Source organism: Sphingorhabdus sp., assembly GCF_044239045.1.
In the GTDB taxonomy this organism is placed as follows: Bacteria; Pseudomonadota; Alphaproteobacteria; order Sphingomonadales; family Sphingomonadaceae; genus Sphingorhabdus_B.
On sequence record NZ_JBIICD010000009.1, the window covers coordinates 1 to 54,473 of the forward strand.

64 protein-coding genes and 2 tRNA genes (1 of these 66 running past the window's edge) are annotated in these 54,473 nt (G+C 55.3%); 42 read left to right on the plus strand and 24 right to left on the minus strand.

The features are described 5' to 3' along the window. Positions 1-2 precede the first annotated feature (2 nt). Positions 3-314: a ferredoxin FdxA gene (fdxA, locus tag ACILP4_RS05060; protein WP_395619661.1), complete on the plus strand. Its 312-nt coding sequence runs from the start codon at positions 3-5 to the stop codon at positions 312-314. 9 nt (positions 315-323) lie between these two features. Here fdxA and ACILP4_RS05065 read toward each other — a convergent pair whose 3' ends face one another. The 3 genes from ACILP4_RS05065 to lipB are packed head-to-tail and all read right to left on the minus strand — an operon-like array spanning position 324 to position 2,590. Continuing rightward, on the minus strand, positions 324-1,616 hold the full coding sequence (locus ACILP4_RS05065) for an NADH:flavin oxidoreductase/NADH oxidase family protein (RefSeq protein ID WP_395619662.1): 1,293 nt from the start codon (positions 1,614-1,616) through the stop codon (positions 324-326). Then, positions 1,613-1,897 carry a hypothetical protein gene (locus tag ACILP4_RS05070; protein ID WP_395619663.1) on the minus strand — a complete coding sequence of 95 codons (285 nt, stop codon included), beginning with the start codon at positions 1,895-1,897 and terminating at the stop codon, positions 1,613-1,615. The genes ACILP4_RS05065 and ACILP4_RS05070 overlap by 4 nt, the downstream gene beginning before the upstream one ends. Before the next feature lie 15 nt (positions 1,898-1,912). Continuing rightward, complete coding sequence (lipB, locus tag ACILP4_RS05075; RefSeq protein WP_395619664.1) at positions 1,913-2,590, minus strand: lipoyl(octanoyl) transferase LipB; 678 nt, start codon at positions 2,588-2,590, stop codon at positions 1,913-1,915. 343 nt (positions 2,591-2,933) lie between these two features. On the opposite strand from lipB, the gene ACILP4_RS05080 reads away from it, so the two are divergent. Beyond that, complete coding sequence (locus ACILP4_RS05080; RefSeq protein WP_395619665.1) at positions 2,934-3,677, plus strand: hypothetical protein; 744 nt, start codon at positions 2,934-2,936, stop codon at positions 3,675-3,677. Here ACILP4_RS05080 and ACILP4_RS05085 read toward each other — a convergent pair. The 8 genes from ACILP4_RS05085 to petA form a co-directional block, all read right to left on the minus strand. Beyond that, positions 3,640-4,254, minus strand: a complete 615-nt coding sequence (locus ACILP4_RS05085) for a GNAT family N-acetyltransferase (protein WP_395619666.1) — start codon at positions 4,252-4,254, stop codon at positions 3,640-3,642. The genes ACILP4_RS05080 and ACILP4_RS05085 overlap by 38 nt on opposite strands. Before the next feature lie 6 nt (positions 4,255-4,260). Beyond that, positions 4,261-5,118, minus strand: coding sequence for an oxygen-dependent coproporphyrinogen oxidase (gene hemF, locus ACILP4_RS05090; RefSeq protein ID WP_395619667.1), 858 nt, complete (start codon positions 5,116-5,118; stop codon positions 4,261-4,263). Next, positions 5,115-5,576, minus strand: coding sequence for a tRNA (cytidine(34)-2'-O)-methyltransferase (locus ACILP4_RS05095; RefSeq protein WP_395619668.1), 462 nt, complete (start codon positions 5,574-5,576; stop codon positions 5,115-5,117). The genes hemF and ACILP4_RS05095 overlap by 4 nt, the downstream gene beginning before the upstream one ends. A gap of 265 nt (positions 5,577-5,841) precedes the next feature. Further along, positions 5,842-6,375: an EF-hand domain-containing protein gene (locus ACILP4_RS05100; protein ID WP_395619669.1), complete on the minus strand. Its 534-nt coding sequence runs from the start codon at positions 6,373-6,375 to the stop codon at positions 5,842-5,844. Between the two features lie 142 nt (positions 6,376-6,517). Then, a tRNA-Gly gene (locus ACILP4_RS05105) sits at positions 6,518-6,591 on the minus strand. Positions 6,592-6,711: 120 nt separating this feature from the next. Further along, a complete protein-coding gene (locus ACILP4_RS05110; protein WP_395619670.1) occupies positions 6,712-7,575 on the minus strand; it encodes a cytochrome c1 in 864 nt (287 codons plus the stop codon). 18 nt (positions 7,576-7,593) lie between these two features. Beyond that, positions 7,594-8,889, minus strand: a complete 1,296-nt coding sequence (locus ACILP4_RS05115) for a cytochrome bc complex cytochrome b subunit (RefSeq protein WP_395619671.1) — start codon at positions 8,887-8,889, stop codon at positions 7,594-7,596. Between the two features lie 14 nt (positions 8,890-8,903). Further along, the gene (petA, locus tag ACILP4_RS05120; RefSeq protein ID WP_395619743.1) at positions 8,904-9,467 is read right to left on the minus strand and encodes a ubiquinol-cytochrome c reductase iron-sulfur subunit; all 564 of its coding nucleotides are present in this window, start codon (positions 9,465-9,467) and stop codon (positions 8,904-8,906) included. Between the two features lie 389 nt (positions 9,468-9,856). Between petA and ACILP4_RS05125 the strand changes: the two genes are divergently transcribed. After that, positions 9,857-11,230: a class II 3-deoxy-7-phosphoheptulonate synthase gene (locus tag ACILP4_RS05125; protein WP_395619672.1), complete on the plus strand. Its 1,374-nt coding sequence runs from the start codon at positions 9,857-9,859 to the stop codon at positions 11,228-11,230. A gap of 35 nt (positions 11,231-11,265) precedes the next feature. Here the strand turns inward: ACILP4_RS05125 and ACILP4_RS05130 are convergent, their stop codons facing one another. The 3 genes from ACILP4_RS05130 to ACILP4_RS05140 all read right to left on the minus strand — a co-directional run bounded on the left by ACILP4_RS05130 (position 11,266) and on the right by ACILP4_RS05140 (position 13,331). Beyond that, positions 11,266-11,952: a response regulator transcription factor gene (locus tag ACILP4_RS05130; protein ID WP_395619673.1), complete on the minus strand. Its 687-nt coding sequence runs from the start codon at positions 11,950-11,952 to the stop codon at positions 11,266-11,268. A 153-nt stretch (positions 11,953-12,105) separates the two neighbouring features. After that, positions 12,106-12,180 (minus strand) — tRNA-Gln (locus tag ACILP4_RS05135). 62 nt (positions 12,181-12,242) lie between these two features. Then, positions 12,243-13,331, minus strand: a complete 1,089-nt coding sequence (locus ACILP4_RS05140; RefSeq protein WP_395619674.1) for a branched-chain amino acid aminotransferase — start codon at positions 13,329-13,331, stop codon at positions 12,243-12,245. Positions 13,332-13,391: 60 nt separating this feature from the next. On the opposite strand from ACILP4_RS05140, the gene ACILP4_RS05145 reads away from it, so the two are divergent. The 4 genes from ACILP4_RS05145 (at position 13,392) to ACILP4_RS05160 (ending at position 16,125) form a co-directional block, all read left to right on the plus strand. Further along, on the plus strand, positions 13,392-13,901 hold the full coding sequence (locus ACILP4_RS05145) for a MarR family winged helix-turn-helix transcriptional regulator (protein ID WP_395619675.1): 510 nt from the start codon (positions 13,392-13,394) through the stop codon (positions 13,899-13,901). Beyond that, a complete protein-coding gene (locus ACILP4_RS05150; RefSeq protein ID WP_395619676.1) occupies positions 13,901-14,215 on the plus strand; it encodes a phosphoribosyl-ATP diphosphatase in 315 nt (104 codons plus the stop codon). The genes ACILP4_RS05145 and ACILP4_RS05150 overlap by 1 nt, the downstream gene beginning before the upstream one ends. Positions 14,216-14,230: 15 nt before the next feature. Continuing rightward, positions 14,231-14,608 (plus strand): histidine triad nucleotide-binding protein, encoded by a 378-nt coding sequence (locus tag ACILP4_RS05155; protein ID WP_395619677.1) that lies wholly within the window; start codon positions 14,231-14,233, stop codon positions 14,606-14,608. A gap of 68 nt (positions 14,609-14,676) precedes the next feature. After that, complete coding sequence (locus ACILP4_RS05160) at positions 14,677-16,125, plus strand: amino acid permease (protein WP_395619678.1); 1,449 nt, start codon at positions 14,677-14,679, stop codon at positions 16,123-16,125. A 94-nt stretch (positions 16,126-16,219) separates the two neighbouring features. Here ACILP4_RS05160 and ACILP4_RS05165 read toward each other — a convergent pair whose 3' ends face one another. Continuing rightward, positions 16,220-17,473, minus strand: a complete 1,254-nt coding sequence (locus ACILP4_RS05165; protein ID WP_395619679.1) for a multidrug effflux MFS transporter — start codon at positions 17,471-17,473, stop codon at positions 16,220-16,222. 39 nt (positions 17,474-17,512) lie between these two features. Continuing rightward, a complete protein-coding gene (gene radC / locus ACILP4_RS05170) occupies positions 17,513-18,208 on the minus strand; it encodes a DNA repair protein RadC (protein ID WP_395619680.1) in 696 nt (231 codons plus the stop codon). A 69-nt stretch (positions 18,209-18,277) separates the two neighbouring features. Here radC and ACILP4_RS05175 point away from each other — a divergent pair, with 69 nt between their 5' ends. The 13 genes from ACILP4_RS05175 to ACILP4_RS05235 all read left to right on the plus strand — a co-directional run bounded on the left by ACILP4_RS05175 (position 18,278) and on the right by ACILP4_RS05235 (position 27,915). After that, positions 18,278-18,442, plus strand: a complete 165-nt coding sequence (locus tag ACILP4_RS05175) for a hypothetical protein (RefSeq protein ID WP_395619681.1) — start codon at positions 18,278-18,280, stop codon at positions 18,440-18,442. Positions 18,443-18,629: 187 nt separating this feature from the next. Continuing rightward, complete coding sequence (locus ACILP4_RS05180) at positions 18,630-18,995, plus strand: AtpZ/AtpI family protein (protein WP_395619682.1); 366 nt, start codon at positions 18,630-18,632, stop codon at positions 18,993-18,995. 67 nt (positions 18,996-19,062) lie between these two features. Next, positions 19,063-19,818, plus strand: coding sequence for a F0F1 ATP synthase subunit A (locus ACILP4_RS05185; RefSeq protein ID WP_395619744.1), 756 nt, complete (start codon positions 19,063-19,065; stop codon positions 19,816-19,818). Between the two features lie 40 nt (positions 19,819-19,858). After that, positions 19,859-20,086, plus strand: coding sequence for a F0F1 ATP synthase subunit C (locus ACILP4_RS05190; RefSeq protein ID WP_125229901.1), 228 nt, complete (start codon positions 19,859-19,861; stop codon positions 20,084-20,086). A 58-nt stretch (positions 20,087-20,144) separates the two neighbouring features. After that, positions 20,145-20,639 (plus strand): ATPase, encoded by a 495-nt coding sequence (locus ACILP4_RS05195; protein WP_395619683.1) that lies wholly within the window; start codon positions 20,145-20,147, stop codon positions 20,637-20,639. Continuing rightward, positions 20,632-21,252 (plus strand): F0F1 ATP synthase subunit B, encoded by a 621-nt coding sequence (locus ACILP4_RS05200; protein ID WP_395619684.1) that lies wholly within the window; start codon positions 20,632-20,634, stop codon positions 21,250-21,252. Before ACILP4_RS05195 ends, ACILP4_RS05200 begins: the two co-directional genes overlap by 8 nt. A gap of 87 nt (positions 21,253-21,339) precedes the next feature. Next, positions 21,340-23,280 (plus strand): excinuclease ABC subunit UvrC, encoded by a 1,941-nt coding sequence (uvrC, locus tag ACILP4_RS05205; protein WP_395619685.1) that lies wholly within the window; start codon positions 21,340-21,342, stop codon positions 23,278-23,280. A 70-nt stretch (positions 23,281-23,350) separates the two neighbouring features. After that, positions 23,351-23,662 carry a hypothetical protein gene (locus ACILP4_RS05210; RefSeq protein WP_395619686.1) on the plus strand — a complete coding sequence of 104 codons (312 nt, stop codon included), beginning with the start codon at positions 23,351-23,353 and terminating at the stop codon, positions 23,660-23,662. A 37-nt stretch (positions 23,663-23,699) separates the two neighbouring features. Continuing rightward, complete coding sequence (locus ACILP4_RS05215; RefSeq protein WP_395619687.1) at positions 23,700-24,290, plus strand: DNA repair protein RecO; 591 nt, start codon at positions 23,700-23,702, stop codon at positions 24,288-24,290. 133 nt (positions 24,291-24,423) lie between these two features. Then, entirely contained in the window at positions 24,424-25,470 is a 1,047-nt protein-coding gene (leuB, locus tag ACILP4_RS05220) for a 3-isopropylmalate dehydrogenase (RefSeq protein ID WP_395619688.1), read from the plus strand. A 27-nt stretch (positions 25,471-25,497) separates the two neighbouring features. After that, complete coding sequence (locus ACILP4_RS05225) at positions 25,498-26,706, plus strand: trans-sulfuration enzyme family protein (RefSeq protein WP_395619689.1); 1,209 nt, start codon at positions 25,498-25,500, stop codon at positions 26,704-26,706. Then, a complete protein-coding gene (apaG, locus tag ACILP4_RS05230; RefSeq protein ID WP_395619690.1) occupies positions 26,703-27,113 on the plus strand; it encodes a Co2+/Mg2+ efflux protein ApaG in 411 nt (136 codons plus the stop codon). Before ACILP4_RS05225 ends, apaG begins: the two co-directional genes overlap by 4 nt. Before the next feature lie 10 nt (positions 27,114-27,123). Continuing rightward, on the plus strand, positions 27,124-27,915 hold the full coding sequence (locus ACILP4_RS05235) for a LysR family transcriptional regulator (protein ID WP_395619691.1): 792 nt from the start codon (positions 27,124-27,126) through the stop codon (positions 27,913-27,915). 160 nt (positions 27,916-28,075) lie between these two features. Here the strand turns inward: ACILP4_RS05235 and parE are convergent, their stop codons facing one another. The 3 genes from parE to ACILP4_RS05250 all read right to left on the minus strand — a co-directional run bounded on the left by parE (position 28,076) and on the right by ACILP4_RS05250 (position 31,211). After that, on the minus strand, positions 28,076-30,064 hold the full coding sequence (parE, locus tag ACILP4_RS05240; protein WP_395619692.1) for a DNA topoisomerase IV subunit B: 1,989 nt from the start codon (positions 30,062-30,064) through the stop codon (positions 28,076-28,078). Between the two features lie 72 nt (positions 30,065-30,136). Further along, entirely contained in the window at positions 30,137-30,520 is a 384-nt protein-coding gene (locus ACILP4_RS05245; RefSeq protein WP_395619693.1) for a PaaI family thioesterase, read from the minus strand. Between the two features lie 19 nt (positions 30,521-30,539). Further along, on the minus strand, positions 30,540-31,211 hold the full coding sequence (locus ACILP4_RS05250) for a GcrA family cell cycle regulator (protein WP_395619694.1): 672 nt from the start codon (positions 31,209-31,211) through the stop codon (positions 30,540-30,542). Between the two features lie 34 nt (positions 31,212-31,245). On the opposite strand from ACILP4_RS05250, the gene ACILP4_RS05255 reads away from it, so the two are divergent. After that, on the plus strand, positions 31,246-32,160 hold the full coding sequence (locus tag ACILP4_RS05255) for an ABC transporter permease (RefSeq protein ID WP_395619695.1): 915 nt from the start codon (positions 31,246-31,248) through the stop codon (positions 32,158-32,160). 37 nt (positions 32,161-32,197) lie between these two features. On the opposite strand, the gene ACILP4_RS05260 is transcribed toward ACILP4_RS05255, so the two are convergent. Beyond that, positions 32,198-32,617, minus strand: a complete 420-nt coding sequence (locus ACILP4_RS05260; RefSeq protein WP_395619696.1) for a DUF2147 domain-containing protein — start codon at positions 32,615-32,617, stop codon at positions 32,198-32,200. A 95-nt stretch (positions 32,618-32,712) separates the two neighbouring features. On the opposite strand from ACILP4_RS05260, the gene maiA reads away from it, so the two are divergent. The 5 genes from maiA to ACILP4_RS05285 all read left to right on the plus strand — a co-directional run bounded on the left by maiA (position 32,713) and on the right by ACILP4_RS05285 (position 37,025). Further along, entirely contained in the window at positions 32,713-33,345 is a 633-nt protein-coding gene (gene maiA, locus ACILP4_RS05265; protein ID WP_395619697.1) for a maleylacetoacetate isomerase, read from the plus strand. Further along, positions 33,345-33,791: a MarR family winged helix-turn-helix transcriptional regulator gene (locus ACILP4_RS05270; RefSeq protein WP_395619698.1), complete on the plus strand. Its 447-nt coding sequence runs from the start codon at positions 33,345-33,347 to the stop codon at positions 33,789-33,791. The genes maiA and ACILP4_RS05270 overlap by 1 nt, the downstream gene beginning before the upstream one ends. Before the next feature lie 104 nt (positions 33,792-33,895). Next, the gene (locus tag ACILP4_RS05275; protein WP_395619699.1) at positions 33,896-34,903 is read left to right on the plus strand and encodes a fumarylacetoacetate hydrolase family protein; all 1,008 of its coding nucleotides are present in this window, start codon (positions 33,896-33,898) and stop codon (positions 34,901-34,903) included. Positions 34,904-34,995: 92 nt separating this feature from the next. Then, positions 34,996-35,919: an alpha/beta fold hydrolase gene (locus ACILP4_RS05280; RefSeq protein WP_395619700.1), complete on the plus strand. Its 924-nt coding sequence runs from the start codon at positions 34,996-34,998 to the stop codon at positions 35,917-35,919. Further along, a complete protein-coding gene (locus tag ACILP4_RS05285; protein WP_395619701.1) occupies positions 35,916-37,025 on the plus strand; it encodes an NAD(P)/FAD-dependent oxidoreductase in 1,110 nt (369 codons plus the stop codon). The genes ACILP4_RS05280 and ACILP4_RS05285 overlap by 4 nt, the downstream gene beginning before the upstream one ends. On the opposite strand, the gene rnhA is transcribed toward ACILP4_RS05285, so the two are convergent. From rnhA to ispH, 3 genes are read right to left on the minus strand one after another with little or no spacing between them, the layout of a single operon-like run. Further along, positions 37,022-37,462, minus strand: coding sequence for a ribonuclease HI (gene rnhA, locus ACILP4_RS05290; RefSeq protein WP_395619702.1), 441 nt, complete (start codon positions 37,460-37,462; stop codon positions 37,022-37,024). The two genes, ACILP4_RS05285 and rnhA, sit on opposite strands and share 4 nt — an antisense overlap. Continuing rightward, positions 37,459-38,433 carry a homoserine kinase gene (thrB, locus tag ACILP4_RS05295; RefSeq protein WP_395619703.1) on the minus strand — a complete coding sequence of 325 codons (975 nt, stop codon included), beginning with the start codon at positions 38,431-38,433 and terminating at the stop codon, positions 37,459-37,461. The genes rnhA and thrB overlap by 4 nt, the downstream gene beginning before the upstream one ends. A gap of 1 nt (position 38,434) precedes the next feature. Further along, entirely contained in the window at positions 38,435-39,400 is a 966-nt protein-coding gene (gene ispH / locus ACILP4_RS05300) for a 4-hydroxy-3-methylbut-2-enyl diphosphate reductase (protein WP_395619704.1), read from the minus strand. Between the two features lie 401 nt (positions 39,401-39,801). On the opposite strand from ispH, the gene ACILP4_RS05305 reads away from it, so the two are divergent. The 10 genes from ACILP4_RS05305 (at position 39,802) to tatC (ending at position 47,411) form a co-directional block, all read left to right on the plus strand. Beyond that, the gene (locus ACILP4_RS05305) at positions 39,802-40,452 is read left to right on the plus strand and encodes a hypothetical protein (RefSeq protein ID WP_395619705.1); all 651 of its coding nucleotides are present in this window, start codon (positions 39,802-39,804) and stop codon (positions 40,450-40,452) included. 25 nt (positions 40,453-40,477) lie between these two features. Next, positions 40,478-42,199 carry an arginine--tRNA ligase gene (argS, locus tag ACILP4_RS05310; protein WP_395619706.1) on the plus strand — a complete coding sequence of 574 codons (1,722 nt, stop codon included), beginning with the start codon at positions 40,478-40,480 and terminating at the stop codon, positions 42,197-42,199. A gap of 19 nt (positions 42,200-42,218) precedes the next feature. Beyond that, on the plus strand, positions 42,219-42,878 hold the full coding sequence (locus ACILP4_RS05315; RefSeq protein ID WP_395619745.1) for an SPOR domain-containing protein: 660 nt from the start codon (positions 42,219-42,221) through the stop codon (positions 42,876-42,878). Positions 42,879-42,957: 79 nt separating this feature from the next. After that, positions 42,958-43,464 carry a DUF1993 domain-containing protein gene (locus ACILP4_RS05320; protein ID WP_395619707.1) on the plus strand — a complete coding sequence of 169 codons (507 nt, stop codon included), beginning with the start codon at positions 42,958-42,960 and terminating at the stop codon, positions 43,462-43,464. A gap of 74 nt (positions 43,465-43,538) precedes the next feature. Next, positions 43,539-44,588, plus strand: coding sequence for a beta-N-acetylhexosaminidase (gene nagZ / locus ACILP4_RS05325; RefSeq protein ID WP_395619708.1), 1,050 nt, complete (start codon positions 43,539-43,541; stop codon positions 44,586-44,588). An 8-nt stretch (positions 44,589-44,596) separates the two neighbouring features. Next, positions 44,597-45,379, plus strand: coding sequence for a segregation and condensation protein A (locus ACILP4_RS05330; protein WP_395619746.1), 783 nt, complete (start codon positions 44,597-44,599; stop codon positions 45,377-45,379). Next, positions 45,376-45,981 (plus strand): SMC-Scp complex subunit ScpB, encoded by a 606-nt coding sequence (scpB, locus tag ACILP4_RS05335; RefSeq protein WP_395619709.1) that lies wholly within the window; start codon positions 45,376-45,378, stop codon positions 45,979-45,981. Before ACILP4_RS05330 ends, scpB begins: the two co-directional genes overlap by 4 nt. Positions 45,982-46,045: 64 nt before the next feature. Further along, positions 46,046-46,267, plus strand: a complete 222-nt coding sequence (locus ACILP4_RS05340) for a twin-arginine translocase TatA/TatE family subunit (RefSeq protein ID WP_395619710.1) — start codon at positions 46,046-46,048, stop codon at positions 46,265-46,267. 47 nt (positions 46,268-46,314) lie between these two features. Next, positions 46,315-46,647, plus strand: a complete 333-nt coding sequence (gene tatB, locus ACILP4_RS05345) for a Sec-independent protein translocase protein TatB (protein WP_395619711.1) — start codon at positions 46,315-46,317, stop codon at positions 46,645-46,647. After that, on the plus strand, positions 46,644-47,411 hold the full coding sequence (gene tatC, locus ACILP4_RS05350) for a twin-arginine translocase subunit TatC (protein WP_395619712.1): 768 nt from the start codon (positions 46,644-46,646) through the stop codon (positions 47,409-47,411). The genes tatB and tatC overlap by 4 nt, the downstream gene beginning before the upstream one ends. 654 nt (positions 47,412-48,065) lie before the next feature. Here the strand turns inward: tatC and ACILP4_RS05355 are convergent. Continuing rightward, positions 48,066-50,219, minus strand: a complete 2,154-nt coding sequence (locus ACILP4_RS05355; RefSeq protein ID WP_395619713.1) for a TonB-dependent receptor — start codon at positions 50,217-50,219, stop codon at positions 48,066-48,068. A 174-nt stretch (positions 50,220-50,393) separates the two neighbouring features. On the opposite strand from ACILP4_RS05355, the gene ACILP4_RS05360 reads away from it, so the two are divergent. The 6 genes from ACILP4_RS05360 to ACILP4_RS05385 form a co-directional block, all read left to right on the plus strand. Further along, the gene (locus tag ACILP4_RS05360; protein WP_395619714.1) at positions 50,394-51,386 is read left to right on the plus strand and encodes a cysteine synthase A; all 993 of its coding nucleotides are present in this window, start codon (positions 50,394-50,396) and stop codon (positions 51,384-51,386) included. 30 nt (positions 51,387-51,416) lie between these two features. Continuing rightward, entirely contained in the window at positions 51,417-51,704 is a 288-nt protein-coding gene (locus tag ACILP4_RS05365) for a hypothetical protein (RefSeq protein WP_395619715.1), read from the plus strand. 13 nt (positions 51,705-51,717) lie between these two features. Continuing rightward, positions 51,718-52,545, plus strand: a complete 828-nt coding sequence (locus ACILP4_RS05370; RefSeq protein WP_395619716.1) for a Gldg family protein — start codon at positions 51,718-51,720, stop codon at positions 52,543-52,545. 311 nt (positions 52,546-52,856) lie between these two features. Then, entirely contained in the window at positions 52,857-53,345 is a 489-nt protein-coding gene (locus tag ACILP4_RS05375; protein ID WP_395619717.1) for a division/cell wall cluster transcriptional repressor MraZ, read from the plus strand. Beyond that, entirely contained in the window at positions 53,342-54,298 is a 957-nt protein-coding gene (gene rsmH / locus ACILP4_RS05380) for a 16S rRNA (cytosine(1402)-N(4))-methyltransferase RsmH (RefSeq protein ID WP_395619718.1), read from the plus strand. Before ACILP4_RS05375 ends, rsmH begins: the two co-directional genes overlap by 4 nt. Positions 54,299-54,306: 8 nt before the next feature. Then, positions 54,307-54,473 carry the 5' end (the start) of a hypothetical protein gene (locus tag ACILP4_RS05385; protein WP_395619719.1) on the plus strand. 415 nt of this gene lie beyond the right edge of the window, so only the first 167 of its 582 coding nucleotides appear in the window; the start codon lies at positions 54,307-54,309; its stop codon lies off the right edge, out of view.

Here is a 54,473-nt window from a genome sequence, read left to right on the forward strand (position 1 = left end):
GCATCCGCTGCAAATATATGGACTGCGTTGAAGTGTGTCCGGTGGATTGCTTTTATGAAGGCGACAATATGCTCGTCATCAACCCCAATGAATGCATCGATTGCGGCGTCTGCGAACCTGAATGCCCTGCTGAAGCGATTTTGCCAGACACCGAAAACGGTCTTGAGAAATGGCTTGAACTGAACGCGACTTATAGCGCGGAATGGCCGAATATCACATCAAGCCGTGAACCACCTGCCGATGCCGATGAGTTTAAGGGCGTAGAAGATAAGTTCGACAAATATTTCAGCCCTGATCCCGGCGAGGGCGATTAGGGCCTGACCCTAAGCTCTCGCAGCGCGGCTGGCCTTTAACCAGTCTTTCTGATACGATTCCACTTCACGCAAGGAAGCAAAAACCGTCATGTCTGGCGCTGTGCGACCTGTACGGCCGAGGGCGTAGATCTGGCTGTAAAACCAATATTGCGTGGCAAATCCCTCGATGCTTCGCACCATCTTGATTTTGCGTAAGCTTGCGAGCCATTCGGGCAGCAGTTTCAATTGGTTTTCGACCTTAGGTAACATCGCCATGCCACCGAGTAGCCTTTTTGGCGCTTCGGGCAGCACGCATAATGGCCGGGCAAGGCCAATGATGTCGGCACCACCGTTGCGCAAGGCTTGTTCCATAGCCGATGCGCTCCGAAAACCGCCGGTTACCATCAAGGGTATTTTTAATTCGGCCTTCATCGCTTGAGCGAAGTCAACAAAATAGGCTTCGCGAGATAGGGTGGTGTCTGCCACATTTTGGGCTTCCTCCTCTTCCATACCTTGAATGCCAAGCAGCTTTGGTTGCTCATAAGTGCCGCCGGAAATCTCGATGAGGTCCACGCCTGCATCCTGTAACCATCGGGCCACTTGCAGGCTGTCTTCAAAAGCAAAGCCGCCGCGTTGGAAATCGGCGCTGTTCAATTTGACGGAAATCGGGAATTCGGGGCCGACCAGAGTGCGCACAGTGTTTATTGTGAACATTAGGAAACGGGCACGGTTCACAAGGCTGCCGCCCCAGCGGTCTGTGCGCTGGTTCGACCGTGGGCTTAAGAACTGCGAAATCAGATAGCCATGCGCGGCGTGGATCTGAACACCTGTAAATCCGCCATTTTTGCAATGCAATGCGGCCTGACCAAAGCGGCCGATTAGGTTTAGGATTTCGTCCTCGGTTAAGGCGACAGGCGTACCAAATTGTCCACCGGGTAAGCCCAGCTTGACCGCAGACGGTGCTTTAGGATGCCGGTTGACCGCGCGCATGGTCTGCCGACCGGCATGGCTTATTTGCGCCCAGAAATGATTGCCGTTGCGTGTTGCCGCCTGTGTCCAAAATTGGAGGGCCGTCATCATCTCGGCGTCGGGATGTCCGTTAAAAAAGACGTTGCCGGGACGCTCGAGATGATCCGCATCGATATGAATATTGCCCGAAATATGAAGGCCAGCGCCGCCATCCGACCAAATGCCATAAAGACGCTGCAATTCGGGTGTCGGACGACCCAATGGGTCGGCAAGTCCCTCGGTCATAGCAGCCTTTGCGATACGGTTGTTCAGCACGGCCCCGCAAGGCAGCTTCAGGGTAGTGTTCAGTCTCACTTGGGTTCGCCGGATTCTTCGACTTTTGCCGTGTCTACGGCATCGGTTTTGGTTGGGGCTGCGTCTCCGCTCGTGACCGGTGCCGAAACCTTGGCGTCAGATTGAACTGGCATTTCGTCGACGGCTTCGTCTGTGTTGATCATGTCGTCGCTAATAGTGCCCTCAAGACTGTCGAGAGTATCCATGCGCATTTCGGCAGCCTGACTATCTTCCTTCGAACTGCCGCATGCGGACAAAAGCAGCATCATGGCAAGGGCAGACGTAAAATGGCAAAGACGCATAATATCCTCGTTGGTCTAACTCGGCGCATCCGTACAATTTTCACCCGCTTTCGCAAGACTATTGAGAAAATCCGGGAAAGTTGACAGCAATGCGGCGTCAAAATCTGATAAGCTGGCATGGATGCCTAACGCAGCGAGGCTAGTCACCGGATATTCCGATATCCCGCAGGGCACGATGCCGGTAAAATGGCTGAGATCAGGGGAAATGTTCACAGCAAAGCCATGCATCGTAACCCATTTGCGAATACGTACGCCAATCGCGCCGATTTTTGCTTCTTGGCCGTCCGGCGTGTCGCACCAAATGCCGACGCGCCCTTCCGCGCGACGGGCTTCGATACCAAAATGGCCCAATGCATGTATCACCCAGCCTTCAAGTGCATGGACGTAGCAGCGGACATCTTTGCCGTGGCGGGCAAGGTCCAGCATAACATAGCCAACGCGCTGGCCCGGACCATGATAGGTGTATCGCCCGCCGCGCCCCGTGTCATAGACGGGGAATTGCTGGCTCAGTAGTTCAGCGGGATCCGCGCTGGTACCGCTGGTGTATAAAGGCGGATGTTCCAGCAGCCAGATAAGCTCTCTGGCGTTGTCATCACGGATTGCCCCCTGCAACGCCTCCATCCGGCTTAGCGCGTCTGGATAGGCTGTCAGGCCCGTTGATATGTCCCAGTCGATATGATGATCTAAAATCATGATGCGCCCTTTAGCATGGTGCAAGCGGCTTGCCACCGCATATGTCTGCCTCTACGCCGCGCATAGCTAGGGTCAGGACCACTTAAATACACCATCGCGGCGTCAAAATGGCAAAGATATCGAAGTGAAATGTCCGCCGCAGGCAGTTATTCTGCCTGCAAGGGCATTTTGCTTTGAGATCGAAGCCATTTTGACGTCCTCGGATTTGACCCATTTTGTCCATTGCCACGTTGGCAAGCTTGGACTTAGAACCACTAAGTCCTGCGCTTGCCGCCTTGCACTGAACAAAATGGCCTCAAACCGCGAAGGTGGATTTAAGTGGTCCTGACCCTAAGGAGAATTTATGCCAAAGAAGCTTGATTATCGCGCTGTTTGGACGGACGCGCGCGCTTTGCTTGCGGCACATAAAGAGCCGATTGCCGCAATTGCCGGCTTCTTCATTTTCATGTCGGCATGGGTTTCGGCATTTCTCGTGCCACCGCTGATTGTTGAAAATCTCGACGATACGAATCAGGCTGTTCAGGAAATTAGCCGCTATTTCGAAGCCAACTGGCGCATTCTTGTGCCAACGATGTTGGTAACCATTTATGGAACTCTGTCCCTATATGTGCTGATGTCGGGGCGTCCGCTGTCGAAAGTCGGGGATGCTCTTGGAATCGCCGCGGCATTATTCGTCCCCTATTTGCTTGCAAGCTTGATCGTTGGTTGGGCCACATTGGCAGGATTTTTTATGCTGGTTCTGCCCGGCCTGTATCTCTCGGGCCGTTTTGCAATATTGCCTGCTGTCGTTACGGAGCAAGCTGGGGGTGGTATCAACAGATCCGTGATCCGGACTTGGCGCGTTACAAGTCAGTGCGGTTGGGCGATCTTGTTCTTGATGCTTTTTGTTGCCGTCATATTGCGTTTTTTTGGAGGTGTGGCTGATACCGCGATCGTCGCCATTTGCCAGTCCATCGCAGGCGAAGAAGGTGTTCCTATCGTCGAGTCTGCGGTTAAGGCGGTTTTCGTTACTTTGGAGGCCGTGGCTTTCATATTGACACTGGTCGCGGTCAACCGTCAGCTTTCCGCGCAGACACCTCACCAATAACCGGGATATGCGGCGCCGCATCAAGCGGGATGAGGCCATTCAGGCGCGGGTCGGGGAAGGTTTCCAACTGTCGTTGATAGGCACTAAAACCGGACCGCTGGTAAAAGGCCAGCGCATGAGGTCCATCAAGCGTACAGGTATGTACCCACATCCGCTGAACGCCGACCTCCGCCCAGCCCATCTGTAGCGCCATTGCCATCAGCCATTTGCCATGACCCTTGCCTGTCAGCTCTGGCACAAGGCCGAAAAAGGCAATCTCGCATTGTCCAGCTTCCCGGAAATCAAGCTCCAATATCCCAACCTCAATACCGCGTCGGTCTAGCACGGCCCAGATGCGCACGGCAGGGTCGTGTATGATCTGCAACAGGTCGGCTTCATCAAGCGCAAGCCGGGAGAACCAGAGCCATGGTTCGCCAATGCGGCGATATAGCGTGCGGTAGGTATCCGCTGTTGGCGCCTGCCATCGTTCTAACCGCAACTCTGACGCTGGCAGCGCCCGTAGCGGCGGACGGCGCGTCATTTCCAACGATGTCACAATGGCACCAAGTTCGCCATGGGCAATCGGGCTAAACACCATCTGGGGTCAGGCCCATACCACTTCGGGCGGCAAGCTCATCAATATCGCGTCGACATTGCCGCCAGTCTTCAATCCAAAGGTCGTGCCACGATCATATACCAAGTTAAACTCAGCATAGAGACCACGCCAGCGTAATTGCGCCTGCTTTTCTTCGGCACTGAAGGGTTGGTTCATGCGACGGCGGACAAGCTTAGGAAAAATGTCTAGGAAGCTATTGCCGACATCGCGGGTGAACGCGAAATTTTGTTCAAACAACGCGTCGCTGGTATTTTCGAGATGGTCGTAAAAAATCCCGCCAACGCCGCGATGGACGTTGCGGTGCGGTATCCAGAAATAATCCTCCGCCCATTTGCGATAACGTTCATACACATCGGGGCCATATGGTGCGCAGGCTGCACGGAGGCGCGCGTGGAAGTCGTCCGTGTCTTCCGCATAAGGAATGGGCGGGTTAAGGTCCGCACCGCCGCCAAACCAGCTTTTCGTTGTAACCAGATACCGCGTGTTCATATGCACCGCGGGCACATGTGGGTTTGCCATATGCGCGACGAGGCTGATTCCCGTGGCGAAAAAACTTGGGTCTTCGGCAGCACCATGAATGGTTTTGGCAAATTCGGGGTTGAAGCTTCCGCCGACGGTGGAGACATTCACGCCCACTTTCTCGAAAACCTTGCCCTTCATCACCCCACGCACACCGCCGCCACCGGGGGAGCCATCATGGTCGTTGCGGTCCCATGGGGTATATTCAAACGACGCGTCGGACCCTGCTTCGCGTTCAATTGCTTCAAATGAAGCGCAAATGCTGTCACGGAGCGATTCGAACCAAGTTCGCGCGGCCTGTTGGCGTTGATCTAATATAAGGGTCATTGCTCGCCTCTTGGGAATGAATGGGTCTGTCTAAGACCTTCTGCCAAAGCGATGCCAGCCGATACCGAAATGTTCAAGGATCGAAATCCTGCGGCCATCGGAATACATACACGCGCGTCGGCCCGTGCATGGACTTCGGGCGGCGCCCCTTTGCTTTCGGACCCCATGAGAATGATGTCGTCAGGTCGAAAGGTGAACTGTGGAAGCGGGGTTGACGCCTTGCTGGACATTAAGACGATCCGCGCACCGTCCAAAGTTTCGAGAAAAGTTGACCAGTCGGCATGACGTTGAATTTGGACATGGTCCATATAATCCATACCTGAACGTTTCAGCGCGCGTTCGGAAAAGGCAAAGCCGCATGGCTCGATGATATCGCATATGACGCCAAAGCACGCCGACGTCCGCAAAACCGCGCCGACATTCCCTGCCATGTCTGGCTGATACAATGCGATGCGCATGAAGCCTCCTCACTAAAAACCTGTTTCGCGGCAATTAGCGTGTATCGCTGCCCGCGTCCAAGCGGTTCTTGCGCCAAAAGCGGAGTAGGCTGACCTGATGCATTCGCTAGCTTCAGGGATATAATAGAAGCGTTCAAGATATCGCCCAGCTCCAGACGCCCGTGTACATCAAAGTCTGCACAAGATTATTCCTTCGCAGACCTCATGCCTAGCAAATCTTCAATCGAACAGCGCGTGAAAACGCGCGGGCGGTAATGCGCTAAACTTAGCGAGCCTTTCGCGTGGCCTGACGTTCTTCAATTGAAATGCTGCCATCTTGATTGGCATCCGCCTTACCAAAGCGTGCGTCAATCGCAGCTCGATATTCCGCTTGTGACACGGACTTGTCCCCATTGATGTCGGCGCGTGACATCATGGCTATGGCGCCAATCCTTGCGCGTTGGCGGCCTTCACGCATGCTGGCTCCAATGCGTCCCAGGCGCCGTTCGCGCCGGTCCGCACGTCGCTCTGCGCCAGCTTTATGAGCCGCCACGAACTCGCTTTGGCTAATTGCGCCGTTTTTGTCTGTGTCTATGATAGCAAAGAGCTTTGCCATCATGGCGGTCCTGTCAGCTGCGTTTAATGTGCCGTCACCATTTACGTCTATCTTGGCAAAGCGCGCATCGGCCGATGCGATTGCTTCTGACTTAGTGATCACGCGATTTCCGTCTGAATCGGCTTTAACTGGCGCAGCATGAAGCGCCGCTGCGGATGTAACAGAAAGGACCATTAGGCCGGCATAGATTGAGAGTTTGTTCATAGTTCTGGCTCCTTATAATCCTCCGCATAATTGAACACGCGTGAATATAGGATGAATATGCCGAGATAGGTTATTTAAGACAATGGCCATTTTGTCGCAAACTGTATCAGCTTAGCGGTGCGCCTGTCACTGGGGGCAACGATGGAGCGGGTAAGGGGAATCGAACCCCTCTAGCTAGCTTGGAAGGCTAGTGCATTACCACTATGCTATACCCGCGACGGACCAAATGGCCGTTTGAAGCGCCGCTATTGCCATTATCCGACCAAAGCGTCAACGCCCTCATTGCAAAAGAAAGGGCCGCAAAAGCGGCCCATTCCAAAAATCGGTTTTACACTATCAGTGTTTTTTGTCTGCCCAGATGGTCTTGTAGGACATCCATGCAAGCACGGTGAAGATGATCAGGAAGCCCAAAGCAGCCCAACCCGCGCTTTTGCGGTTTTCCATCTTTGGTTCTGCGGTCCATGCCAAAAATGCAGAAACATCCTTCGCCATCTGTGCCTTGGTGGCCTTTGTGCCATCATCATAGGTAACCAGATCATCACTCGCGATCGGGTTGGCCATCGCGATATTTAGGTTTGTGAACCATGGGTTGAAGTGCAAGCCGGCAGGGGTCGCGGCTTCAGGGAATTCCTTCAGCAGCTCTTTGCCCTCGGTGTTCTTGTAACCCACTTGTTCGCGGTAGCCCATCAACAATGAGTATACATAGGCTGTCCCATCGGCGCGTGCCTTAGTGATCAGCGAAAGATCCGGCGGAAGCGCATTGTTGTTGGCTGCACGTGCCGCAACTTCATTCGCAAATGGCGAAGGAATTTTGTCAGCAGGAATGCCGGGCCGTGTAGCTGGTTCACCCGTTTCAGGGTTGATGCTTGGGACTTCGGTCTTCCAAGCCTTTGCCAGTGCCTTCACTTGATCTTCATTGTAACCCAATGCCGCAAAATCACGGAAAGCAACAAGATTGAGGCTGTGGCAAGCCGCGCACACTTCGGAATACACCTTCAATCCGCGCTGTAATTGACCGCGGTCATACTTGCCTAAAGGACCATCATGCGCAAAGCTGACGGCAACTGGTGTTTCGTGAAACTCATGCTCAGCCGTGGGCTGCTCAGGTTCCTGTATGGCCTTGATAACGGTATCCCCAAGGCCGAGCAAAAGCATGCCGCTGAAAAACAGGCCTACTAAAAAAGCAACTAAACGAACCATGATACTGCTTTCCCTGTTTTACGCAGCCGCTGTTTCAAGCGGTTTGCCGGTGACAGCTTCGGTAATTGAATTGGGCAGCGGAAGCGGCCGTTCAATGCGCGAAACGATTGGCAAGATGATCAAGAAATGGGCGAAATAATATGCTGCCGCAATCTGGCTGAGAATAACCCACTGGGCATAAGGTGGTTTTCCACCGCAATAGGTCAACAAAGCCAGGCTTGGGATAAGGCCAAACCAGAAGAATTTGCGGAACAGCGGACGATAATGACCCGAACGTACGGGTGAGGTGTCCAACCATGGCAGGAAGAACAACAGCAAGATCGAACCAAACATCGCAAGCACGCCCATCAACTTGGCTTCAATTATAATGATGCCTGTGAATGGGATGCCGAAGTCGACGGTGAACGCCTTCAAAATCGCGTAGAATGGCAAGAAATACCATTCAGGCACAATATGTGCTGGTGTCGAAAGCGGGTTTGCCGGGATATAATTGTCTGGGTGACCCAACATATTCGGCGCAAAGAAAGTGACGGCTACAAAGAAGATCAAGAAGATCCCAAGGCCAAAGCCGTCCTTTGCTGTGTAATATGGGTGGAAAGGAACGGTGTCCTGTTCGCCCTTAACACTAACGCCAGTCGGGTTTGACGAACCTGGAATGTGCAATGCCCACACGTGTAGGATGATGACGCCAGCAATAACGAACGGCATCAAATAGTGCAGAGAGAAGAACCGGTTTAGCGCAGCTTGGTCAGGCGCAAAGCCGCCGAGGAGCCACTGACGCAATGGTTCACCTACCAAAGGAATGGCGGAGAAGAAGCCCGTGATAACCTGCGCCCCCCAGAAGCTCATTTGGCCCCATGGCAGAACATAGCCCATGAACGCGGTCGCCATCATCAATAGGAAGATGGTAACGCCCAGCAGCCAGATCATTTCACGCGGCGCTTTATACGATCCGTAGAAAAGCCCCCGGAAAATGTGAATGTAGACGACGATGAAGAAGAAGCTTGCGCCGTTCATATGCGCATAGCGGATGAACCAGCCGGAGTTTACGTCACGCATGATATGCTCGACGCTGTTAAATGCGCCGTCGACGCTTGCATAATAATGCATGGCAAGGACGATGCCGGTTATAATCTGGATAACTAAAGCGACGCCCGCAAGGACGCCGAAGTTCCAGAAATAATTGAGGTTGCGTGGAACCGGATACCCGGCGCCAACGGCATTGTAGACCAAGCGCGGCAAGGGCAGGCGTTCATCAACCCACTTACTTACTGTGCCTTGCGGCTTATATTCTTGTGCCCAAGGGAAGCTCATTACGTTCTAGCTCCTCAACCGATTTTTACGACTGTGTCAGAAATGAATGCGAATTCCGGAACGACGAGGTTCGTCGGGGCTGGGCCCTTCCGGATACGTGCGGCGGTGTCATAATGCGAACCATGGCATGGGCAGAAGTAGCCGCCATATTCACCTTTAACTTCGCCAGCGGCGGCGCCCAAAGGAACGCAGCCCAAATGGGTGCAGACGCCAAGGGTGACAAGCCAGTTTTCTTTACCCGGCTTTGTCCGTTCGGCAAGCGTCTGAGGGTCACGCAACCCGCCAACATCGACCTTATTAGCCTCTTCGACTTCGGCCGGCGTTAAATTGCGGATGAAAACGGGCTGTTTGCGCCAGCTGGTCTTGATCGACTGACCGGGCTGAATGGCGGCTACGTCAACTTCGATAGACGCCAAGGCCAGCACGTCAGCGCTTGCGCTCATTTGCGATACCAAAGGCATTGCAACGGCGGCCGCGCCTACACCAGCGAAGCTAACGGTTGCGATGTGGATGAAGTCACGGCGGCGGACACCTGGCGTTTGGTCGTTGTTTTCAACGCCTCGATTTTCTCCAGTTATGCCACCTGACGCCGCTTTATCCGCTTTTACAGCGGCTGCAACGGAAGCTTTTGGCGCTTTTACCGGCTTTTTACCGGTGCCATTTGTTTTTTTGACTGTCGACATAACCTGCCCTTTTTGCGTCGCGGAACGGAACCGCGCAATACCGTCGAAATCTTATCACTCCAACCGTGTCCAGCAAACTGGAGTACGATAGGGGCGATTCAGCGGCCACATAGACGCCTTTCCAGTCATTTGCCAACAGGCAATTTGGTTAAAAATGTGGCAAATGACGCTGGCTGTGTTGCATTTTGCGAAACCAACGGAAATTCGGCGCTAACACTTGCTAGTGGCAACATATTACGCCTAAAGGACGCAAATTTCATTCAATTATTGTTGGAGCATGACCCATGGCGACGAGTTGGACGCCTGAAAGCTGGAGAGACGCAACGGGCATTCACATGCCTGCGTACAAGGATGCTGCCGCTTTGTCGGCCACTGAAAACACGTTGCGTAATTATCCGCCACTGGTTTTTGCAGGCGAAGCACGTAACCTCACGGCCGACCTTGCAAAAGTAGCGGAAGGTAAGGCGTTCTTGCTTCAGGGCGGCGATTGCGCCGAAAGCTTTGCCGAATTTCATCCGAATAACATTCGGGACACTTTCCGTGTGATCCTGCAAATGGCGGTTGTGCTGACCTTCGCGGGTAAGTTACCCGTGGTCAAGCTTGGGCGGATGGCAGGCCAATTTGCCAAGCCACGCTCGACGCCGACCGAAACGATAAACGGCGTTGAGTTGCCGAGCTATTTCGGTGACATCATCAACGATATTGAATTTGTTGCCGAAGGCCGCGAACCAGACCCAGCGCGAATGATCCGCGCTTATAGTCAAGCCGCATCAACCTTGAACCTTCTGCGCGCTTTTTCCAGCGGTGGCTATGCCAATCTGCAGCAGGTGAACGCCTGGACGCATGATTATATGGGCCGTTCGCCATGGGCACAGAAATATAAAGAAACCGCAGATCGTATCAGCGAGGCGCTGGCCTTTATGGAAGCGTGCGGCATTACGCCGGAGACAGTGCCGCAAATCAAGGGAACGAGCTTCTACACCAGCCATGAAGCGTTACTGCTGCCTTATGAGCAAGCGATGACGCGTCAAGACAGCCTGACCGGCGGCTGGTATGATACGTCAGCGCATTTCTTGTGGATTGGTGATCGGACACGCTTCGAAGGCTCGGCCCATGTCGAATTTTTGCGCGGTATCGGTAACCCCATTGGCGTGAAATGTGGCCCAAGCCTGGAACCTGATGCATTGTTGCGGATGCTTGATACGCTGAACCCAACACGGGAGGCGGGCCGGATCACTTTAATCTCGCGTTACGGCTATGACAAAGTAGAGACTGGGCTGCCGACTTTGGTACGCGCCGTGCAACGCGAAGGTCATCCTGTGATCTGGTCTTGTGACCCAATGCATGGCAATGTCGTTAAATCAGCGAGCGGATATAAAACGCGTCCGTTTGAGCGAATTTTGGCCGAAGTACGCGGATTCTTCGCTGTGCACCGCGCTGAGGGAAGCTTTGGCGGTGGCATCCATATCGAAATGACCGGTCAGAATGTGACCGAGTGTACTGGCGGTGCAGTGGCCGTTACGGACGAAGGGCTGGCCGATCGGTACCATACACATTGCGACCCGCGGTTGAACGCGGCGCAATCGCTAGAACTGGCATTTCTGTTGGCCGAAATGCTGAATCAGGAAATGACAGAGCGCGCGAAAAAGGCCGCTTAAAGCAGCCTTTTTTTGTAACAGTCACGATCTACGGCTTATTGCGCAGATTCAAGGCGGTAGCCGTAGCCGAAAACCGTGAAAATCCGGAAACCGTTTTCGGGCCGCAAAGCCAACTTCGCCCGCACCCTCGAAATGTGCATGTCTAATGTGCGTGTCGCGAGCGTGGCCGTCGTCCGCCAAATGGTTTGCATAATGTAATGACGCGACAAGGTCCGGTCTGTATTTTTGAAAAACATTTCCGCCAGCTCAAATTCTTTGGCGGTCAATATGACGGTCTGTCCGTGGATACTAACGCTCTGTTCCAAGCGGTTCATCTTGTAGGCGCCATATGTGACCTCCGTATCAAATGCGCCACCGGCTGCGTTGCCACGCAGCAAAGCGTTTAGCCGCGCCGCAATAACATTTCGGCTTTCTGGTTTAGTGATATAATCATCGGCACCGGCATTTAAGGCGTCTGTAATATCTCGCTTAGCAGACCGGTTCGCCATCATGATAACCGGCGGCCGTTTGACCAAAGCCTTATTCATCCATTCGAGCATCGACATATCGTTCGAGGCACGAATATTCCAATCCAAGATGACGAGATCAAATACTTCGCGTAACAACATATCAGTAAAGGTCTTGCTGTCGGTGCAACCGATGGCATTATCCCCTAAGTCTTCGACTATCTGTTTCAAATAATCGACAAGATCCGAACTATGGTCGGCAATAAATACTCTCATGCTAGGCCCACCCTTCGCAACACGCCGATAATACGGCCATGAGATGTATCTAACGATATATTACTTAGTTACTAGATAGTCGAAAAAGTTTTACCAATATTTACATATTTTTACATTAATATTTGATTAATGATTATGCAAATTCTGCATAAATGGCTGGGGCGGCAGGGATCGAACCTGCGAATGGCGGCATCAAAAGCCGCTGCCTTACCGCTTGGCGACGCCCCAGTAAGCCAGTAACCTGGCCAGTGCGGGCGGCTTATATCGCGGGAATCTTATTGCGCAACTGCTTAATCAATGCGTTGCACCCAGCCATGGGTATCTGCGACAATTCCGCGCTGGATATCCACAAGTTTTGATCGGATTTGCTGTGTCATCTGCCCAGCACCGCCCGCACCAATGGTAAAGCTTCCTTTTGCAGACTGCACTTTTCCAACAGGGGTGACAACCGCAGCCGTTCCGCAGGCAAAGGCCTCGACCAAGCGTCCTGATTCCGCGTCGGCCTGCCATTGGTCTATGGCATAGCGTTCCTCACGCACGTTCAATCCTTGCGCGCGCGCCAAAGTCAGCACAGAATCACGCGTGATGCCTTCCAATATTGTACCGTCGGCTGGCGGCGTAAGGATGGACCCGTCATCGAATAGGAAAAACAGGTTCATACCTCCCAGTTCCTCAACCCAACGATGTTCCGCCGCGTCGAGAAAAACGACTTGGTCGCAGCCTTGCTTGATAGCTTCTGACTGCGCCACAAGGCTTGCCGCATAATTGCCGCCGCATTTCGCCGCGCCCGTACCGCCCGGTGCTGCGCGTGTATATTGTTCGGAAACCCAAATCGAAATTGCCGGTGCGCCGCTCTTGAAATAATTACCTGCCGCAGACGCAATGACCATGAACAAATATTCGGCGGATGGCTTCACGCCTAGAAACACTTCGCTCGCAATCATGAAAGGGCGCAGATAAATCGAGCCACCTTCGACGGGAGGAAACCAGTCCTTATCAACCTCAACCAATTGCTTGCACGCTTGCAGGAACATCTCTTCTGGCAATTCGGGCATGGCCAAGCGCTTTGCCGAGCGTTGAAACCGGCGGGCATTTTGTTCGGGACGGAACAGGGCCATCCCACCGTCGGCAAGGCGATAGGCCTTTAGCCCCTCAAAAATCTCTTGCGCATAATGCAAAACGGCCGTCGCAGGGTCGAGCGTCAGGGGACCGCGCGGCCCTACCTTCGCGTCATGCCAGCTCTTGTCGTCCGAATAGCGGATCGTCACCATATGGTCCGTGAACACCCGTCCAAAACCGGGGTCGATCAGCCGCGCCGCGCGTTCGCTGGTTTCGACTGGATTCGGGTTTGCCTCAAAAGGAAATGCGCCAGCGTTCATCGATGCTCTCATTCATTAGGGTCTTGCACTGTCCTATGGGCTAGGCCAAGATACGTCAATATGGCTGTCCCATCTTCTGTTTCTGTCACGCCGACCGCATCGCCTCTGTTCCTTCGTGAAAATGAAGTACGGCGCGGGGTTGAGCTTTTGTTCTTTGGCTACACGCGGCTTACCCGCGCAATTGACGAAGGGCTGGCGGAACATGGCCTTGGCCGTGCACACCATCGCGCACTGTATTTCATTGCGCGCCAGCCCGATCTGCCGATTAGCGCGTTGCTTAAAATCCTCGCGATTACCAAACAATCGCTTGGCCGCGTCCTCACCGATTTAAGCGACCGTGGGCTTGTCGAAACGCGTGCCGGGAATGTCGATCGGCGTCAGAAACTCTTGCGCCTCACGCCTGAGGGTATTCAGTTTGAAGCGCAATTGTTTGATGCATTGCGCAATAGCCTGGCGTCCGCTTATGCCGCAGCTGGGCAGGAATCCGTCACGGGCTTTTGGCGTGTGCTCGAGGGCTTGATCCCCGCTGAGGACAAGGCCATGGTCGTCGCCTTACAGAAAGATATTTGATGCGCGATACACTGATACGGCTTGAACAGACCATTGCCCAGCGCGCTGACGCTGCCCCGGAGATCAGCTATGTGGCATCTTTATGCGCCAAAGGCCGTGGCAAAATCGCACAAAAGGTCGGCGAAGAAGCGACCGAGACCATCATCGCCGCGCTGTCGGGTGATGCCGCGCATGTCACTGCTGAAGCGGCAGACCTTATTTTTCACTTGATGATATTGCTGCGCGATGTTGGCGTAACGCTAGACGATATACTCGCTGAACTGGATCGCAGAGAAGGGGTGTCTGGCTTGGCCGAAAAAGCGTCGCGGACATAAGTTAAGGAGTGACATATGCCGATTGACCCGACATTGGAATATGACGACCAAAACATCTTCGCCAAAATTCTGCGCGGCGAAATTCCATGCCGTAAGGTGTTCGAGGACGAATGGGCCTTGGCCTTTGATGACATCAACCCGCAAGCCCCCGTCCATGTGCTGGTGATTCCCAAAGGGGCTTATGTCAGTTGGGACGATTTCAGCGCCAAAGCCAGCGATGCCGAAATAGCCGGCTTTGTCCGTGCGGTTGGGCATGTTGGGCGCGAATTAGGGCTGGTCGAGCCGGGATATCGCTTGCTCGCCAACATCGGAATGGACGCGCATCAAGAGGTGCCGCATCTGCACATACATATTTTTGGTGGAAAACCGCTCGGCCCCATGCTTATGCGGTGAAATTAAGTTGCGCTAATGCACGGAGTGTTTAGTTCGGCTTTGGAGCTTTTTTAATTTGGGAGATGAGTATGATATTCGGGCGCGTGAAGCCGCTTGATGCGATCTTGGCCACGGCTGAGAAAAAATCGCTCACGCGAACGCTGGGAGCTTTTCAGCTTACCATGCTAGGCATTGGTGCCATCATTGGTACCGGCATTTTTGTTTTGACCGCGGAGGCTGCAAATAAGGCTGGCCCCGCCATGATGATCAGCTTTGTCATCGCCGCCGTGGTTTGCGGACTGGCGGCATTATGCTATTCCGAATTGGCATCTATGGTGCCAGTTTCAGGGTCGGCTTACACATATAGCTATGCGACTTTCGGCGAAATTATCGCATGGATCGTAGGCTGGGCGCTCGTTCTTGAATATGCCATTGCGGCTTCTGCTGTTTCGGTAGGCTGGTCCGGCTATATGGTTGGGCTTGTCGAAAATATCTTTGCGATAGAGGTGGGCAATGACTTCGTTGCAGGGCCATTTGACGCGAATCCTGGCATTATCAACGTTCCCGCTATGCTCATCGCTTTGCTGTGTATGGCGCTATTGTTGATTGGAACCAAAGAAAGTGCGCGCTTTAACGCAATCTTGGTCGCCATCAAGGTGTCGGCTCTCATGCTCTTTCTTGTCTTAGCCTTGCCAGCAATGAACGCAGAAAACTTCCAGCCATTTAGCCCGAACGGGTTTTTTGCCAAGGAAGTGGTCGATCCGATTACGAATAACATGGTCACGGTCGGCGTTGCGGCTGCGGCTGCATCGATATTCTTCGCTTATGTTGGCTTCGACGCGGTTTCGACAGCAGCAGAAGAAACAATCAATCCGCAGCGGAATATCCCGATTGGCTTGATCGGTTCGCTGGCGATTTGCACCATCATCTATATGCTGGTTGCCGCCGGTGCTACTGGCGCTGTTGGGGCTCAGCCTGGTGGTGAGCTATCACAATCGAAAGAAGCTTTGGCTTTCGTGCTTAATGAAATTGGTCACGGCTGGGCGGGCAAATTGGTAGCTATCTCCGCCGCCATTGCATTGCCTTCGGTGATCTTGATGATGATGTTCGGTCAAACCCGCATCTTTTTTGTGATGGCTCGCGATGGCTTGTTGCCGGACATGTTTTCCAAACTTCACCCGAAATATGGAACGCCGCATGTGGTAACTTTGTGCACCGGTGTATTCGTGGCATTATTTGCGGCGCTGTTCCCCGTGGGCAAGTTGGCCGACATTTCAAACTCTGGCACCTTGTTCGCATTCTTCACCGTTGCTGTAGGCGTCATGATTTTGCGTCGGACCAATCCCGACCGCCCACGGCCTTTCCGCACACCTTTGTATTTCCTGGTTTGCCCCTTGGCCGCAGCAGGTTGCGTGTTCCTGTTCTTCCAACTTTCAGGTTATACGGAGCTTATGTTCCTCGGATGGACAACAATCGGCTTGGTCGTATATTTCTTATACAGCCGCCGCCGTAGCCATGTTGGCCAGGGGATTGCGTAACATTAGCCGCTGAAAGGCGGTCGAGCGGCAATTTCGTGAAATAGTCGCCAAACGACACAAGGACAGGGGCGCTTCGGTGCCCCTTTTCTTTGTGCTAATTGCGGGGGTTTGCAGGTAAGGGCTGCGTCGTTCCGGGGCGCGTAAACAGCTTCCCTTTCTCGCACCACAGGACAAGGCCAAGCGCAACCAGCCCGCAACAGAGAAAGCCAAGCGCAACCGGATAGACCGTGCCATCAAACTGCTGTCCGATGACAGCGCCTAGCGTGGCCGCAAGCACCGTGCGGACGAATGTTTGGAAGGATGAAGCTGCCCCTGCGACATGGCCAAAGGGGGACATTGCAATGGACGAGAAATTGGACCCGATAAAACCAATCATCGCCACATTACACGTCAACAATATGAGAAAGATCGGCAAGGACTTTGGCGCATAATGCGCCGAAAGTAATTGCAATGCGCCCAATGCGATAAATGTCAAAAGCGCGGCCTGCGATACACGACGCGCGCCAAAGCGTTCCACGATACGCGCATTGGTGAAGTTGGAGACAGCAATGCCGATGGCGATGATTGCAAAACCAATGGCGAAGAAATCCGCCGCGTTGAATACCTTGTCAAACATCTGCTGCGAACTGTTGAGATAGCCGAACAAAGCGCCCTGCGTGACACCCGCGCCAATCATATAACCAGCAGCGTTGCGGTTGAGGACAACCACCTTCCATGCCTTTGCCAGCGCCTTTGGCTGAATGGGGATGACATTTTCGGGTGCCAATGTCTCGGGCAAGCGCAGATAGACCCAGATGGCGGCGGCGACGGCCATGATGGCCATCAGGTCAAAAATCATTCGCCAACCTGCGAACAGCAGCACCAGCTGGCCAATTGTTGGCGCGATAATTGGTACAATCATAAAAATGAGGAAGATGGTCGACATGCGCCGCGCCATGGCGTCGCCTTCAAACTGGTCCCGGATGACGGAAATCACGAGAACCCCCATGGCCGCAGCCAGCAGTCCATGAACAAAGCGCATGATCAGCATGATCTGAAAATCAGGTGCGAAGGAACATGCCAGCGAAGATATCGCCGCGCCAATAGTTGCAATCAACAATATCGGTTTTCGGCCATAACGGTCGGACAATGGACCATAAATGAGCGCACCGATTCCCGTTCCGGCCAGAAAGACGGAAATAATGTACTGAATCTGGTTCGGCTCAGCGATTTTAAGGCCGCGCACCATGGCGGGGAAGGCCGGCAACATCGCATCAATGGCCAGCGCATTAAGCGCCATGAGTGACGACATCATGACGGTCAGCTCGCGGGTGCCGATGGATTTCTTTATGGGAGTCGAAGATGCCATTTTGTGGCTATGCGGGAGCGGCCGCCATTTGGCCACCCGCTAAATCAGCCCCGAGCTGCGCATACTGCTAAAGCCATTCTTGCCGATGATGATATGGTCATGCACGGCTATTCCGAACTTTTTCCCCGCATCGGCAATGTCGCGCGTCATCGCGATATCTTGGCGGCTGGGCGCACTGTCGCCGCTGGGATGGTTGTGGACAAGGATGATCGCCGCCGCACCAAGGTCCATTGCGCGACGGATGACTTCCCGCGTGTAAATGGCGGCTTGGTCGACAGAGCCCTCGCTCGCCACCTCATCACGGATCAACATGTTTTTGCTGTTTAGGTAAAGCGTGCGCACGCGCTCAATCGTCAGATGCGCCATGTCGGCGCGGAGATAATCCAGCAGTGATTGCCATGACGACAAAATCGGTAGTTCGCGAACGGGTTCGCTGAGCAAGCGCAGCGCCGCCACTTGGACTATTTTCAAGGCCGCAACGCTGGTTTCTCCCATCCATTTTTCTTGCATTATGCTGTCGGCGTCTGCCGTTAGCAAAGCCGACAGGCTACCATAACGCTGAATCAAATCTTTCGCGATCTGCTTGGTATCTCGGCGCGGAATGGCGAGTGCGAGGAGATATTCAATCAATTCATGATCGTGAAGGCTCTCCCCATTTTTCTCCAACAAGCGTTTACGCAAACGCGCGCGGTGGCCCGTGCCATGATGCTCCGTCCTGTCCGCAATATCTGTCATCAGGTCTATCCTGTTGTGATATTGTTCTTTTCTGTGATTTTTGTGTTATACGCAAGTCGCATCACGTAGATGACGTTGCACACAGGGTGTCGCCTGATTTCCGAACGCACCGTTGCGGGTGAAAAATACCAGACACCATCGGGGCAATGGAAAACCCGTGACGGCAGCGCACCGGAATTGGACGTGCTGTCCTTAACAACTGAACCTCGTCATCCCGAACTTGTTTCGGGATAACGGGCGGCGGTTTGTTATCCTGAAACAAGTTCAGGACGACGACCAATAAATAAGAGTATGACCCGAGCGACAATAGCGGGCCGTGGCAGAGATGCTGCGGCCTTTTCTATTGCGTTGCAACAATCTTGCAGGCGCGCTGTTGACTTGGCGCGGGGGCTCTCCTAAAGCGCCCGTGCCTAGGCGGGGTTTGCCCGATTTCGAGGTGGTTTCCCTTGTTCAGAAAGGCCGGAATCACATGAATTCAAATAACCCCGGGCAGGACAATGACGGCACAAGTGACGCACGGCTCGATTCGTTAGATTTGCAGCTGAAAGCGGCGCGGAAAGCCGAAGCAGTTCGTGCTGGTAAGGATCAGGTTCCGGCCAAAGGAATGCGGCAAGGGAACAGGGTTCTGACCGAGCTTATTGCGGGTCCGGCTGGTGGTGCTTTGGTTGGCTGGTTATTAGACCGCTTGCTGGGTATCGCACCTGCGCTCCTGTTGACGTGCATGTTTTTGGGTATCGCAGTCGCCTTCAGGAATATTATAAAGATTTCAGCTGAGCGTCCGGACTAATCTGGGCGCTTGACGTGTATTTAACAGGGTAGTGAACGTGGCAGGCGAAAGCGGCAAAATCGATCCGATGTACCAGTTCAAGATTGAGCCGCTCGCGCAGCTTGAGCTTGCTGGTTATGACGTCTCCTTCACCAACTCTTCTTTGTTCATGGTGCTTGTCCTTGGCGCCTTGTGGCTGTTCATGGCGGGCGGCATGAAGCGGGACATGGTTCCCGGACGCTGGCAAATGGCGGTCGAAGGTGCCACTGGTTTCATCAACAACATGTTGACCGCAAATGTCGGTCCCGAAGGCAAGAAATATGTGCCTTTGGTGTTCTCGCTGTTCATGTTCATCCTGATGGCGAACTTCATGGGCATGATGCCGTTCGGTATCGTCCCTGGCGTACATCCTTTCACTATTACAAGCCACTTGACCGTAACCGCCGTGCTGGCGCTGTTCAGCTTTGGCACCGTATTGGTTGTTGGCTTTTGGAAGCATGGCCTGCATTTCTTCAGCCTATTCGTTCCGCATGGCACGCCTTGGTGGTTGCTCTGGCTGATCCCGGTTATCGAGCTTTTTTCATTCATGATCCGTCCTTTCAGCCTCGCGCTGCGTTTATTTGTTGCCATGACGGCGGGGCATATCATGATGAAGGTGCTCGCCGGATTTGTGATCAACGGCCTGAACGCCGAAGCCGCATGGGTTCCGCTGATCGTCAGTTTCCCTGCGTTTTTGCTCATGATTGGTATCACTTTGCTTGAACTGCTTGTGTGTGCCATTCAGGCTTATGTTTTCGCGCTTTTGACGTCGTTGTACATTAACGACGCCGTCAATTTGCACTAATTTTCAACCACTAAGTTTATTTTTAACAGGAGTTTTTATCATGGACGCAGAAGCAGCCCAAATGATCGGTGCCGGTCTGGCAGCAATTGGTGCCGGTATCGCCGCTGGCGGTGTTGGTAACGTTTTTAGCTCATTCCTTCAGGGCGCATTGCGTAACCCTGCAGCAGCTGACAGCCAACAAGGCCGTCTGTTCATCGGCTTCGCCGCCGTCGAACTTCTCGGTCTGCTCGCGTTCGTTATCGCGATGATCCTGATTTTCGTTGCCTAACTGACAGTTCGCCCCGGCACTACGCCGGGGCCTTCTTTCATAAGGACGAACGCATAATATGCCCCAGATTAGTCAGATCCTTGAAACCTATGCATCGCAGTTCTTTTGGCTGTTGATTGTATTCGGCTTGATCTATTTTACGGTCGGCCGCGTGATGTTGCCAAAGGTAGAAGCAACGATGGACGCACGTGATCGCAAGATTGCGGACGACCTTGCTGCTGCCGAACATGCACGGACAGAGGCCAATAATCTGGGTGACAGCGGCGCTGCTGATCTAACGGCGGCGCGGGCCGCGGCGCAAGCCAAGTCTGCTGCTGCCAAGGCGAAGGCCGCCAAGGACGCAGATGCGCGTCTGGCAAAGGCCGACGCCGAAATCAGCGCAAAGATCGCCGCTGCCGATGTAGAATTGGCCAAGGCAACCGCCAAAGCATTATCCGGCATCGAAACCGTGGCCGCAGAAGCCGCCGCCGATATCGTTGCCAAGGTTTCTGGTGCAAAGGTCACATCTGCGCAAGCCGCAAAAGCAGTGAAGGCGGTAATGTCGCATGGCTAATCCAGCAGTAGAAACCGAAGCGGCCACAGCAGCAGCCGTGCCTGCAACCGACGCGGGTGCGATTGCAACGCCAGCAGCCGAAACGCATGCGACAACCGAAGCACACGCTAATGCTGAAGAACATGTCACGCCGTCGGCGCTGGGCTTTGATGCCTCCATGCTCGTCGCCTTGGCGATGCTCGCAGTGATTGCTTTGGCCATCTGGAAAAAAGTCCCCGCGATGATTGCCGGCGCGCTGGACAGCCAAATTGCCGGCATTCGTGCGCAATTGGATCAGGCAACTGCTTTGCGGGCCGAAGCGGAAGCTATAAAGGCCGAATATGAAGCCAAGGCGAAGCAAGCCGCGATTGATGCCGAAGCGATGAAGGTTGCGGCGGAAGAAGAAGCCAAAGCGATTGTCTCACGTGCTAAGTCCGACGCTACCGCGCTGATTGGCCGCCGTGCACAAGCCGCCGAAGATAAAATCGCTGCTGCGGAACGAGCCGCGATTGCCGATGTGCGTAAAACTGCCGCCACCGCTGCTGCGGCCGCTGCAGCACAGCTTATCTCCGCACATCATGATGCAAAGGCCGATGCTGCGTTGATCGATCAGTCGATTGCGTCGCTGAACTAAGTTAATCCGTCACAACTTAGTCATTCTCCTGCCTATGCGGGAATGACGTTGTGTCGCGCAAAGACGTTGCCTACATGGCAGGACAATATGTCCAAAGCCGACCGCCCCGACCAACCCAATGCGGCCTCCCGCTTTAGCGAGGAAAAGGCGACATATGCGGTGCGTGGTGCGGACACACCGGATTTCGACACGGGCATCGCGGCAATCCGCAATGTTCTGAAGACCCTTCCGCTCAAACCCGGCGTCTACCGCATGCACGATGCGCGGGGCGACGTGCTTTATGTCGGTAAGGCGCGCGCCTTAAAGAATCGCGTCGGCAATTATGTGCAGATTGACCGGCTACCCAACCGCTTACGGCGGATGGTCGCGCTGACGCGGTCTATGACCATCGTCACCACCAATAGCGAGGCTGAGGCGTTGTTGCTGGAGGCGCAACTGATTAAGCGATATCGCCCAGCTTACAACGTGCTGCTGCGTGACGATAAAAGCTTCCCCTTCATTCTGTTACGCGCCGACCATAAATTTCCGCGTATTCAGAAACATCGCGGCGCGCGACGTCATAAGGGGCACTATTATGGGCCGTTCGCCAGCGCTGGTTCCGTCAACCAAACGCTGAACGCGCTGCAAAAATTGTTTCTGCTGCGCAGTTGCACCGACAGTTTCTTTAACAATCGTGACCGGCCTTGTTTGCTGTACCAAATCAAGCGTTGCTCCGCGCCCTGTGTCGGCCGGATTGATGACGCGTCCTATGACAGCCTTGTCGCGGATGCCAAATCCTTCCTCGACGGTAAATCCTCCGCTGTGCAGGCGAAACTGGCGAAGGAGATGGAGTCAGCGGCCGAAGCTCTCGACTTCGAACGCGCCGCCATGGTCCGCGACCGGCTTCGGGCGCTCACCTTCATTCAAGGGTCGCAGGCGATCAACGCAGAAGGCGTAGGCGACGCCGACATCTTTGCGCTGGCGCATCGCAACGGCGTGATGGGCATTCAGGCGTTTTTCATCCGTGGTGGGCAAAATTGGGGGCATCGTTCCTTTTTCCCCGCGCATGTTGCGGAAATGAGCGAGGACGAAGTGTTCACCAGCTTCCTCGCGCAATTTTATGAAGATGTTCCCCCTGCGAAATTCATTTTCCTCGATCGGCAACTGACCGAAGCAGATTTGTTGGCGCAGGCGTTGTCCGAACGTGCCGAGCGCAAGATCGAAATCAGCATGCCGCAACGCGGCGACCGTGTGCGCTTGGTCAAGCAAGCGACGCGCAACGCGGCAGAAGCGCTCGATCGGAGACTGGCCGAGAGCACAACGCAGGGTAAATTGCTGCAAGAGGTGGCTGACCTGTTCGAATTGCCCGAACCGCCGCGCCGGATCGAAGTTTATGATAACAGCCATATTCAGGGGACCAACGCACTCGGCGCGATGATCGTGGCGGGACCGGAAGGTTTCATCAAAGGCCAATATCGCAAGTTTAACATCAAAAATCCTGACACGACACCCGGCGACGACTTTGCCATGATGCGCGAAGTCATGGCGCGGCGATTTGGGCGGTTGATGGATGATAACGAACCCGAACGCGATGAAAACTGGCCGGATCTTGTCCTCATCGATGGTGGCAAGGGGCAAATGAGTTCCGTCATGCAAATCGTACGCGAATTGGGGGTTGAGGATGTAGCCTTTATCGGCGTGTCCAAGGGGCCAGATCGCCATGCGGGTCGTGAGACTTTCCACTTCCCTGATGGCCGTGAATTCACGCTGCCTGTCAACGCGCCCGTTATGTTTTATTTGCAACGGCTGCGCGATGAGGCGCACCGCTTTGCCATTGGTGCGCACCGCGCGAAACGCAGCAAGGCGATCACCGTCAGTCCGCTTGACGAAGTTCCGGGCATTGGCCCATCGCGCAAAAAAGCGTTACTCATGCATTTCGGCACGGCCCGGGCCGTGCGCAATGCGAGCCTTGAGGACTTGCAAAAGGCCCCCGGCGTATCTGCCGCCGTCGCGCAGACGGTCTATGATTATTATCATAGCAATGGCTGACCTCGGCTGTGGCGGAATACTACGCCGCTATTTTGATTGCATGGCGAAGCGGGTTCGATAGAGCCGTCTTATGACAAACAATCAATTGCTGCTTGAGGCTATCGCGCTCAAAAAATGTGTCACTTTGGTGTACAATAATGTGCCGATGAAGCTGGCCCCACATATTCTGTATTCCAAGCACAGTGCCGTGTTCACCGATGCCGTCATATTGGAAAAAAACGGCGAAGTGCGACGCGATAAGAAGCTTGGCGCTTTCCACTTATCGGGGCTCAACGATCTGCAGCTGTCGGACCAGTCATTTGAAATTCATGCTTCGTTTGAACCTAACGCCGAAAAATATGTCGGTGTGACCTTATTCATGGTCAGCGCGGACGCAGGATAAAGCTTCCCCTCATGCCGCAGTCTTGGCATGAGGGCGTATGGATATTTCGGCATCTGCCATCATCTGCGCGGTCCGCAACCATGGCGAAACAGGCGCCATCGTGCGGGCATTTACGGCGGATCACGGTATGCTTGCAGGCTTTGTCGCGGGCGCGCGGGGACGGCAATTGCGGCCAGTCCTTATCCCCGGAAATGTGATCAAGGGTGAATGGCGCACGCGCATTTCTGGCCAATTGGTCCGCCTAGCGCCCGAACCTTTACACAGCCGCGCACATTTACTCAGCGAACCATTGGCGACCGCTGCGATTGACTGGGTGACGGCGCTGACCGCAGCGACGTTGGCGGAGGGCGTACCCTATCCGCGTGTACACAGCGCAGTGGATGGCTTACTATCCGCCATAGAGTTGGCACCAGCTGCACGGGTGTGGGCAGGGGCGGTTGCGCAATATGAGACATTGTTGCTGGCGGAACTTGGCTATGCCGAAGAATATGAAAGCGACAGCGCGCCGGTGGCGATGATGGCGCAGACCCGCAAGCGGCTCGTCGCGCACGTGCTGGGCGACCGTCGCGCCGACGTCATGGCTGCCCGCGAACGGCTCGTGGAGCGATTGAAACGAGCAGTTGCATAAGCCCGCTGCTGTTGGCAGGAGAAACCATGATATTTCAGCATCGTCATGCTGAACTTGTTTCAGCATAACGTGCCGCAGTCCGTTATCCCGAAACAAGTTCGGGATGACACGCCATTTCTAGGTTTGATATTATATGCTCATTGCCTTGTTACCCGGGGACGGAATCGGTCCCGAAGTCATCACACAAGCACGCCGCGTTTTGGATGCGCTCGGCATCGACGGGCTGACCTTTGAAGAGGCGCTGGTTGGCGGCGCGGCCTATAAGGCGACCGGACATCCCTTGCCGGCGGACACGTTGGCGCTTGCCAAGCGCGCCGATGCAATATTGTTTGGCGCTGTCGGTGATCCAGATTGCGATGCGCTAGAACGTCATTTGCGTCCGGAACAGGCGATATTGGGGCTGCGCAAGGAACTGTCCTTGTTTGCGAACTTGCGCCCTGCCACCTTGTTTCCGGAACTAGCTGATGCCAGCGCGCTTCGTCCTGAAGTTGCGACACAAATCGACATGGTCATCGTCCGCGAACTTAATGGCGATGTCTATTTCGGCGAAAAGGGTATGCGCAAAACCGCCGAGGGTAAGCGCGAAGGCTATGACATCATGTCTTATGATGAGGATGAAGTTCGCCGCATTGCCCGCGTAGGCTTTGAAACCGCGATGGCACGGGGCAAGAAATTATGCTCGGTAGACAAGGCCAATGTGCTTGAAACGTCGCAGTTGTGGCGCGATGTCGTGATCGAAACCCATGCCGAATATCCCGAGGTTGCTTTGAGCCACATGTATGTCGACAATTGCGCGATGCAATTGGTACGCAACCCCGGCCAGTTTGACGTCATCGTAACGGGCAATTTGTTCGGCGACATCTTGTCCGATCAGGCCAGCATGTGCGCTGGCTCGATTGGCATGTTACCGAGCGCGTCGCTGGACGCTGCTCAGAAAGGCTTGTACGAGCCCATCCACGGCAGCGCGCCCGATATTGCGGGGCAGGGCAAGGCAAACCCGCTTGCAACGATATTGTCGGCAGCAATGATGCTGCGTTACTCGTTGGGCTTGCCTGAACAGGCCGACCGTATTGAAGCCGCCGTTGCGAAGGCGCTATCTGGCGGCGCACGATCCCCGGACCTCGGCGGCACCTATTCGACCCGCGATATGGGCGACGCGGTGCTTGCTGCCTTGACCTAAACCCTGCTCTCCCCGAAAAGCGAACTTATGAAGAAAACTACAGGCCAGAATCGCGAAATCACTCGGCATTGGCGTCCCGCCACCCAAGCGGTGCGTGGCGGCACTTGGCGCAGCGAGCATGGCGAAACGTCCGAGGCGTTGTTCCTATCGTCCGGCTTTACTTATGATAATGCGGAAACCGTTGCTGCGCGCTTTGCCGGTGAACAGGATGGGATGACCTATTCGCGGTTGCAGAACCCGACGGTACAAATGCTCGAAGAACGCATTGCGCTGATGGAAGGGGCAGAGGCTTGCCGCGCTCAAGCCACGGGTATGGCGGCGATGACCACGGCGTTGTTATGCCAGTTGCAAATGGGTGACCATGTTGTTGCCGCGCGCGCCGCGTTCGGTTCTTGCCGCTGGTTGACAGACAATCTGTTGCCGAAATGGGGCATCACCACAACTACTATCGACAGCCGCGACAATGACGCGTGGAAGGCAGCGATTCAGCCGAACACGAAGGTGTTCTTCTTTGAAACGCCAGCAAACCCGACGATGGACATTGTCGATATGGCCTATGTATGCGGCCTGGCGAAAGAACATGGGATTACAACGGTGGTCGATAACGCCTTCGCCACCAGCGTGTTGCAACGGCCGATGGACTTTGGCGCCGACGTTGTGGCGTATAGCGCGACCAAGTTGATGGACGGACAGGGCCGCGTCTTGGCGGGCGCCGTCTGCGGTTCGCAAAAATGGATGGATGAGGTTTTGTTGCCGTTTCAGCGTAACACGGGGCCTAACTTGTCGCCATTTAACGCATGGGTCGTGCATAAGGGTCTTGAGACGTTGGAGCTGCGCGCCATGCGGCAGTCGGAGAACGCTCTGGCAGTAGGGAAATTCCTTGAGGGCCGCGTACCGCATATCATGCACCCCGGTCTTGAAAGCCATCCGCAGCACGCACTTGCGATGCAGCAGATGAAGGCCTGCGGGCCGATCTTCGCCTTTTCGGTCGATGGTGGCCGCAAACAAGCGCATGCTTTGCTGAATGGGTTGCAGTTGATTGATATTTCCAACAATATCGGCGATGCACGCAGCTTGATGTGCCACCCCGCATCCTCCACCCACCATGGCATGGGGCCCGAAGCCCGCGAGGCGATGGGCGTTGGCGAAGGCATGATCCGCATCAATGTCGGTCTGGAAGATCCCGCTGATCTTATCGAAGATCTGGATCAAGCGCTAAAGGCGGCTGGTTTGTGACCAGCATATTGGATTCCTTCTTCGCGGTTAGCGCCACGACCGAGGGCATCACTGTGCGTGTCGCGCCAAATTTTTTGGTGGAACAATCTGTGCCCGCGCAAGGACGCTGGTTCTGGTCCTATCATATTCGCATCGAAAATGGCGGTGACGAACCCGTGCAATTGATCACCCGGCATTGGCGGATTACGGATGGTCGCGGCATGATCAACCATGTTGATGGCGACGGCGTGGTCGGTGAACAACCCGTGCTCCGCCCTGGCGAAAGCCATGATTATGTCTCCGGCTGCCCTTTGCCAACACCCAGTGGCACGATGGAAGGGCAATATCGCTTTGTGCGGGAGGATGGATCGACCTTTCTGGCGGAGATCCCCTGCTTTACGCTGGTGGCACCAGCCACAGCGCGATGAGTTTGGGCGTATGAAACGCACCCATCTTCCCCTCAATGGTCTGCGTGTCCTTGATGCCGCCGCCCGGCATTTAAGCTTTACGAAGGCCGCGGACGAACTCGCTGTGACCCCGGCTGCAGTAGGTCAGCAAATTCGCGCTCTGGAGGATATGTTGGGCGTTGTGCTGTTCCGTCGCACGCCCAAGGGGCTTGAACTGACCGACGAAGCAGCAAATGGCCTTGATGCCCTGCGCGCAGGCTTTCTTCAGTTTGAAGAATCGGTCCGTGCGATGCAGGCGGGGCAGTCGTCCAATGCGCTAACCATTGCCGCGCCGCGTGATTTTACCGCCAAATGGCTGGCTGCGCGTCTGGCAAGCTTTAGTAAGGCAAACCCCGACACCCGATTTACCTTGGTTGCCGCGGATGAAGATGTGAATTTTACCGAGGCCAATCTGGACCTCGCTATCCGTCTGACCACGGGGCCGGGGGAACATGAGGGCATTCGGCTTGCAGCTGGCGCTTATGTCACAGTCGCCGCGCCAGAGGGCGGTGCGGACACGCCGATAAGCTGGCCCAATTGCCCTGTGGCCGAGGGCGTAGCCGCTTTGCGCCTGGCGGACGCCGGCCTTGCCATCGACGCTGCCGCGATAGGGTTAGGCAGGGCCACCGTTCCGCTCATCCTCGCCGAAGCCGACATCGCCAGTGGGAAAGTCCGTGCCGTAGATAATGCGAAGGAAAGCGATGAGGCCTATTGGCTGGTCGCACCCTTGCCGCAATGGCGACAGAAGAAGGTGAAAGCGCTGGTTGAGGCGTTGACGGCGTAGGCCAAGAGTCATCGTTAATTCGCAGATCACCGTCACCCTGAACTTGTTTCAGGGTCCATTCCGCCTTTCGAGGTCCGTCCTTGCTGCACGATAGACCCTGAAACAAGTTCAGGGTGACGAGGCGGCGGCTAGGGTGACGCTCGTAGACAAAGCCTACATATCACGCGTCAATCGTGTCCTCATCCAACTGCGCGGCATTTTCTTGGATGAAGTTGAAACGGTGCTCGGGGTTTTTGCCCATCAAGCGGTCGACGAGGTCATTGACCACCGCGCGGCGCTCATATTCATGTGGCAAGGTGATACGGATCAGCGAGCGGGTCGCCGGGTCCATTGTTGTTTCTTTGAGCTGGTTCGGGTTCATTTCGCCCAAGCCTTTAAAGCGACCAACATCGACTTTTTTGCCTTTGAACACCGTTGCTTCCAACTCGGCGCGGTGGGCGTCGTCGGCGGCGTAGACGCTTTGGCTGCCATGCGTTAACCGATAGAGTGGCGGCCGCGCGAGGAACAGATGCCCGGCCTTCACAATCTCTGCCATTTCTTGGAAGAAAAATGTCATCAGCAAGGTTGCGATATGCGCGCCGTCAACGTCAGCATCGGTCATGATGATGATGCGTTCATAGCGCAGATTGTCGGGGTTGCAGTCCTTACGCGTGCCACAGCCCAATGCCAGTTGCAGGTCGGCGATTTCATTGTTCGCGCGGATCTTATCGGCGGTGGCCGATGCAACATTGAGGATTTTACCCCGGATCGGCAAAATAGCTTGCGTCTTACGGTCGCGCGCTTGCTTCGCGCTGCCGCCGGCGCTGTCGCCTTCGACAATGAATAATTCGGTGCCGGTGGGATCATCCGACGCGCAATCGGTCAGCTTGCCTGGCAAGCGCACCTTGCGGCCAGACGTTGCGGTCTTGCGCTTCACTTCACGCTCAGCCTTGCGGCGCAAGCGGTCGTCGACCTTCTCAAGGATGAAGCCCATCAACGCCTTGCCGCGTTCCATATTGTCGGCCAGATAATGGTCGAAATGGTCACGCACCGCGTTTTCGACAAGCCGCGTGGCCTCAGGCGAAGTCAGCCGGTCCTTGGTCTGGCTTTGGAATTGCGGGTTACGGATGAAAACCGACAACATCAATTCAGCTTCGTTGAAAATGTCTTCCGCGGAAATCTGCGCGGCCTTTTTCTGGCCTATCAATTCACCAAATGCCCGCAGACCCTTGGTTAATGCAGCGCGGACGCCTGCCTCATGCGTGCCGCCATCGGGCGTGGGAATAGTGTTACAATACCAGCTATAGGAACCGTCGGAATATAACGGCCAGGAAATGGCCCATTCGACGCGGCCCTGCGCATCTGGAAAATCCTGCGTCCCAGCGAAAAATTCGGTGGTGGCACATGCCCGGGTGCCAAGCTGTTCGCGCAAATGGTCGGACAAGCCACCAGGGAATTGGAACACCGCCTCGGCGGGTACATCTTCGCTGGCTAGTTCCGGATCGCAGCGCCAGCGGATTTCGACGCCAGCGAACAAATACGCCTTTGACCGCGCCAGACGGAACAGCCTCGCGGGTTTGAACTTTGCGTCTGCGCCAAAAATCTCTGGGTCGGGCGTGAATGCTATCGTTGTCCCACGCCGGTTGGGCGTTGGGCCCAATTCCTCCAGCTTGCCGAGCGGCAGGCCTTGCGAAAATCGTTGGCGATAGAGCTGCTTATTGCGCGCGACTTCAACTAAGGTGTCCGTTGACAGTGCATTGACCACTGACACACCCACGCCATGCAGGCCACCAGAGGTCGCATAAGCCTTGTCTGTGAACTTGCCGCCGGAGTGCAACGTTGTGAGAATGACCTCAAGTGCGGACTTGTCCGGAAACTTCGGATGGGGATCAACCGGAATACCGCGGCCATTGTCTGTGATGGTGAGGCGGTTGCCGACACCCAGATGGACCTCAATACGGCTGGCATGGCCGGCAACAGCCTCATCCATCGAATTGTCGAGTACTTCGGATGCCAGATGGTGCAACGCGCGTTCATCGATGCCGCCGATATACATGCCGGGGCGACGGCGAACAGGCTCAAGCCCCTCCAACACCTCAATCGCAGAAGCGGTATAGTCATTGGATGCGGCGGTGGCGGCCGCGCTGCCGCCGAACAGGTCATCGGTCATATATATGCTATAGGCGCGGGAAAGTCGGCGGCGCAACAGCCGAACGATACTCGGCTGTGGAAATAAACCGGATCAGCGTCTTTCCGACGGCATGGATAAAATGGCGAAGTTGCCGCTCGCTTGCGCAACTAACTTGTCATTCTGTGTGATGCGGGCAGTTAAATGGGCAACGCTCCGACCCTTGTTATCCAAAACGGTTTGGCACAAAAGTTGGCCCTCCACGACTGGCCGGAAATAGCTGATCGAGATATCAATTGTCGCGCACGCATATCCGGCATCAAGCACTGAATATAGCGCCGCGCCCATGCCAGTGTCCGCCATTGCGTAAATGACAGCGCCATGCACAACGCCGTGCGGGTTCAAATGTCGGCCATCAACCGGCAGCAAAAGCGTGCTGCTGCCGTTACCTTGTTGCTCTACTGTTAACCCGATGAGATCAGCAAATGGATGGTCCATGCCTTATCTCGCCGCTGTCTTAACGAACCCGTGGTCCGCCAAATGGCATGGGGGGCGGGGGGCGGCGCACACCGCGTGGAAGCTGCGCCTGATAGGCACGGCCGCAATGTTCAACGCAATAAGGGAAGCCCGGGTTCACTGGTACACCGCAGAAATGGAAATCCGCCTCACCGGGGTGGCCAAGTGGCCAACGGCAAATGCGCTCGTTTAAATCAAGCAAAGAGGTCTTGTCCGCCATTTCGGGGCTTGGCTTTGCGGGCACAAGGCGGCGTGGCGGGGCAGGGGGGATGGGCGCTTGTTGATCGCCGGGACCCTGACGCATGAAGCCACCGGGGCCAATCGATACGATGCGCGGCATCGCCGAAGCGCGGTTTGCGGGCGCTTCTGCGGTATCATCATCGGCGCGCACGGGGGCAATGGTTTCAGCAGGCGGTGCGGATGGACGCGGGCGCGGTGGCGCAGCGGCGGCAGGTGCCTTTGCGGGGGCAGGTGCAGCCTTTTTCGGCGCAGCTTTTTTATCAGCGTCGTTGGACTTTACAGGCGAAGGGCGCGATTTTAGGCCCAAACGGTGCGCCTTGCCGATAACGGCATTGCGGCTGACGCCGCCAAGCTCATCTGCAATCTGGCTTGCGGTCAGGCCTTTGTCCCAAAGTGCCTTTAACTGATCAATCCGCTGGTCGGTCCACGACATAAATGCAATTCCAATAACGAGTTCTATTTGCCGCATGAATGACGCGATTGCGCCTTGCGGTTATCGTTGCAAGCCGATAGTCGATTGCGCGATGACTATCCACCATAAAAGCAATATCGGCCAAGATAGGGACGCTAACCCTGTTGTGCAACTGCCCGACGGCGAACGCCATATCCGCAATGTAAACTGGGTCGGCCTGCAAACCTTGTACATGAAAGAGGTTCGCCGCTTTTTCAAGGTGCAGCTGCAAACCGTTTGGGCTCCGTCCATCACGACCTTGCTCTATCTGATTATCTTCACCGTTGCCTTGGGTTCAGTCAAGCCAACCGTGTTGGGCGTATCGTTTGCGGATTTTATTGCACCTGGCTTGATCATCATGGGCATGATGCAGAACGCCTTTGCGAACTCAAGCTTCTCGCTGTTGGTGGGTAAGATTCAGGGCACGATTGTGGATTATCTGATGCCGCCGCTTTCCAATGCGGAAGTTTTGGCCGCGCTTACGGCGGCCGCGGTGACACGGGCGTTTCTGGTTGGCGGAACGATCTGGCTCGCCATGGTATTTTGGCCCGGCGTCCATGTCACGCCGGTGCATTTGGGGGCAGTTTTGTGGTTCGGGCTGATGGGATCGATGATGCTTGCGCTCATCGGGGTCATGACATCAATCTGGGCGGAGAAATTCGACCATGCCGCGGCGATAAGCAACTTCATTGTCGCGCCTGCGGCTTTGCTGTCTGGTACTTTTTATTCGGTAGATAAATTGTCACCTGTTTTTCAGGCGATAAGCCACGCTAACCCGTTTTTCTATGCAATTTCAGGCTTCCGCTATGGCTTTATCGGCAACGCGGATAGCCCAGTGATGTTTGGCGCGTTGCTCTTGCTCGCGCTTAATGCGGTGCTTGGGCTTATTTGCTATCTCCTATTGCGTTCCGGATGGAAGTTACGCGCCTAGTCGACGCCGCGAAGGTCGATTTAAGCCGTCCTGCTTTTTAGCTTGCCGGTGTCCATGTCTGCGCCTGACAAAAGGGTCCGATACAGCCTTTGACGACAAGATTGCCTGATTTGCCCTTATAGACGATCGAGCGATAGGTTTTGCCTGACTTTGGATCGTAAATCTGGCCATTCCATTCTTTGCCGTCGGATTTGAAACCCGTCAGAACATTCATGCCCAATATGGTCCGATTGCGAAGCGCTTTATCAGGATTGTTCAGGTCCTTTGCGCCTGCACCAGCCGGCGGGTTGACAAGAAATTTTACCAACTTCCCGCATAATGCCGCGCCACATTGATACACTTCGACAACGCCGTCCTTGCTTTGCGTTATCCAGCGCCCGGAAATTGGCGCGGCGGCTTGCGCCGGAATTGCCGCACATATTGCGGTTGCGATCACCCATGTTTTAGCGTGGTGCATTTCTGGTCCTTTGCTTTGGAAAAACGATATAAACGGCCAATGCGCAAGCTGCAATGCTTTTGCCTTTTGCCAGTGCCATGCTAATTGCCAAACGCATGAGTGAGATAATCCTTTTCGATTACTGGCGTTCGTCCGCAAGCTATCGTGTGCGCATTGTGCTGAACCTTAAAAATGTGCCGTATACACGCGTGCCAACCAGCCTCCTGGACAATGCGCAACGTGCGCCCGATTATGTGGCGCGTAATCCGCAAGGCTTTGTACCCATGCTGTCGATCGACGGGCATGACCTGACGCAGAGCCTTGCAATCATTGATTATCTGGATGCCCAATATCCCGACCCCGCGATGGTCCCTTCGAACCCCGCGGATCGAGCCAAAACATTGGCGCAGGCGTTGATTATTGCAGCCGACATACACCCAATCGATAATTTGCGTGTGTTGCGATATTTGAAGGACCAGATGGGTCAATCGCAAGAGTCCGTGGACCAATGGTATCGGCACTGGATAATCGAAGGGTTCACGGCGTTGGAGGCAATGGCGCCCGATAATGGCTTGTTCGGTGGCGAGTTGCCGAATTTGGCTGATGTCTGCCTCGTGCCGCAGATGGCCAATGCCCGCCGCGTGGATACGCCGCTGGATGCCTTTCCTAAGCTTTTGCGGATGGATGCTGCGCTGACCACGCTTCCGGCTTTTGCAGCAGCGCATCCTGACCATGTGAAGCCCGACTGATGCCAACAGAAAAACTGAAGCTCAGTGCGTTTCTGCCCTATCAATTGTCCATTACATCGAACGCGGTGAGTGACCTGATCGCGCGTGCCTATCGCGGAAAATTTGCGCTGAAGGTACCAGAATGGCGGGTCATGGCCTTGTTGGGCGAAGGTGATGTGGCAACGCAGCGGCAATTGGTTGCGGCAACCGCGATGGACAAGGTTACCGTGAACCGCGCGTGCAAGGCGTTGGAGGACCGCAGCTTGATCAGCCGTGTGCCGAACATGTCGGATGGCCGATCACATCATCTAACTCTGACGCCAGCCGGACGCGATTTGTATGAACAGATTGTACCGGAGGCGCTAGCATTAGAGGCCGAGCTTGAGAAGATATTGGGCAGCGGTGAGGCCAAGGTGTTGGAAGCGATGTTGGCGCAATTGCGTCTGCGCGTCGCTGAACTCGGCTAAGTTCGCAATTTCCGCGCGCTCAACATTCCTGACGCCCAAACGCAGAGTTGCAGTTGCCGCAACTGCAATATCGTTGCATGAAGCAGAAAAGCCGGAGAAAGACTATGAAACTTGCATCTCTAAAGTCGGGCCGTGACGGACATCTGGTTGTCGTGTCGGACAATCTTGCTTGGTATGCGGATGCAGCGCATATTGTCCCGACTTTACAGGCCGCTCTGGATGATTGGGAAGAGTTTGCCCCTCGATTGCAAGCACTCGCAACCGATTTAGAACATGCAGTCATTCCCCGTGAACGTTTCCACGAACATGATGCTGCCGCACCATTGCCACGCGCCTATCAATGGGTGGACGGTTCGGCCTATGTCAATCATGTCGAATTGGTCCGCAAGGCACGGGGTGCTGTCTTGCCCGACAGCTTTTGGCATGACCCGTTAATGTACCAAGGCGGTTCGGACGAATTTCTTGGCGCGCGCGATGATATCCCCTTGGCCGACGCGGCCTGGGGCTGTGATCTTGAGGCGGAGATTGTTGTGGTGACGGGCGATGTGCCACAAGGCACAACGGCGGCAGATGCCTTGTCTTATGTTCGGCTGGTTGGCCTTGTGAACGATGTGTCCTTACGCAACCTTATCCCAGCCGAGTTGGAAAAAGGCTTTGGCTTTGTCCAATCGAAACCCGCCAGCGCTTTGTCGCCCGTGTTTGTTACGCCGGACAGCCTTGGAGATTATTGGAAGGGCGGAAAGCTGCATCGCACCTTGAATGTTGACCTTAATGGCGCACCATTTGGACGCGCGGTGGCTTCGGACGACTGCACCTTCGATTTCGGAACCTTGATCGCGCATCTCGCCAAGACGCGCAATATCGGGGCAGGGTCGATTATCGGTTCGGGTACCGTGTCCAACCGTGATGCTGATGGCGGACCTGGAAAGCCCGTCGCCGCTGGCGGCCTTGGCTATAGCTGTTTGGCCGAAGTGCGCATGGTCGAGAAAATCCAGACAGGCGACATGGTGACCCCGTTCCTAAAGAACGGCGACGTCGTGCGGATTGAAGTGCTGGACACGGCCGGACACAGTATCTTTGGCGCTATTGAGCAGACGGTCCGCAATATTTGAAGGTATACGCAAATAGCATCTCTTCAATATCCGTACCGTATATTTTAAGAAAGACGGCCATGCCCAAAACCAACACACCAATGAACCGACGCATGATCCCGGCCGAAGCCGTGGAGAGCATCTGGCATGCCGCCGACCAATGGGCCATTCGCCGTATCGACTGGCAAGGCGCAAACCCGCCGCGCGGGTCATTATTATTTCTACCTGGGCGCGGCGACCATTATGAAAAATATCTGGAAACGCTTGCTTATTATGCTGATGCCGGCTGGCGTGTAACGGCAATCGACTGGCGCGGGCAGGGCGAATCTGGGCGACTATTGGCGGACCCACATGTTGGTCATATCGATGATTTTGCCACTTGGATTGCCGATCTGCGGCATTTTTGGAATGCTTGGAAACAAGAAACGCCTGGCCCCCATGTGGTGATGGCGCACAGCATGGGCGGGCAATTGGCCATGCGCGCTTTGGTGGAAAAGGCGATGGACCCAGAGGCGGTCGTGCTGAGCGCGCCGATGTTGGGTATTCAGACTGGCGGCCTGCCGCTGGCCCTGAACCATGCTTTTGCCAAGCTGATGGTCAAAATCGGCAAGGGCGAGGATGCCGCCTGGAAAGTCAGCGAGAAGCCGATGTCGCCGATGGAGAGGCGTGGCAAAATGTTGACGCATGATGATGATCGTTACGAAGACGAAATCGCATGGTGGAAATTGCGCCCCAACGTCAAATTGGGTCCGCCAAGCTGGCATTGGATCGAGCGCGCGATTGCGTCGATCCGCATGTTGGAAGCGCCGGGCCTGTTAGAGGCGATAAAAACGCCCATCTTGCTGCTCGCCACCACCGCCGACCAATTGGTGAGTACCCAGCGCGTGATCGCCGACAGCAAACGTTTGCCGCATGCCGAAACATTGATTTTCGGCAAGGAAGCCGCGCATGAATTGTTGCGGGAGGCAGATCCCGTGCGAGACCAGTGCCTTGCGCGGATCGACCGCTTTTTGGAAACTAACGCACCGCGACCATGAGCGACTTTGAATTTGCCATTATCGGCGCCGGCATTGCTGGCGCAAGCCTTGCGGCCCAATTGTCCGCGCGGGCATCTGTGGTGTTGATTGAGGCAGAGGCACATCCTGGTTATCATTCGACGGGGCGGTCGGCGGCATTTTGGGTCGAATGCTATGGCGGGCCAGCGGTTCAGCCACTCACCACTGCGTCCGGTCCGTTTTTGGCGGCACCGCCTGCGGATTTCCATGACGGCCCATTGATGTACCGACGCGGTGCGCTGCACATCGGTACATCGGATCAGACGCCGATGGCGGACAATATGCGCGCAGAATTTGCGGCTAGCGGCGTGCAGATCGATGTCAGTGACCGTGTCGCCGTGGCGGCGCGTGTGCCGGGGCTACGTAGCGATTGGACACATGGCCTTTGGGAACCAGACTGTTGCGACATTGATGTTGCCGCGCTCCACGCCGCCTATTTGCGTCAAGCCAAACGGCAAGGCGCAGTTCTGAAATGCAACAGCTGTCTGAACGCCGCTAATTGGCGAAATGGTGCATGGCAGATTACGGCAGGTAGCCTCAATTGTTCGGCAAAAATCCTCGTTAACGCGGCGGGCGCATGGGCCGATGACGTAGCGCAGTTGGCGCAGGTTCGGCCCTTGGGTATCCAACCCTATCGTCGCACCATCGCACAATTGATCGTATCGCCAGACGTTCCGGCGGACTTGCCCTTGGTCATTGCGTTGGACGGTAGTTTCTATTTCAAACCGGACGCGGGTGGCCGCTTATGGCTTAGCCCGCATGACGAAACTGCAACCCCAGCCTGCGACGCTGCGCCAGAGGAATGGGACGTCGCCACCGCCATTGACCGTCTGCGGACTGTGGTGGATTGGGACATTCAGCGTGTCGAGCATAAATGGGCCGGGCTTCGCAGCTTCGCGCCGGACCGGCTGCCCGTCATTGGCCGCGATGCGTCGAATGATGCTTTTTTCTGGTTCGCAGGGCAGGGCGGATTTGGCATCCAGACGGCTCCTGCCGCCGCGCAGCTTGCTGGGTCATTGTTGGATGAAGCTATCGCCGCGCCGCCCAAAGTTGACGCCGCCGTCTACACGCCAGCGCGGTTTCGTTAACGCAACGCCGCAACCTCTGCTGCGTCACTCGCCAGCCGATCTGCGCGTTCGTTTTCGGGGTGGCCATTATGGCCCTTTACCCAAATCCATTCGATGTGATGACGGGCAACGGCGTCGATTAGGTCATGCCATAAATCAGCGTTGCGGACGGGCTGTTTTGAAGCGTTTTTCCATCCATTGCGTTGCCAGCCATGAACCCATTTGGTGATCCCATCGAGGACATATTTGCTGTCAGTGTGCAATTTGACATGGCACGGCTCAGTTAGGATTTTAAGCGCTTCAATCGCGGCGGACAGCTCCATCCGGTTGTTGGTGGTGTCGGGATCGCCGCCCGAAATTTCCTTCTCATGCTTGCCATAGCGGATCACAGCGCCCCATCCGCCAGGCCCGGGATTTCCCTTGCACGCACCATCGGTGAAAATCTCAAGCTGCTTCACAGGTGATGCCTGAATAGGTTTTCAAACTCTGCAGGGTCGCTGTAAAAATCCAGCCGACGTAGGAAAGCCAGAGGGTCTTTGCGCGTCACAAGCGCATTGGCTGGCGTGTTAATCCAGTCATAGCAACGTGTCAGCAGGAACCGCAGACATGCGCCGCGCAGCAATATGGGCAAGGCCGCCTGTGTTGCTGCATCCAAAGGCATAATATCGGTGTAGCCCGCCAACAAGCCTTCGCTCACATCGGCGTTAAAAACAGCGCCGTCATTGGAAAAGCACCATGCGCTGTGCGTCACCGCTAAATCATATGCGCGGATTTCCGTGCACGCGAAGTAGAAGTCGATGAGGCCACCGACATGGTCGCCCAACATCAGGACATTGTCTGGAAATAGATCGGCATGGATAGCCGCCACGGGTAGATCGCTTGGCCAATGCGCTTCCAGATAATCGCATTCGGCAAAGACACGCGCTGATAGACCGACCGCGATGGACTCAAGACCCTCCGCCGTGCAACGCAACGCCAAAGGACGCCATGCGGAAACGCCAAGGCTATTGGGGCGCGATAAAGTGAAATTGGCAAGCGCCTTATGCATATGTCCCAAAGCCGCGCCGGCAGAATAAGCTTGTACCGCCGTCGGTTCTGTTACCGACACGCCATCGAGAAATTCAATCAAGCAAGCCGGGCGCCCCGCGACTGTTTGCAGCCATTGGCCATTACGATCCGTGATAAACTGCGGTACCTTGCAACCTGCATCGTATACATGCTTCAAAAGGGCATAGAAAAACGGCAAATCGTCTGGATTCACGCGGTTTTCATATAAAGTCAGGATGAAGCGGCTTTGCGTTGTTTGCACGAAGAAATTGCTGTTTTCGACGCCCTCGGCAATGCCCTTTAATGCGACAAGTTCGCCGACATCATAATGCGCCAGCAATGCGTCAACCTGCTGCGGTCCTAACTGCGTATAAACTGCCAAATCAGATCGCCGCGCCAGCCAGTTCGCGTGGCAATTTGAATGTGACCGTCTCCTCAGCGGTGGTCACCTGCTGCTCATCCAAGTCGAAATGCAATGCGAGCGCGTCGATAATCTCGCGCACCAAAACTTCAGGCGCCGACGCACCAGCCGTCAGGCCAAGCGTATGGACATCATCGAACCAATTGAGGCTGATATCTTCGGCGCGCTGCACCAGATAGGCCTTTGCACCCGAGCGTGCAGCTACCTCAACCAGTCGCAGCGAGTTGGAACTGTTCGGCGCGCCAATGACGAGGACAAGGTCGCATTCATGCGCGATTGCCTTTACCGACTCCTGCCGGTTCGACGTGGCGTAACAAATGTCCTCACCCTTTGGCCCGACAATATTGGGGAAGCGTTGTTGAAGGATTGCAACAATCTCCGATGTGTCATCTACTGACAATGTTGTCTGCGTTAGAAAAGCGAGATTGTTCGCGTCGGCGGGCGCAATTACCCGCGCATCGTCGGCGGTTTCGACCAAAGTCATTGCACCTGCGGGCACTTGGCCAAAGGTGCCGATGACTTCGGGATGTCCTGCATGACCGATGAAAATGATATGCCGGCCGGCCTCAACTTGACGTTCCGCTTGTTTGTGAACTTTCGAAACTAACGGGCAGGTCGCGTCGAAATAGGCAAGTCCGCGTTGTTGCGCATTGGCGGGTACCGATTTGGGCACTCCATGCGCCGAAAAAACAACATGGCCACCATCAGGCACTTCGTCGAGCTCTTCGACAAAAATTGCGCCTTTGGCTTTCAGGCTGTCGACCACATAACGGTTGTGGACGATTTCGTGGCGGACATACACTGGCGCGCCACGTTGTTCGAGCGCAAGCTCGACAATCTGGATAGCGCGGTCAACGCCAGCGCAAAAACCACGTGGCGCGGCCAAAAGAAGCCGGATCGATTTTTTGGAGAGTGGTTGTTCAGTCATGCGCCATGTTCTTTAGGGTCATGACCTGTTAAATTCAACTCCGAGGTTTGAGGCCATTTTGTTCAGTGCAAGGCGGCAAAGTGCGGGCTTAGTGGTTCTAAGGCGCGCTTTGGCAACGCAGCAATGGACAAAATGGGTCAAATCCTTCGGACGCCAAAATGGCTTCGATACCGAAATAAAATGCCCTTGCAGGCAGAATAACTGGCTGCTGCGAACATTTTATCTCAGTATCTTTGCCATTTTGACGCCTCGCAGGTGAATTTAACAGGTCATGACCCTGAATAAACTCGCTGCATCCGCCAAGACCTTTCCCCTGTTGCGCGGGCCGCAATGGGGGGATAAGGACCAAATCACGTTTCGCACCCGCGACCCAAGTTTAAGAAACCCGAGGATTACCCTTTATGAACTACGCCGCCAAAGCCCTGACCATCGGTATTGCTGCAGCTACTTTGGCCGGTTGCTCACGCGACGGAGATCTGGATGTCGCCGCTGGCGTTGGCGTGAACGTCACACGTTCCGGTTGCCCAACGGTTGCGGTGCCCGATGGCACGGGTGACATCACTATTTTTAACCCAGTGAACAGCACGGATGCCGAGGCTATCGATGTGGTTGCAACGATCACCAATATTCGCCCGACGTGTAACGAAAGTGGCGAGAAAATCTTTTCGCAGGCAACATTTGATGTGCAAGCGCGCCGCAACGATGCGCGCGGCACGCGGACTGTAATTGTGCCTTATTTCAACACGGTGGTTCAAGGCGGCAGTGCCGTCATTGCCAAGCGGGTTGGGCAAGTGACGCTGCAATTCGCCGATGGCCAGCAACGCGCATCTGCGCAGGCGCAAGCGGCTGGCTATATTGACAAGAACGCTGCCAGCTTGCCCGCTGAAATCGTGCAGAAAATCACCAAGAAGCGTAAGCCCGGTGACCCCGACGCGGCGCTTGACCCTATGGCCGATCCCGAAGTGCGCGCAGCGGTTGTCCGATCAAGCTTTGAAATGCTCATCGGTTTTCAGCTGACCGAAGATCAGCTGCGTTACAATGTCACGCGTTGATCCGCGTTAATTTCAAGGCACCGTCATGACTCTTTTTGAACAATATGCAGCGCATGTCGATCATGCGCTGGACGCACTTGTGGCGCTCGGAACCTTGCCGGCAGATTTGGACCGCAGCAATGTAACGGTCGAGCCGCCGCGTGATGCAACCCATGGCGATATCTCCACCAATGCGGCGATGGTGCTGGCGAAACCCGCCGGAACCAACCCGCGCGCCTTGGCGGAGGCTTTGTCGGTTGAGCTGGCGAAGGCCGCTAATGTTGTAGCGGTTGAAATCGCTGGGCCGGGGTTCCTTAACCTTCGGCTTGATGCTTCGGCATGGCTTGATGAATTACGCGCGATGGCGGCGTCGAGCGATGATTATGGTCGCTCGCATCTGGGTGATGGCAAGTCGGTAAATATCGAATATGTTTCCGCCAACCCGACTGGCCCCATGCATATGGGCCATTGCCGCGGGGCTGTCGTCGGTGATGCTTTGGCCAAATTGCTAGAATTTGCGGGTTACCGGGTGATCCGCGAATATTATATCAATGACGCAGGCGGCCAAGTTGACGTCCTCGCGCGGTCAGCGCATTTGCGCTATCGTGAGGCGCTGGGCGAAACGATCGAAATCGCTGAAGGCTTGTATCCCGGCGATTATCTGATCCCCGTCGGACAGCAGCTGGCAAAGCGTTTTGGTGATCAATATGTCGCCGCATCTGAAGGCGAATGGCTTGCTTTGTTCCGCAAGGCCGCCGTTGCCGAAATGATGGAGATGATCAAGGCGGACTTGGCCTTATTGGGCATTCACCATGACTTGTTTTCGTCAGAGGCCGAACTGCATGAAGCAGGCAAGGCCGATGTCGCGGAGAAGGAACTGCGCGCGCGCGGGCTTGTCTATGATGGCGAGTTGGAAAAGCCAAAGGGTAAGGAAATCGAAGATTGGGAGCCTGTGACGCTTCCTTTGTTCCGCTCCACGCAATTTGGTGATGACCAGGACCGGCCCATTAAAAAATCCAATGGCAGCTGGACCTATTTTGGCGCAGATCTCGCTTATCATTTCCAGAAAAGCCAAGGCGTCGATGCGATGATCGACATTTGGGGCGCGGATCACGCGGGTACGGTCAAACGGATCAAGGCGGCGGTCAATGCGTTGACCGGCGGTAAGGTCGATTTCGACGTCAAGCTGGTGCAGATGGTGCGTCTGCTGCGCGGCGGCGAACCTGTTAAAATGTCCAAAAGGTCGGGCAGCTTTGTAACCTTAGCTGAGGTTATTGAAGAAGTTGGCAAGGACGTCGTCCGCTTCACGATGCTGACACGCAAGGCCGACGCGCAAATGGATTTCGATTTCGCCAAGGTGGTGGAAGCGTCGAAGGACAATCCCGTATTCTATGTGCAATATGCCCATGCGCGGATATCATCGACCATGCGCAAGGCAGAACTCGAAGGTCTTGGCCCCGATGGCGCGCATATCGCGATGCTGGGTGATGCGGAGATCGGCCTTATCCGCGAAGCCGCAAATTTCCCACGTATCGTGGAAGCTGCCGCAAAATCAGGTGAGCCGCACAGAATTGCTTTTTATCTTAATGACTTGGCAGCAGCGTTCCACGCTTATTGGAACCTGGGCAATGACCAGCCTGACAAGCGTTTCATATTGGCACAAAATCCGGAACTGACTGGCGCAAGGCTTTTCATGGCTAACAATATCGGGCAAGTCCTGCGCAATGGATTACGGCTGATGGGGGTTGAAGCCGCTTACAACATGTAGGGATTGGGGACGTGATGTGATGGACCGCAAATATGATGGACTGAATCTCGACGACAATGATCGCCTGCCTTGGCTCGAAACCGCTGACGGTAATGCCACAGAGACAAACGGTTCGCGCATGAGCGTCGCCCTTTGGGCGGTTGCGGGCTTATTTTTGTTCGCGGTGATTGTCGGCGGCATATATTGGTTTCGGCCCAGCCAGAGGGGCGGCGCAAACGGCACCGGCGAACTGATTGTCGCGCCCAAGGGTAATTACAAACAAAAACCAGCGGATGCTGGCGGCAAAAGCTTCGAAGGCGAGGGCGATTCCGCCTTTGCCGCAAGCGAGGGGCAGAAAACAGGTGCTGTGCTCGCGGCTCCGTCCGCTGGCTCAATGGTCGCACCTCCGCCTGTGGCGGCGAAACCAGCGACCCCTATTGTACCCAGCAGCGCGCCTGCAAATGCCGTCTTGGTGCAGTTGGGTGCATTTGGTGATTCCGCCAAGGCCGACGCGGCATGGACCGGTCTAAACAAGCGCTTTGGTTTTTTAGCGGGCATAAACCGTAAGATCGCCCAAACCAATGTCGAGGGCGGACGCACCGTTTTCCGCCTGCAAGCCGTAACGGCCAATTCCACCGAAGCCCAGCAGCTGTGCGCAAAATTGAAGGTCGCGGGTGAGAATTGCTTGATATTGCGGTAGCGAAGCGACAGCCCCCTTTTCATGTTGATGCGTTGCACATAGCAACTTAAGCAGCGCCAAACGTCCTGAGGAAAAGAATATGCCTGCTTTATACGATGTCTCCATTCCTACCTTCATCCGCGGTTTGAAAAACCTGTCGAACATGCTCGAAAAGGGTAAGGCTTATGCCGCTGAGCAGGGCATGGATTTGGCTGAATTGCTTGATGCTCGGTTGATCGAGGATATGGCCTCGCTGACGAAACAAGTGCAAATGACGACCGATACAGCGAAGTTTGTCGCGGTCCGTGTGGGTCAGGTGGAAAACCAGCCTTGGGCCGATGATGAAGCGAGCTATGACGATGTCCAAGCCCGTGTAGCCAAGGCGATATCCTTTCTGGAAGCCGCTTCGCCAGAAGGCTTTGAAGCCCGCGAAGATGCAAAGGTTGTGCTTACCACCCCCAGCGGCGACATTCCGTTCACGGGCAGTGTCTATGTTCACGGCTTTGCTATCCCCAATTTCTTTTTCCATCTCAGCATGGCCTATGCGCTGTTGCGGATGAAGGGCGTGCCCGTGGGTAAGCTCGATTTCTTGGGCGCTATCCGGTAATTATACACAGCTTAAGCGCCACTACTGGCCGTTCCATGCTTGCCTTGGGGCGGCGGCGGGCTTAGCGTTCCCCCATGAAGCCGGTAATTTTTGGCCTATCGGGCCTGACCCTGACAGATGACGAAAAACGCCTGTTTCGCGATGTCGAGCCAGCAGGCTATATTCTGTTCAAGCGCAATATCGAAGATCGCGCGCAAGTTCGCACGCTGACCGACAGCTTGCGGACTTTGCATGGGCGCGACAATGTACCCATCCTGATTGACCAAGAGGGCGGCCGCGTCGCGCGGATGCGTCCGCCAGTCTGGCCGGATTTCCCCGCGGGCGGTGCGTTCGATGCATTATATGACATCGCCCCCATCACCGCGATTGAGGCGGCACGTTGCAACGCGGAGGCTATTGCGCTCTCGCTGACCGAAGTCGGCATCAATGTCGATTGCTTACCCGTCCTCGATGTGCGCGTGCCCGACACGCATTCCGCCATTGGCGACCGCGCCTTGGGCAGCGACCCTATGCGCGTGGCCGCGCTGGGGCGCGCAATCCTTGATGGCCTTGCCTTGGGGGGCGTCATCGGCGTCGTAAAGCATATGCCGGGGCAGGGCCGCGCTGCTGTCGACACGCATCACGACTTGCCACATGTGACCGCAACCGAGGCCGAGTTGGTGCAAGACCTTGCCCCCTTCCGCGCGCTCAATACCGCCGCGATGGGCATGACGGGCCATGTTGTCTATGACGTTTGGGACAATGCGCACACCGCCACCATGTCGCGCTTTGTCATTGATACCGTTATCCGCGCGCAGGTCGGTTTCGATGGCTTGTTGATGAGCGATGATCTCGACATGAACGCGTTGCAAGGTGATGTTGCGAGCCGCGCTTTGGCTTGCATTCAGGCGGGCTGCGACCTTGCACTCAATTGCTGGGGCCGCTTTGACGAAATGCTCGCCATTGCCAACAATCTGCCTGAAATTACGCCGGCTGCCCGTGCGCGTCTTGATCGCGCAATGGCGCTTCCGCCTGTGCCGTTTGACGCCGACCGGTTGGCGCATCTGCTCGATAAACGTGACCAGTTGCTAGCGCTGGCCGACATGGAAACGAAGCTTACAGGTGGAGCCACAGGCGCGGCATGAGTGAACCCATGCTCTTTGACGCAGAGGACGCCCTCCGCGACGAGAGCGCCGCCAGTGCCGAATTTGGTCCCGATGTCCTGACCATCGATATTGACGGCTGGGAAGGGCCGTTGGACCTGTTGCTTGCGCTTGCCCGCAACCAAAAGGTCGATTTGCGCCAATTGTCCATCCTTGCCTTGGTCGAACAATATCTGGTGTTCATTGATCAGGCGCGCGCGCTGAAGCTTGAACTCGCCGCCGATTATCTGGTGATGGCCGCGTGGCTGGCCTATCTTAAATCGGCGTTATTGCTCCCCAAAGACCCGACGATTGACCCGTCGCCGGAGGAACTTGCACTGCGCCTGCAACTGCGGCTCGAGCGTCTGAATGCCATGCGGGAAAGCGGCGCGCGTTTGATGGCCCGTGACAGGATTGGTCGCGACGTTTTCTTGCGCGGCACACCTGAAGGGTTGCGTGTGGTCAAAGCGCGGGCGTGGGAGTGCGACTATTTTGAGCTGATCACCGCATATGGCCAAATCAACGCGCGTACCGCGCCTGCCATGCACATCGTTAAAAAGCGCCAAGTCATGACACTGGAACAAGCGCTGGAGCGTGTATCGGCGATGATTGGCCGCGCGATTGACTGGACTGCGATTGAGGCGTTTCTGCCGCCGATGGCGGACCCGGCCTTGCGTAAATCGGCTTTGGCCTCGAGCTTTGTCGCTGCCTTGGAACTCGCCAAACGTGGGCTTGCTGATCTGCAACAAGAGGCAACCTTTGCGCCATTAATGGTGAGGAAAAAGGCCAGATGATCGAAACCGACCCAGACCTGCGCGCGGTGGAGGCGACCTTATTCGCCAGCGACCAGCCAATGACTGTCGAACAAATTCGCGGCTATGTCGGCGACAGCGTCGATGTTGCGGCGGCGCTGACGCAATTGGAGGAGCTTTATGAAGGCAGGGGCATTGAGCTAGTCCGGCGCGGTAAGACGTGGCATTTCCAAACCGCCGCGGATCTTGCGCATTTGCTGCGCCGCGAACGCGAGGAAAGTCGGAAGCTCAGCCGCGCTGCGGTCGAGACGCTGGCGATCATTGCCTATCATGAACCGGTGAGTCGCGCCGAGATTGAGGCCATTCGCGGCGTGCAGATTTCGAAAGGCACGCTAGATGTGTTGATGGAGGCGGGATGGGTCCGCCCGGCTGGTCGCCGCGAAGTGCCGGGGCGGCCTTTACTCTATGCTACAACGCCCGGTTTCTTGACGCATTTCGGCCTGAATAGCCGCAAGGATCTTCCGGGAATCGCGGATCTAAAAGCTGCTGGATTGCTGGACCCAATCGACAGCGCGATGGGGGAAATGCTGTTTGCCGGTGAAGAAAGTGAAGCCGAACTGGCAATTGACGAAAACAATGCCTAAATAGGTGAAGGACATGCGACATCGGGGTCGCAATATCCGGGGTGCGCCCCGTTAGGAGTATGAAATGGGTGGTTTTAGCATCTGGCACTGGCTGATTGTTGGCATTTTGGTGTTGCTCTTGTTCGGCAAGGGCCGTTTTTCCGACATGATGGGCGACGTCGCCAAAGGCATTAAAAGCTTTAAAAAGGGCATGAGCGAAGACGACGAAGCTTCTAAGGCTCCGCCGCAAATTGGTGCGAACACGAGCGTTGACGCTGAAAAACAGACAGATAAGACCCAAGGCTAAGTCATTGCCCGTGCGATATCACTCGCCCTCGATGTCGGGGGCCTGACGTGTTTGACATCGCGTCTTCCGAACTGTTGCTTGTTGTCCTTGTGGCATTATTGGTCATTGGGCCAAAGGATTTGCCAAAGGCATTGCGCGTTGTGGGCAAATGGGTGGGCAAGGCACGGGGTGTCGCGGCGCATTTCCGGTCCGGCTTTGACGAAATGGTGCGCCAGTCCGAACTCGACGAACTGGAGAAAAAATGGAAGGCGGAAAATGAGCGCATCATGGCTGCGCATCCTGCCGATCCACGCGCCGACGTTGTCGGTGATGATCCTACAACAGATAGTGTAGAAACGCCCGTCGACACGCCGCCCAGTGAAGCAGCAGCCAAGACATGAGCGATATCGACGACAGCAAAATGCCCTTGCTCGATCATTTGATTGAGCTGCGCAGCCGTCTGCTCTGGAGCTTTTTGGCGCTCGCCATCGCCTTTGGCATTAGCCTTTATTTCGCACGGCCGATCTTTGGCTTTCTGGTGCAGCCCTTGCTGGCGTCAGGTCAAACGAAACTCATTTACACCGCGATATTTGAGGCATTTTTTGTCGAAATTAAGGTCGCTTTTTTTGCCGCGACCTTCTTCTCCTTCCCAGTATTTGCGACGCAATTATGGCGCTTCGTTGCGCCAGGGCTCTACAGCAAGGAAAAGCGTGCTTTTCTTCCATTCTTGCTCGCAACGCCTGTCTTGTTCATCATTGGCGCGTCCATGGCCTATTTTATGGCGATCCCCGTCGCTTTGGAATATTTGCTGGGTTTTGGCGGCTCAGTCGGTGGTGTTGAACAACAGGCGCTTCCGGGTGTCGACAATTATCTGAATTTTGTGATGAAGTTCATTTTTGGCTTCGGCATATCGTTCTTACTCCCAGTGTTGCTCATGTTGCTCGAGCGGGCAGGGATTGTGACGCTGGAACAGCTTAAGAGCGCGCGGCGTTATGCGATTGTCGGCGCATTCGCTATCGCCGCCGTCCTCACCCCGCCCGATGTTGTGTCGCAATTGCTGCTCGCGATCCCTTTGTGCATATTGTACGAGCTGGCCCTCATCGCGATCTGGTTCACCCGCCGCCGCCGCAAAAAGGCCGAGGCCGCTGAAGAGACCGTGTTGTAGGTTTTACACGTTTTTACTTTCCTACAAATAACCAGATAGGTTATTTGATTCGCGTCATGCAGGCTGCGGTCTAGAACGTGGGTCGGGATGATGGGAACGCTGGCGCCGAAACGCGCTGGCACGGCCGGCGCGATAGGGTGCTTGCTTCAGCCTCTCAAAAGGGCCTGTTGCATCAAGCTCTGAACAGCGCACAAAAGGCTGGGTGTGGCGGCGTTATCCGCCCCGTTCGTCGTGGACGGCCTTGGGGTCTTTAGGAACCTTCACCCCCAAGGAAGCAGCCCAGCCAAGATAAAGGCGGCTCCTGGCATGAGACTGATGGAACAAACGAGCCTTAATCCACAAACACCATCAGCCGGAAGCAGCACCAGCGCTTCCGCGTCGGCCGTCCCCCTTTTCATGCGTGCAAACGCGCGCGGATTTTGTAGGAAATATTGTTGCGCGTGTTGGAAATTATGGCGTTGGCTTAAACACCGTCACCTTGAACTACACAGTCTCGTCATCCTGAACTTGTTTCAGGATAACATGCGACGGTTGTGCGTTATCCCGAAACAAGTTCGGGATGACGAGGAAGGTTGTGCGTTATCCCGAAACAAGTTCGGGATGACGATGAGGGTGGTGCGATGAGGACGGCGTAGCGTGAACAATATCAAATGATCAAAAACTGACGCGTGCTGTCACCCGAAAATCACGACCAGCTAAAGGAACGAAATCCTTGGTAAAGGACGCGGCACGTCGGGCAGTGACGTCGAAGATATTGTTCGCCGACGCAATCAAAGCAATGTTACGATCCCGTCCAAATGGCCGCCACGTCGCCGAAGCGTTGACCAAAGTGAAGCCATGGGTTGGCGTCTCAAATTCTGCGGTCTTCGTCTGGTCATCGTTAAATTCGACTTCGCCGCGCAGGTCAAAACTTGCATTGGTCAACTCAACGCCGCCTAGCAAGCGCAAGGGCGGGATCCGCGGGACATCGCCACCACCGGACGAGATTTTGGCGCGTGTATAATCCGCTACGCCATCGACCGATAGGTTGGAACTGCCAAAGCGGGCGAGGCGCTGGGACGCCTGAAATTCCACACCCCAAACCTTGGCATCATTTTGGAAATATTGGAATACGGGCAAATCATCTTCGATGTCGCCGGTCTCGGCCTCATATATGAAATTATCGAAACGGTTGGTGTACAGCGTTGCGCTGAATGCGGTTTCAGGGGTTTCATACCGCGCATAGAGTTCACCATTCCAAGCACGCTCGCTTTTCAGATCAGGATCCCCCATTTCATAGGCTTGGGTCGCGATATGCGGTCCGTCGGAAAATAACTCCTCTGCCGCTGGTGCACGGCCCGTCCGCGAAATATTCGCACCGATCTTCAGATCGCCAATATGGTAGCCAAGGCCAAATGCGGCCGAGACATTGTTGAACGTGCGTGAAAGGCCCAAAGCGTCGGCGCGCAGTTTTGCCGTGTCAAACCGCATAGCGAATTCGGCGTCCAGATTGCCTTTGGTATATTCCTGCAAGGTAAAGAGGCCAAATTGCTGCGTTGTATTGGGCGGGACGAAGGCTTCTGCCCCAATGGCTTCCAAATCGCGGTACTGATATTGGAGACCGCTAGCCCCGCGCCAGCCGTTGCGGTCATTCTGAACCAATTCGACCCGCGCCTCGATACCTTGGCTGTTAAAGACGGTGCCGACTTCGTCGCCTTCAAATTCGGTGTGGGTATAATCGGCGTAGCCCGCGCGCAGCCGCAGTTTTTCGAACAAGCCGTCGCCCAAATTGGCTTCACCGCGCAGGTCAAAGCGATATTGCCGCAAGCCGATGGTGACGGGCACTTCACCTTCTGCATGCTCCTCGCCTTCTGCATGTTCTTCGTCTTCATGCGCATGGGATGCGCCAGGGCGGGCAGGGATGCCGTAATTTGTGTCGTAAATGCTGTAAGATACACCGAGATTGCCGCCCTCGTCGATAAACGCAATGCCACCACCCGCGGTCCAGCTTTTCACCGCGCTGTTGGGAATGCGGCCGCGCTGATCCGCGAGCTCGCGTGCTTCGGACGCTTCTTCGAGATGGCCTTCGCTTGCTTCCTCGGCCGCAAAGTCCAGCACCTCAGCGCGCAGATTGGGGGAAAGGACATATCCGCCAGAACGCAGATCATCACTGTTGCGGTAGCTGCCGTCGAGATGGACGATGACCCGGTCGGTGATCGGCATATCAATAGACGCGCCGCCGGACCAGTCGCGCGCGGCGCTGCCATATCCGGCCAATGCGTCGATGTGGATGTCTTCGTCCGGAATGGAGCGCGGTATCCTTTTGTCGAGCGCGTTAACCGCGCCGCCGACGGCTTGGCCACCGAATAGCAAGACCGCTGGCCCGCGCAGCACTTCAATTCGCTCGATCGTCAACGTATCGATGGTCACCGCATGGTCGGCCGATGTGTTGGAGGCGTCGATATTGCCAATGCCATCGGTAAGGACGGCAACGCGGTTCCCTTGATATCCACGCAGTACGGGTCGCGATGCACCCGGCGAGAAGCTCGTCGCCGATACGCCGGGCAGGCTAGTGAGGATATCGCCCAATTGCGCGCGCGTTTTTTCGGCGAGCACTTCGCCCGAAATCGCCGACGTGCCGGAAAGAATGTCGAGGCGTTCCACGAAGGGCGCGGTGACAACGATATCGTCAGTCCCATGAAAATCGTCAGACACCGTATTGCCTTCGGTAGAAACCGCATTGCTCTGCTGCGCATAAGCGGGCGTCGCCAAAGCTAGCGATAATGCGGAAATGCTTGCGGATATCGTGAGAAGCGGTGCGTTTTTCATAACAGATCGTAGTCCATAACAGCCAAAGATAAGGCCGCACATTATGTGCAATGATATAATATAACAATACCTGAAATGCATTTTGTTAATAATTCGACCTTTGGCGCGCATATTGTAACGCACAAAACCAGACCGTCTTGCGATTGGCCTTGAACGCGCCTAGCTATCGGCGATATGAACACGCTTAGCTCAACACTTGATTTGATTGGCAACACTCCGCTCGTCCGCCTTAATGGACCAAGCGAGGAAGCCGGATGCGATATTTTTGGCAAATGCGAATATGTGAATCCCGGTGCGTCGGTAAAGGACCGCGCTGCGCTATATATTGTCCGTGATGCCGAACGGCAGGGGCTTTTGAAGCCCGGTGGGACAATCGTCGAAGGTACGGCGGGGAACACCGGCATTGGCCTTGCATTGGTGTGTAATGCGCTTGGGTATAAGACGATTATTGTCATGCCCGAAACACAGAGCCAGGAGAAAAAGGACACGCTGCGCGCTTTGGGTGCAGAGCTGGTGCTGGTGCCCGCTGCACCTTATGCGAACCCGGGGCATTTTGTGCATAGCTCGCGCCGGCTGGCCGAAGAAACCGAAAATGCCGTCTGGGCAAACCAATTTGACAATATCGCCAATCGCCGTGCGCATATCGAAACAACGGCTGAGGAAATCTGGACGCAGATGGATGGCAAGATTGACGGCTTCATTTGCGCTGCTGGTACAGGCGGGACGATCGCTGGTGTTGGACTTGGGCTGAAGGCGAAGGATGAGGGCGTCACCATCGCTCTTGCCGATCCGCATGGTGCGGCGCTCTATAATTATTATGCATGCGGCGAATTAAGCGCTGAGGGTAGTTCGGTCGCTGAAGGCATCGGGCAGGGTCGGATAACCGCCAATCTCGACGGCGCGCCGATTGATACACAATTCCGCATTTCCGATGAAGAAGGCCTTGTCTGGGTCCGGCGGCTTTTGGCAGAGGAAGGGCTGTGTCTTGGGCTATCGTCGGGGATCAACGTGGCTGGCGCCATCGCGCTGGCAAAGCATCTGGGGCCGGGTAAACGCATCGTGACGATATTGTGCGACACGGGCTTTCGCTATTTGTCGACCATTTATAACCCCGCATGGATGCGCAGCAAAAACCTCCCCATTATGCCTTGGCAGCAGGGCGTCTAAAGGCAATATTGGGATCTAAGGGAAACGCATATGGCCGAACAAAAGCAATCCGCAATTCAGCGCATTCAGGTGGGGCTTGTCGGGCTCGTGGTGGTGCTATTGTTTGTAATATTGGCCAATATGGTCCTTGATCGGGTGAGTGATGGGCCACAAACAGGGGGCGTGCCGGACGCTGCACCCCTGATAGCTGACAAGGATGCGACGCCCGATGAACCGCTGGCGGAGCTTGGCGTTACCCCGGTGGCCAAGGAGACTGACGCCGAAAGAGCCGCCAAGGACACAGCGCAAACGCCGATGTCATCCGCGCCAGCGCGGTGACATCTATTTGTTGATGGATAGATTGGCCCGGCTTGGCGGCAGAAAGTGGCTGCTTGTCGCTTTGCTGCTGGCCCTTATGTTTTTGCTTTTGCTCGCTGGCTTTGCCGCCACGCGTCCAGTTGATAGCAGGCCAAAGCCCCCACTGGGGCTGATAACTACGCTGCCGCTGTTATGGAGCGAGGGGGGAATTGAGGCCGATCTGGCCAAGGACGCTGCCCCGCATCCTGCATTTACACGTTTGAGCGCCCATTATGACATCGTGCCCGTCGACGATCTGGAGACTTGGGTGCCAAGGCCAAAGCAGTTACTCTTGCTCGCGCAACCGCGGGCTTTTTCCCCAAACGAACTGGTTCGGATTGACAATTGGGTTCGGCAAGGCGGCCTTGTGTTGATACTCGCGGACCCCGCTTTGCAATGGGGTAGCCTTTACCCCTTGGGCGATAATCGACGTCCGTTGTTTACATCCATGCTGTCGCCCTTGTTCGCTTATTGGGGGGTGGAGCTAGTCTTGCCGCTTGAGGATAAGGTGCCGACCTCCATGCGCAAGATAGGCGTGTTCAATATCCGGACGGTAACAGCGGGAGAATGGTTGCCCAAAGGGGGCAGTGCCAAGGGCCGCTGTGCAATATTGGCTAAAGGTTTGTTGGCCGATTGTCGGATTGGCAAGGGGCGCGCCGTGCTTTTGGCCGATGCCGATTTTCTCGATGCCGCCTTTTGGAAAGGGCGCGGCATGCGGATCCTCACCGGCAAGGATGAATTTGCTAATATAGCCCTGTTGCAAGCGCTTTTGACGGCGCTGCAAGATGATAAGGGACTGGACGGGGATTTTGTGGAAAAATGATGGGGAATGGGGGAATTGGTATCAGCATCATACGCAAAACGGCGGATTTTGGGGATTTGGGCGCGATAAAATTGCTCCCATTATGAAAGTTTTATTTGGAGCGCTTTACCAGAAGTAACCGAATTTAGACATTTTTGTAAAAAAATAATGTAATTTTCCATAAAATCCCTCTTTTCATCCATAAAATCCCTTGCTATGCACAGTCATCAAGGGGTGGATTCCTGATTCTATCGGTCGTTACGGCGTCCGCATGGCGATATGCTTCGCCATGATTAGAGATCTGCGCCCTTTTTCTAGGGGTGGTTCAGACAGTGTCAGCTTTGGTCGTTTATGCAGGTTCGGGGGTGTCGAATGTCGACGCCAAAGGCCGCACGACTATTCCTGCGGAACTGCGTGACAGCGTCCAGCAATCCAGCGGCAGCAACAGCGTGTGTATATCGCGCCATTCCACCTTGCCCTGCCTCATTGGTTTTGGCGGCTCCGAGCGCCTGAAGCTGCGTGCCGACATCGAAGCGCAATGGCAAAGTGCCGTTAATCGCGGTACCGAGTTTGATCGCGAAATCGCTGGCGTTTCAGCATCCTCTATTTTTGAAACTGCGTTTGAAGCCAGTGGTCGTTTCGTGCTGTCGCCGATGCTCAAGCATTTCGGTCGCATCGAAGATCGCGCTTTCTTCTTTGGCGCAACAACGCATTTCATGCTGTGGAACCCCGACGTCTTCCTGAAAGAAGCGCCTGCAGCATTCAACCCCGTTAAGGACGAGCTGAATTATTGGCTGTCCCAGGCCAAGCGCGACAAATGAGCGCTCCAGCCCCTCATATTCCAGTCTTACTGGATGAAGTAATTCACTCTCTCGCCATCACCCCTGGTGCTGAGGTCGTGGATGGTACCTTTGGTGCAGGTGGATACAGTCAGGCGATACTGGCTGGCGGTGCGCGCGTTTTCGCGTTCGACCGCGATCCCGATGCCCTTAAAGAAGGTGCGGACCTTGCAGGCCGCAGCGAGGGCGCTTTGCGTCTTTACGCGGCCTGTTTTTCTAACATGGACGATGTCTTAACAGCCGACGGCATTTCGGCGGTTGACGGCGTCGTATTGGATATCGGCGTCTCGTCGATGCAGCTTGATCGCGCCGAGCGCGGCTTTTCTTTCCAAAAGGATGGTCCGCTTGACATGCGCATGGGTCAGGACGGCATGACAGCAGCGGACTTCGTCAACGAAGCTGAAGAGGCCGACATTGCCGACATTATTTTCCGTTATGGTGAAGAGCATCGCTCGCGCCGCATAGCGCGTTCGATTGTCGCTGCACGGCCCATAGAAACCACTGCGCAATTGGCCGCGATTGTCCGCAAGGCCGTTGGCCATAAGCCTGGTGCGCCGAAAGATCCGGCTACGCGTGCCTTTCAAGCGCTTCGCATTCATGTGAATCGCGAACTGGATGAGTTAACCGACGGTCTTGAGGCTGCTGAACGCATGTTAAAGCCAGGTGGCCGTTTAGCTGTTGTCACCTTCCATAGTCTTGAAGATCGCATCGTTAAGCAATTCTTGCGTCGCCGCAGTGGAGCAGAAGCCGCAGGATCGCGCCACGTGCCCATGGTTGGCAGCGACGGCCCAGCACCCACTTTCGATAAAGCAGACAAGGCAGTCCGGCCATCGGACGCAGAGCTTGCCCGCAATCCGCGGTCAAGGTCGGCAACCTTGCGTTCCGCAACCCGCACACATGCCCCCGCATGGGCAACAGGAGGACTTGCAGCATGAGTCTCGCAATGAAAAGACTTCAGAATCTCGGCTGGTTAGCCTTGGTTTTCATGGTTGCCATTCTGTTGTACCCATTGTCGCTTAATGTCGCGGCGACGCACAGTGACTTGGTTGCGGTCGATCGCGAAATTCTTGAAACAAAGCGGGAAATCAGCTTTCTTCAAGCCGAAATCCG

Coding starts and splice junctions, on each gene's coding strand:
- ACILP4_RS05070 (WP_395619663.1), bottom strand. CDS start 1,897: ATGCGTCTTTGCCATTTTACGTCTGCCCTTGCCATGATGCTGCTTTTG.
- lipB (WP_395619664.1), bottom strand. CDS start 2,590: ATGATTTTAGATCATCATATCGACTGGGACATATCAACGGGCCTGACA.
- ACILP4_RS05080 (WP_395619665.1), top strand. CDS start 2,934: ATGCCAAAGAAGCTTGATTATCGCGCTGTTTGGACGGACGCGCGCGCT.
- ACILP4_RS05085 (WP_395619666.1), bottom strand. CDS start 4,254: ATGGTGTTTAGCCCGATTGCCCATGGCGAACTTGGTGCCATTGTGACA.
- hemF (WP_395619667.1), bottom strand. CDS start 5,118: ATGACCCTTATATTAGATCAACGCCAACAGGCCGCGCGAACTTGGTTC.
- ACILP4_RS05095 (WP_395619668.1), bottom strand. CDS start 5,576: ATGCGCATCGCATTGTATCAGCCAGACATGGCAGGGAATGTCGGCGCG.
- ACILP4_RS05100 (WP_395619669.1), bottom strand. CDS start 6,375: ATGAACAAACTCTCAATCTATGCCGGCCTAATGGTCCTTTCTGTTACA.
- ACILP4_RS05110 (WP_395619670.1), bottom strand. CDS start 7,575: ATGGTTCGTTTAGTTGCTTTTTTAGTAGGCCTGTTTTTCAGCGGCATG.
- ACILP4_RS05115 (WP_395619671.1), bottom strand. CDS start 8,889: ATGAGCTTCCCTTGGGCACAAGAATATAAGCCGCAAGGCACAGTAAGT.
- ACILP4_RS05125 (WP_395619672.1), top strand. CDS start 9,857: ATGGCGACGAGTTGGACGCCTGAAAGCTGGAGAGACGCAACGGGCATT.
- ACILP4_RS05130 (WP_395619673.1), bottom strand. CDS start 11,952: ATGAGAGTATTTATTGCCGACCATAGTTCGGATCTTGTCGATTATTTG.
- ACILP4_RS05140 (WP_395619674.1), bottom strand. CDS start 13,331: ATGAACGCTGGCGCATTTCCTTTTGAGGCAAACCCGAATCCAGTCGAA.
- ACILP4_RS05145 (WP_395619675.1), top strand. CDS start 13,392: ATGGCTGTCCCATCTTCTGTTTCTGTCACGCCGACCGCATCGCCTCTG.
- ACILP4_RS05150 (WP_395619676.1), top strand. CDS start 13,901: ATGCGCGATACACTGATACGGCTTGAACAGACCATTGCCCAGCGCGCT.
- ACILP4_RS05155 (WP_395619677.1), top strand. CDS start 14,231: ATGCCGATTGACCCGACATTGGAATATGACGACCAAAACATCTTCGCC.
- ACILP4_RS05160 (WP_395619678.1), top strand. CDS start 14,677: ATGATATTCGGGCGCGTGAAGCCGCTTGATGCGATCTTGGCCACGGCT.
- ACILP4_RS05165 (WP_395619679.1), bottom strand. CDS start 17,473: ATGGCATCTTCGACTCCCATAAAGAAATCCATCGGCACCCGCGAGCTG.
- radC (WP_395619680.1), bottom strand. CDS start 18,208: ATGACAGATATTGCGGACAGGACGGAGCATCATGGCACGGGCCACCGC.
- ACILP4_RS05175 (WP_395619681.1), top strand. CDS start 18,278: ATGACGTTGCACACAGGGTGTCGCCTGATTTCCGAACGCACCGTTGCG.
- ACILP4_RS05185 (WP_395619744.1), top strand. CDS start 19,063: ATGTACCAGTTCAAGATTGAGCCGCTCGCGCAGCTTGAGCTTGCTGGT.
- ACILP4_RS05190 (WP_125229901.1), top strand. CDS start 19,859: ATGGACGCAGAAGCAGCCCAAATGATCGGTGCCGGTCTGGCAGCAATT.
- ACILP4_RS05195 (WP_395619683.1), top strand. CDS start 20,145: ATGCCCCAGATTAGTCAGATCCTTGAAACCTATGCATCGCAGTTCTTT.
- ACILP4_RS05200 (WP_395619684.1), top strand. CDS start 20,632: ATGGCTAATCCAGCAGTAGAAACCGAAGCGGCCACAGCAGCAGCCGTG.
- uvrC (WP_395619685.1), top strand. CDS start 21,340: ATGTCCAAAGCCGACCGCCCCGACCAACCCAATGCGGCCTCCCGCTTT.
- ACILP4_RS05210 (WP_395619686.1), top strand. CDS start 23,351: ATGACAAACAATCAATTGCTGCTTGAGGCTATCGCGCTCAAAAAATGT.
- ACILP4_RS05215 (WP_395619687.1), top strand. CDS start 23,700: ATGGATATTTCGGCATCTGCCATCATCTGCGCGGTCCGCAACCATGGC.
- leuB (WP_395619688.1), top strand. CDS start 24,424: ATGCTCATTGCCTTGTTACCCGGGGACGGAATCGGTCCCGAAGTCATC.
- ACILP4_RS05225 (WP_395619689.1), top strand. CDS start 25,498: ATGAAGAAAACTACAGGCCAGAATCGCGAAATCACTCGGCATTGGCGT.
- ACILP4_RS05235 (WP_395619691.1), top strand. CDS start 27,124: ATGAAACGCACCCATCTTCCCCTCAATGGTCTGCGTGTCCTTGATGCC.
- parE (WP_395619692.1), bottom strand. CDS start 30,064: ATGACCGATGACCTGTTCGGCGGCAGCGCGGCCGCCACCGCCGCATCC.
- ACILP4_RS05245 (WP_395619693.1), bottom strand. CDS start 30,520: ATGGACCATCCATTTGCTGATCTCATCGGGTTAACAGTAGAGCAACAA.
- ACILP4_RS05250 (WP_395619694.1), bottom strand. CDS start 31,211: ATGTCGTGGACCGACCAGCGGATTGATCAGTTAAAGGCACTTTGGGAC.
- ACILP4_RS05255 (WP_395619695.1), top strand. CDS start 31,246: ATGAATGACGCGATTGCGCCTTGCGGTTATCGTTGCAAGCCGATAGTC.
- ACILP4_RS05260 (WP_395619696.1), bottom strand. CDS start 32,617: ATGCACCACGCTAAAACATGGGTGATCGCAACCGCAATATGTGCGGCA.
- maiA (WP_395619697.1), top strand. CDS start 32,713: ATGAGTGAGATAATCCTTTTCGATTACTGGCGTTCGTCCGCAAGCTAT.
- ACILP4_RS05270 (WP_395619698.1), top strand. CDS start 33,345: ATGCCAACAGAAAAACTGAAGCTCAGTGCGTTTCTGCCCTATCAATTG.
- ACILP4_RS05275 (WP_395619699.1), top strand. CDS start 33,896: ATGAAACTTGCATCTCTAAAGTCGGGCCGTGACGGACATCTGGTTGTC.
- ACILP4_RS05280 (WP_395619700.1), top strand. CDS start 34,996: ATGATCCCGGCCGAAGCCGTGGAGAGCATCTGGCATGCCGCCGACCAA.
- ACILP4_RS05285 (WP_395619701.1), top strand. CDS start 35,916: ATGAGCGACTTTGAATTTGCCATTATCGGCGCCGGCATTGCTGGCGCA.
- ispH (WP_395619704.1), bottom strand. CDS start 39,400: ATGACTGAACAACCACTCTCCAAAAAATCGATCCGGCTTCTTTTGGCC.
- ACILP4_RS05305 (WP_395619705.1), top strand. CDS start 39,802: ATGAACTACGCCGCCAAAGCCCTGACCATCGGTATTGCTGCAGCTACT.
- argS (WP_395619706.1), top strand. CDS start 40,478: ATGACTCTTTTTGAACAATATGCAGCGCATGTCGATCATGCGCTGGAC.
- ACILP4_RS05315 (WP_395619745.1), top strand. CDS start 42,219: ATGGACCGCAAATATGATGGACTGAATCTCGACGACAATGATCGCCTG.
- ACILP4_RS05320 (WP_395619707.1), top strand. CDS start 42,958: ATGCCTGCTTTATACGATGTCTCCATTCCTACCTTCATCCGCGGTTTG.
- nagZ (WP_395619708.1), top strand. CDS start 43,539: ATGAAGCCGGTAATTTTTGGCCTATCGGGCCTGACCCTGACAGATGAC.
- ACILP4_RS05330 (WP_395619746.1), top strand. CDS start 44,597: ATGCTCTTTGACGCAGAGGACGCCCTCCGCGACGAGAGCGCCGCCAGT.
- scpB (WP_395619709.1), top strand. CDS start 45,376: ATGATCGAAACCGACCCAGACCTGCGCGCGGTGGAGGCGACCTTATTC.
- ACILP4_RS05340 (WP_395619710.1), top strand. CDS start 46,046: ATGGGTGGTTTTAGCATCTGGCACTGGCTGATTGTTGGCATTTTGGTG.
- tatC (WP_395619712.1), top strand. CDS start 46,644: ATGAGCGATATCGACGACAGCAAAATGCCCTTGCTCGATCATTTGATT.
- ACILP4_RS05355 (WP_395619713.1), bottom strand. CDS start 50,219: ATGAAAAACGCACCGCTTCTCACGATATCCGCAAGCATTTCCGCATTA.
- ACILP4_RS05360 (WP_395619714.1), top strand. CDS start 50,394: ATGAACACGCTTAGCTCAACACTTGATTTGATTGGCAACACTCCGCTC.
- ACILP4_RS05365 (WP_395619715.1), top strand. CDS start 51,417: ATGGCCGAACAAAAGCAATCCGCAATTCAGCGCATTCAGGTGGGGCTT.
- ACILP4_RS05370 (WP_395619716.1), top strand. CDS start 51,718: ATGGATAGATTGGCCCGGCTTGGCGGCAGAAAGTGGCTGCTTGTCGCT.
- rsmH (WP_395619718.1), top strand. CDS start 53,342: ATGAGCGCTCCAGCCCCTCATATTCCAGTCTTACTGGATGAAGTAATT.